General features: G+C 63.9%; 50 protein-coding genes, 1 pseudogene and 1 riboswitch (2 of these 52 running past the window's edge). Of the genes and pseudogenes, 22 read left to right on the forward strand and 29 right to left on the reverse strand.

The annotated features are described in order from the left end of the window. Positions 1-816, reverse strand: partial view of an amino acid permease gene (locus IB279_RS13010; RefSeq protein WP_034792285.1) — the 5' portion only. 732 nt of this gene lie to the left of the window's left edge; 816 of the gene's 1,548 nt are visible here — the first part of the coding sequence; the start codon lies at positions 814-816; the stop codon falls past the left edge of the window. Positions 817-929: 113 nt separating this feature from the next. After that, positions 930-1,703: an N-formylglutamate amidohydrolase gene (locus IB279_RS13015; protein ID WP_082566243.1), complete on the reverse strand. Its 774-nt coding sequence runs from the start codon at positions 1,701-1,703 to the stop codon at positions 930-932. A 175-nt stretch (positions 1,704-1,878) separates the two neighbouring features. On the opposite strand from IB279_RS13015, the gene IB279_RS13020 reads away from it, so the two are divergent. The 6 genes from IB279_RS13020 to IB279_RS13045 all read left to right on the forward strand — a co-directional run bounded on the left by IB279_RS13020 (position 1,879) and on the right by IB279_RS13045 (position 7,814). After that, on the forward strand, positions 1,879-2,757 hold the full coding sequence (locus IB279_RS13020; RefSeq protein WP_034792277.1) for a MurR/RpiR family transcriptional regulator: 879 nt from the start codon (positions 1,879-1,881) through the stop codon (positions 2,755-2,757). Positions 2,758-2,961: 204 nt separating this feature from the next. Then, positions 2,962-4,068 carry an ABC transporter substrate-binding protein gene (locus tag IB279_RS13025; protein ID WP_060605561.1) on the forward strand — a complete coding sequence of 369 codons (1,107 nt, stop codon included), beginning with the start codon at positions 2,962-2,964 and terminating at the stop codon, positions 4,066-4,068. Between the two features lie 183 nt (positions 4,069-4,251). Beyond that, entirely contained in the window at positions 4,252-5,133 is an 882-nt protein-coding gene (locus IB279_RS13030) for an ABC transporter permease subunit (RefSeq protein WP_034792273.1), read from the forward strand. Then, positions 5,130-5,912 (forward strand): ABC transporter permease, encoded by a 783-nt coding sequence (locus IB279_RS13035; protein ID WP_034792271.1) that lies wholly within the window; start codon positions 5,130-5,132, stop codon positions 5,910-5,912. Before IB279_RS13030 ends, IB279_RS13035 begins: the two co-directional genes overlap by 4 nt. Positions 5,913-5,923: 11 nt before the next feature. Beyond that, positions 5,924-6,985 carry an ABC transporter ATP-binding protein gene (locus IB279_RS13040; protein ID WP_034792269.1) on the forward strand — a complete coding sequence of 354 codons (1,062 nt, stop codon included), beginning with the start codon at positions 5,924-5,926 and terminating at the stop codon, positions 6,983-6,985. Positions 6,986-7,098: 113 nt separating this feature from the next. Further along, positions 7,099-7,248, forward strand: a riboswitch (FMN riboswitch). Positions 7,249-7,340: 92 nt separating this feature from the next. Beyond that, positions 7,341-7,814, forward strand: coding sequence for a 6,7-dimethyl-8-ribityllumazine synthase (locus tag IB279_RS13045; RefSeq protein ID WP_060515900.1), 474 nt, complete (start codon positions 7,341-7,343; stop codon positions 7,812-7,814). Between the two features lie 379 nt (positions 7,815-8,193). Here IB279_RS13045 and IB279_RS13050 read toward each other — a convergent pair whose 3' ends face one another. The 18 genes from IB279_RS13050 to IB279_RS13135 all read right to left on the reverse strand — a co-directional run bounded on the left by IB279_RS13050 (position 8,194) and on the right by IB279_RS13135 (position 27,882). Continuing rightward, on the reverse strand, positions 8,194-9,477 hold the full coding sequence (locus IB279_RS13050; protein ID WP_112771127.1) for a low temperature requirement protein A: 1,284 nt from the start codon (positions 9,475-9,477) through the stop codon (positions 8,194-8,196). A 211-nt stretch (positions 9,478-9,688) separates the two neighbouring features. Beyond that, positions 9,689-10,132, reverse strand: a complete 444-nt coding sequence (locus IB279_RS13055; RefSeq protein ID WP_034792218.1) for an RpiB/LacA/LacB family sugar-phosphate isomerase — start codon at positions 10,130-10,132, stop codon at positions 9,689-9,691. Between the two features lie 42 nt (positions 10,133-10,174). Further along, positions 10,175-10,942 (reverse strand): triose-phosphate isomerase, encoded by a 768-nt coding sequence (locus IB279_RS13060; RefSeq protein ID WP_112771128.1) that lies wholly within the window; start codon positions 10,940-10,942, stop codon positions 10,175-10,177. Further along, entirely contained in the window at positions 10,939-11,718 is a 780-nt protein-coding gene (locus tag IB279_RS13065) for a DeoR/GlpR family DNA-binding transcription regulator (RefSeq protein WP_112771206.1), read from the reverse strand. Before IB279_RS13065 ends, IB279_RS13060 begins: the two co-directional genes overlap by 4 nt. Before the next feature lie 100 nt (positions 11,719-11,818). Next, complete coding sequence (locus IB279_RS13070; protein WP_112771129.1) at positions 11,819-12,757, reverse strand: sugar phosphate isomerase/epimerase; 939 nt, start codon at positions 12,755-12,757, stop codon at positions 11,819-11,821. Between the two features lie 14 nt (positions 12,758-12,771). Next, positions 12,772-13,623 (reverse strand): TIGR01459 family HAD-type hydrolase, encoded by an 852-nt coding sequence (locus IB279_RS13075; protein WP_210338628.1) that lies wholly within the window; start codon positions 13,621-13,623, stop codon positions 12,772-12,774. Then, complete coding sequence (locus IB279_RS13080) at positions 13,620-14,906, reverse strand: FGGY-family carbohydrate kinase (RefSeq protein WP_112771130.1); 1,287 nt, start codon at positions 14,904-14,906, stop codon at positions 13,620-13,622. The genes IB279_RS13075 and IB279_RS13080 overlap by 4 nt, the downstream gene beginning before the upstream one ends. Next, complete coding sequence (locus IB279_RS13085; RefSeq protein WP_112771131.1) at positions 14,903-15,955, reverse strand: class II aldolase/adducin family protein; 1,053 nt, start codon at positions 15,953-15,955, stop codon at positions 14,903-14,905. Before IB279_RS13085 ends, IB279_RS13080 begins: the two co-directional genes overlap by 4 nt. A 10-nt stretch (positions 15,956-15,965) precedes the next feature. Continuing rightward, positions 15,966-17,483: a glycerol-3-phosphate dehydrogenase gene (locus IB279_RS13090; protein ID WP_112771132.1), complete on the reverse strand. Its 1,518-nt coding sequence runs from the start codon at positions 17,481-17,483 to the stop codon at positions 15,966-15,968. Between the two features lie 14 nt (positions 17,484-17,497). Beyond that, positions 17,498-18,535 (reverse strand): 2-hydroxyacid dehydrogenase, encoded by a 1,038-nt coding sequence (locus IB279_RS13095; RefSeq protein ID WP_112771133.1) that lies wholly within the window; start codon positions 18,533-18,535, stop codon positions 17,498-17,500. Continuing rightward, complete coding sequence (locus tag IB279_RS13100) at positions 18,532-20,109, reverse strand: FGGY-family carbohydrate kinase (RefSeq protein WP_112771134.1); 1,578 nt, start codon at positions 20,107-20,109, stop codon at positions 18,532-18,534. The genes IB279_RS13095 and IB279_RS13100 overlap by 4 nt, the downstream gene beginning before the upstream one ends. Further along, a complete protein-coding gene (locus IB279_RS13105) occupies positions 20,109-21,233 on the reverse strand; it encodes an ABC transporter ATP-binding protein (RefSeq protein ID WP_060582640.1) in 1,125 nt (374 codons plus the stop codon). Before IB279_RS13105 ends, IB279_RS13100 begins: the two co-directional genes overlap by 1 nt. Further along, complete coding sequence (locus tag IB279_RS13110; protein ID WP_112771135.1) at positions 21,230-22,348, reverse strand: ABC transporter ATP-binding protein; 1,119 nt, start codon at positions 22,346-22,348, stop codon at positions 21,230-21,232. Before IB279_RS13110 ends, IB279_RS13105 begins: the two co-directional genes overlap by 4 nt. 3 nt (positions 22,349-22,351) lie before the next feature. Beyond that, the gene (locus tag IB279_RS13115) at positions 22,352-23,209 is read right to left on the reverse strand and encodes a carbohydrate ABC transporter permease (RefSeq protein ID WP_034792198.1); all 858 of its coding nucleotides are present in this window, start codon (positions 23,207-23,209) and stop codon (positions 22,352-22,354) included. An 11-nt stretch (positions 23,210-23,220) separates the two neighbouring features. After that, positions 23,221-24,144: a carbohydrate ABC transporter permease gene (locus tag IB279_RS13120; protein WP_034792195.1), complete on the reverse strand. Its 924-nt coding sequence runs from the start codon at positions 24,142-24,144 to the stop codon at positions 23,221-23,223. Between the two features lie 185 nt (positions 24,145-24,329). Next, complete coding sequence (locus tag IB279_RS13125) at positions 24,330-25,772, reverse strand: extracellular solute-binding protein (RefSeq protein ID WP_034792193.1); 1,443 nt, start codon at positions 25,770-25,772, stop codon at positions 24,330-24,332. 122 nt (positions 25,773-25,894) lie between these two features. Continuing rightward, entirely contained in the window at positions 25,895-26,860 is a 966-nt protein-coding gene (locus IB279_RS13130; protein ID WP_060516159.1) for a sugar-binding transcriptional regulator, read from the reverse strand. Between the two features lie 278 nt (positions 26,861-27,138). After that, complete coding sequence (locus IB279_RS13135; RefSeq protein WP_164475044.1) at positions 27,139-27,882, reverse strand: LuxR C-terminal-related transcriptional regulator; 744 nt, start codon at positions 27,880-27,882, stop codon at positions 27,139-27,141. 244 nt (positions 27,883-28,126) lie between these two features. Between IB279_RS13135 and IB279_RS13140 the strand changes: the two genes are divergently transcribed. The 5 genes from IB279_RS13140 to IB279_RS13160 all read left to right on the forward strand — a co-directional run bounded on the left by IB279_RS13140 (position 28,127) and on the right by IB279_RS13160 (position 33,120). Next, on the forward strand, positions 28,127-29,209 hold the full coding sequence (locus IB279_RS13140) for an ABC transporter ATP-binding protein (protein ID WP_112771136.1): 1,083 nt from the start codon (positions 28,127-28,129) through the stop codon (positions 29,207-29,209). Between the two features lie 69 nt (positions 29,210-29,278). Continuing rightward, a complete protein-coding gene (locus IB279_RS13145; RefSeq protein WP_060582636.1) occupies positions 29,279-30,439 on the forward strand; it encodes a spermidine/putrescine ABC transporter substrate-binding protein in 1,161 nt (386 codons plus the stop codon). Between the two features lie 230 nt (positions 30,440-30,669). Further along, positions 30,670-31,536 carry an ABC transporter permease gene (locus tag IB279_RS13150; RefSeq protein WP_029742635.1) on the forward strand — a complete coding sequence of 289 codons (867 nt, stop codon included), beginning with the start codon at positions 30,670-30,672 and terminating at the stop codon, positions 31,534-31,536. Beyond that, positions 31,536-32,354, forward strand: coding sequence for an ABC transporter permease (locus IB279_RS13155; RefSeq protein ID WP_029742634.1), 819 nt, complete (start codon positions 31,536-31,538; stop codon positions 32,352-32,354). Before IB279_RS13150 ends, IB279_RS13155 begins: the two co-directional genes overlap by 1 nt. Positions 32,355-32,358: 4 nt before the next feature. Then, positions 32,359-33,120: an SDR family NAD(P)-dependent oxidoreductase gene (locus IB279_RS13160; RefSeq protein ID WP_112771137.1), complete on the forward strand. Its 762-nt coding sequence runs from the start codon at positions 32,359-32,361 to the stop codon at positions 33,118-33,120. Between the two features lie 7 nt (positions 33,121-33,127). Here IB279_RS13160 and IB279_RS13165 read toward each other — a convergent pair whose 3' ends face one another. Both IB279_RS13165 and IB279_RS13170 read right to left on the reverse strand, forming a co-directional pair. Beyond that, on the reverse strand, positions 33,128-33,931 hold the full coding sequence (locus tag IB279_RS13165; protein WP_112771138.1) for a class I SAM-dependent methyltransferase: 804 nt from the start codon (positions 33,929-33,931) through the stop codon (positions 33,128-33,130). A 126-nt stretch (positions 33,932-34,057) separates the two neighbouring features. Next, the gene (locus tag IB279_RS13170; protein ID WP_192339238.1) at positions 34,058-35,686 is read right to left on the reverse strand and encodes a winged helix-turn-helix domain-containing protein; all 1,629 of its coding nucleotides are present in this window, start codon (positions 35,684-35,686) and stop codon (positions 34,058-34,060) included. A 71-nt stretch (positions 35,687-35,757) separates the two neighbouring features. Here IB279_RS13170 and IB279_RS13175 point away from each other — a divergent pair, with 71 nt between their 5' ends. Continuing rightward, positions 35,758-36,201 (forward strand): cupin domain-containing protein, encoded by a 444-nt coding sequence (locus IB279_RS13175; protein ID WP_112771140.1) that lies wholly within the window; start codon positions 35,758-35,760, stop codon positions 36,199-36,201. Between the two features lie 40 nt (positions 36,202-36,241). Here the strand turns inward: IB279_RS13175 and IB279_RS13180 are convergent, their stop codons facing one another. The 6 genes from IB279_RS13180 to IB279_RS13205 form a co-directional block, all read right to left on the reverse strand. Next, on the reverse strand, positions 36,242-37,900 hold the full coding sequence (locus IB279_RS13180; RefSeq protein ID WP_029742628.1) for a urocanate hydratase: 1,659 nt from the start codon (positions 37,898-37,900) through the stop codon (positions 36,242-36,244). A gap of 223 nt (positions 37,901-38,123) precedes the next feature. Next, on the reverse strand, positions 38,124-38,453 hold the full coding sequence (locus IB279_RS13185) for a TfoX/Sxy family protein (RefSeq protein ID WP_192339239.1): 330 nt from the start codon (positions 38,451-38,453) through the stop codon (positions 38,124-38,126). 13 nt (positions 38,454-38,466) lie between these two features. Beyond that, positions 38,467-39,564, reverse strand: a complete 1,098-nt coding sequence (locus IB279_RS13190; RefSeq protein WP_112771141.1) for a DUF917 domain-containing protein — start codon at positions 39,562-39,564, stop codon at positions 38,467-38,469. 1 nt (position 39,565) lies between these two features. After that, positions 39,566-40,846, reverse strand: coding sequence for a Zn-dependent hydrolase (locus IB279_RS13195; RefSeq protein WP_112771142.1), 1,281 nt, complete (start codon positions 40,844-40,846; stop codon positions 39,566-39,568). Between the two features lie 65 nt (positions 40,847-40,911). Next, positions 40,912-42,279, reverse strand: a complete 1,368-nt coding sequence (locus IB279_RS13200; RefSeq protein ID WP_112771143.1) for a dihydroorotase family protein — start codon at positions 42,277-42,279, stop codon at positions 40,912-40,914. 18 nt (positions 42,280-42,297) lie between these two features. Then, positions 42,298-43,836 carry an aromatic amino acid ammonia-lyase gene (locus tag IB279_RS13205; RefSeq protein WP_034792145.1) on the reverse strand — a complete coding sequence of 513 codons (1,539 nt, stop codon included), beginning with the start codon at positions 43,834-43,836 and terminating at the stop codon, positions 42,298-42,300. Positions 43,837-44,045: 209 nt separating this feature from the next. On the opposite strand from IB279_RS13205, the gene IB279_RS13210 reads away from it, so the two are divergent. Continuing rightward, entirely contained in the window at positions 44,046-45,269 is a 1,224-nt protein-coding gene (locus IB279_RS13210; RefSeq protein ID WP_112771144.1) for a LysR family transcriptional regulator, read from the forward strand. A 45-nt stretch (positions 45,270-45,314) separates the two neighbouring features. Here IB279_RS13210 and IB279_RS13215 read toward each other — a convergent pair. Beyond that, positions 45,315-46,426: pseudogene (locus IB279_RS13215) on the reverse strand (GlxA family transcriptional regulator). Here IB279_RS13215 and IB279_RS13220 point away from each other — a divergent pair. The 9 genes from IB279_RS13220 to IB279_RS13260 form a co-directional block, all read left to right on the forward strand. After that, positions 46,395-47,297, forward strand: a complete 903-nt coding sequence (locus IB279_RS13220) for a 3-keto-5-aminohexanoate cleavage protein (protein WP_029742619.1) — start codon at positions 46,395-46,397, stop codon at positions 47,295-47,297. The pseudogene IB279_RS13215 and the gene IB279_RS13220 sit on opposite strands and share 32 nt — an antisense overlap. Before the next feature lie 16 nt (positions 47,298-47,313). Further along, positions 47,314-48,807: a carnitine 3-dehydrogenase gene (locus tag IB279_RS13225; RefSeq protein WP_192339240.1), complete on the forward strand. Its 1,494-nt coding sequence runs from the start codon at positions 47,314-47,316 to the stop codon at positions 48,805-48,807. A gap of 139 nt (positions 48,808-48,946) precedes the next feature. Continuing rightward, the gene (locus tag IB279_RS13230) at positions 48,947-50,107 is read left to right on the forward strand and encodes an acyl-CoA dehydrogenase family protein (RefSeq protein ID WP_112771147.1); all 1,161 of its coding nucleotides are present in this window, start codon (positions 48,947-48,949) and stop codon (positions 50,105-50,107) included. Positions 50,108-50,114: 7 nt separating this feature from the next. Beyond that, positions 50,115-52,172, forward strand: a complete 2,058-nt coding sequence (locus tag IB279_RS13235; RefSeq protein WP_112771148.1) for an acetate--CoA ligase family protein — start codon at positions 50,115-50,117, stop codon at positions 52,170-52,172. A gap of 5 nt (positions 52,173-52,177) precedes the next feature. Next, on the forward strand, positions 52,178-52,960 hold the full coding sequence (locus IB279_RS13240; RefSeq protein ID WP_029742615.1) for a carnitinyl-CoA dehydratase: 783 nt from the start codon (positions 52,178-52,180) through the stop codon (positions 52,958-52,960). Between the two features lie 385 nt (positions 52,961-53,345). Continuing rightward, positions 53,346-54,935, forward strand: coding sequence for an ABC transporter substrate-binding protein (locus IB279_RS13245; RefSeq protein ID WP_029742614.1), 1,590 nt, complete (start codon positions 53,346-53,348; stop codon positions 54,933-54,935). After that, a complete protein-coding gene (locus tag IB279_RS13250) occupies positions 54,920-56,056 on the forward strand; it encodes an ABC transporter permease (RefSeq protein ID WP_029742613.1) in 1,137 nt (378 codons plus the stop codon). The genes IB279_RS13245 and IB279_RS13250 overlap by 16 nt, the downstream gene beginning before the upstream one ends. Further along, on the forward strand, positions 56,053-56,880 hold the full coding sequence (locus IB279_RS13255; protein ID WP_029742612.1) for an ABC transporter permease: 828 nt from the start codon (positions 56,053-56,055) through the stop codon (positions 56,878-56,880). Before IB279_RS13250 ends, IB279_RS13255 begins: the two co-directional genes overlap by 4 nt. Beyond that, positions 56,873-57,671, forward strand: partial view of an ABC transporter ATP-binding protein gene (locus IB279_RS13260; RefSeq protein ID WP_029742611.1) — the beginning only. 833 nt of this gene lie beyond the right edge of the window; only the first 799 of its 1,632 coding nucleotides appear in the window; it begins with the start codon at positions 56,873-56,875; its stop codon lies off the right edge, out of view. The genes IB279_RS13255 and IB279_RS13260 overlap by 8 nt, the downstream gene beginning before the upstream one ends.

Consider the following 57,671-nt stretch of genomic DNA (forward strand, 5'->3'; position numbering starts at 1 on the left):
GAGCACCGACGAGACCATGCCACGCGGCACCGAATGGGCGGCTTTGACCGTCTCTTCGGAGGTGTGCGCCGAAGCGTCATAGCCGGTGATCGTGTAGATCGGCAGGAGCAGGCCGAGTAGGAACACCCAGGTGCCCGAGGTCTGAGGCCACACGTTGCCGCCGGCTTCACCGGAATAGTTGGAGAAGGTGAAGAGACGGGCGATGTCGTAGCTGTCGGCTGCGACCAGGCACACGAGCGCCAGCAGGATCGACGTCGCGAAGATCAGGTAGCCCGAAAAGTCGGTGAGCTTGGCTGTCAGCCCGATGCCCATGTGGTTTACCAGCGCCTGCCCGCCGGTGATGATGGCCAGGAAGACGATGCGCGTCAGCGTCGTATCGGCGAGGCCGAAATAGGGCGTGCCGAAGGAACCCATGAAGAAATAATAGGTGCCGACGTTGATCGCACCGAGAACGGTGACGAGACCGAGCAGGTTGAACCATGCTGTCAGCCAGCCGGTGAAGCGGTTGCCGAGGATCGAACCCCAGTGATAGAGGCCACCCGCCGTTGGATAGGCCGAGCTGATCTGTGCCATGGCAACGGCGAAAACCAAGGAGATGAAGCAGCCAAGCGGCCAACCGATGCCGATCGCGGCGCCCCCCGCGCCGGCGGTCGCCTGGGCGAGCGAGTTGATGCCGCCCGAAAGAATGCAGATGATCGAGAACGACACCGCGAAGTTCGAGAACTGGCTCATGCGCCGCTCGAGCTCCTGGGCATAGCCCATCGAGTGCAGGACGCTCATGTCCTGCTTTTTGTCTGAATCACTGTAGTCCGACATTTTTCTTCCCCTGATTTCTTCAGACCACACCGCCCCATTGCGGCAGGGTCCCATCAACCACCTGCCCCGGTTGGCCGGAACAGGACCGCGGCAACGCCGCTCCCCAGGGTCTTTTATTGTGCTGAAACAGCCGCAGCGCCTTTGCGCAGTAGCCCTTCCAGGTAATCGGCCATGACCCTTTGGCCGATGTCATTGCGAATGAGATCGTTGCGGATCTCGATCATCACATTCGGCAGTCCGTTGTGGACGCCATATTCGATCAGGCTATGGGTAACGCCGTCGGCCGGCCCATAGGGCTCGTTGCGCCGGATGTCGTAGGCAACCTGCCCCTTGGTGGCGGTCGCGAGCATATGGTCGGCCAGCCGGCTGTCGGCATCGTGAAGCACGCCGACTTCGACGGCGCGCGGCTTGCCGAAATAGACGGGCGTGAAACTGTGCATCGTCACGAGAACAGGCGGGCGCCCCGCTGCCTTGCGATCGGATACGAACCGGGCGACGGCATCGTGGAACGGCCGATAGATCTCGTCGACCCGCGCCTGGCGCTCGTCGGCCGACATCGTTCGGTTTCCCGGGATCTCGTAGACCTCGCTGACAGCAGGCATCGCCGCGTCCGCTTCCGGCGGTCGGTTGCAGTCATAGGCAAGGCGGGAGAAGCGCTGGTAGATCAGGGACCCGTCGAGCTTTGTTGCGAGCAGCTTGGCAACCGCAAGCGCACCCGGGTCCCAGGCAATATGACTTTCGAGCGCCTGCTCGCTGAGGCCAAGCGTGCCCAGCCGTTCGGGAACGAGGCGCGAGGCATGCTCGCAGACGAGCACAATATCGCCCTTGCCTGCGGCGTTCTCGATCGCAACCGGATCGCCATCTGCTTCGGTCAAAAGTCGCGTCAACACCGGCATCCCCTCTTGCCCCGTTAGACGTTCGTTAATGAAAAGAATTCTTCAGAGGATGACGCATGTCAATCAAAATCTGAAACGATCTCTTCAAAATTGCGATTGACTCCAATTGTGACAGCGATGTTTAATCTGTCACAAACCGGCTTAAGATCGGTTCAGGGGAGACAATTTGAGCAGCAAGGCGACGTCCACCACCGTGTCGGATGTGATCAACGCCCACTTCACCGTGCTGACCCGCGCGGAGAAGCAATTGGCAGAGACGCTTCTCGACAATTATCCCGTTTCGGGACTCGGTTCGATCACCACGGTTGCCGAGAACGCCGGCGTTTCGACACCGACGGTCGCCCGCATGGTGCAGAAGCTCGGTTTCCGCGGTTTTCCGGATTTCCAGGCAAGGCTGCATCAGGAATTGGAAGCGACGATTTCCAATCCGATCACCAAGCACGACCGCTGGGCTGCTAATGCGCCCGGCACCCACACGCTCAACCGCTTTGCCGACGCGATCACCAGCAATCTGCGCGAGACGCTGACCCAGATCGAGCCGCAGGAATTCGACGAGGCGGCTGCGCTGATCGCCGACCGTAAGCGCAGCATCTATCTGCTCGGCGGCCGCATCACCCGCTCGCTCGCCGATTATCTCTTCACCCACCTTCAGGTCATTCGGCCGGGGGTCACCGAAATCGCCACCAATGCCAGCGCCTGGCCGCACTATGTGCTCGACATGCGCCAGGGCGACGTGCTGATTCTCTTCGACATTCGCCGCTACGAGCAGGAGATGGTGACGCTTGCCAAATCCGCCCGCGAGCGGGGTGTCGAGATCATCCTTTTTACCGATCGCTGGAGTTCACCGGTCGCCAAGTCCGCCTCAAGGGTGTTTCGCTCGCAGATCGAGGTGCCGTCCGCCTGGGACAGCTCCGTCGTCATCCTGTTCTTGATCGAGGCCCTGATCGAGGCCGTTCAGAGTTCGAACTGGGACGAAACCCGGGATCGGATGAAGACGCTCGAGGGCCTGTTCGATTCCACCCGCATCTTTCGCAAACCGGTCTAGGAGAATTCGCCGACACGTTCACAGGATTTCATGCAGTTATGCGACAGTGGCCCGCCGAAGCCAAAAAAGAAATGTTCTTCCAACGACATACGCGGCGCGAACGGATAAACCCCTGTCACATTACTTTCATCGCATCTCTTTAACAGCTTCGCCGAAATCGACTGAAACCCCACGAATTTGACTAAACCCATAAGGAGAACTCCAGTGATTTCAAAAACCCAACGCCTGCTTTCGCTCTCCACCGCCATTTTCCTGGCGACGACGGCAATCGCCGCTGCCGAACCGAGCGCCGAGCTCATCGAAGCCGCCAAGAAGGAAGGCATGCTGACGACCGTCGCCCTGCCCCACGACTGGTGCGGCTACGGCGACGTCATCGCTTCCTTCAAGGCCAAGTATCCGGAAATCCAGGTCAACGAACTGAACCCGGACGCAGGCTCGGCCGACGAAGTCGAAGCCGTCAAGGCCAACAAGGACAACAAGGGCCCGCAGGCTCCTGACGTCGTCGACGTCGGTCTCGCCTTCGGCCCGCAGATGAAGGCCGAAGGCCTGCTGCAGCCCTACAAGGTCTCCACCTGGGACGAGATCCCGGACAGCGTCAAGGACGCCGAAGGCTACTGGTACGGCGACTACTACGGCGTCATGTCGTTCCTGGTAAACAAGGACCTCGTCAAGGAAGCTCCGAAGGACTGGGCTGACCTCCTGAAGCCGGATTATGCCGGTCAGGTCGCTCTCGCCGGTGACCCGCGCGCCTCGAACCAGGCGATCCTCGGCGTTCTCGCCGCCGGTCTCGCCAAGGGTGCGAAGTCGGGCAAGGAAGCCGGTGAAGCTGGTCTCGGCTACTTCGCCGAACTGAACAAGGCCGGCAACTTCGTTCCGGTTATCGGCAAGTCGGGCACGCTCGCCCAGGGCTCGACCCCGATCGTCGTTGCCTGGGACTACAACGCGCTCGGCTGGGCAAAGACGCTCAACGGCAACCCGCCGACCGAAGTCGTCGTTCCGGCCAGCGGCGTTCTCGCCGGCGTCTACGTTCAGGGCATCTCGGCCTACGCGCCGCACCCGAACGCAGCGAAGCTGTGGATGGAGCACCTCTACTCCGACGAAGGTCAGCTCGGCTGGCTCAAGGGCTTCTGCCACCCGACCCGCTTCAACGCCATGGTCAAGGCCGGCAAGGTTCCGCAGGAGCTGATCGACGCCCTGCCGCCGGCAGCCGCTTACGAGAAGGCCTACTTCCCGACGCTCGAAGAAGTCGACGCCAACAAGGCTGCCGTCACCGGCGGCTGGGATTCCGTCGTCGGCGCGAACGTTCAGTAAGCCTTTCCACAGACATGTCGCCCCGACCGGTTTTCCGGTCGGGGCGCATAGGTTATTCGTAAGAAATTCAAGTCCTTGGAGCGAGATCCGGTAGCCGTGCGCGGCTTCGTCGGTTTCCCGCTTCTTGCTTGCAACAATCGATAACGCCCGCGTGGAAAACGCGGCTTCAGGGGCGCGAACGGAATGTCATCTGCTAAACCCGACGCCAGCCCGCCGGCGCGTCGCCTACCGCTTCACTGGCTGGGCATTCTTCCCTTTGCCGCCTTCGTGACGCTGTTCCTGCTTTTGCCGACGATGAAGATCGTGGTCGGCGCGTTTCAGACGCCCGATGGCAGCTTCACGCTCGACAACATCCGCGGCCTGTTCACGCCCTCGATCCTGGCTGCCTACTGGATCTCCATCAAGATCAGCATCGCCTCCGCACTTCTCGGCTGCCTGATCGGCTTTGCCATGGCGTCCGCCATCGTCTTCGGCGGCTTGCCGAAGGGGATCCGCGGACCGCTTCTAACCTTCTCGGGCGTCGCCTCCAACTTCGCCGGCGTGCCGCTCGCTTTTGCCTTTCTCGCAACGCTTGGACCTGTCGGCATCGTCACCGTCTTCCTGCGCTCGAACTTCGGGCTCGACCTCCGGATGCTCGGCTTCAACCTGCTGTCCTTCTGGGGGCTGACGGTCACCTATCTGTTCTTCCAGATCCCGCTGATGATCCTGATCATCACGCCGGCACTCGACGGCCTGAAGCGCGAATGGCGCGAGGCCGCCGAGATCCTCGGCGCCACCGGCCTGCAATACTGGCGCATGGTCGCCTTCCCGATCCTGCTTCCGTCGCTGCTCGGCACGCTGGCGCTGCTGTTCGCCAATGCCTTCGGCGCCGTTGCGACCGCGATCGCACTCACCGGCTCGTCGCTCTCGATCGTGCCGATCCTGCTCTTTGCTCAGATCCGCGGCGACGTGCTCGGCAACCCGCATCTCGGTTACGCGCTCGCCTTCGGCATGATCGTCGTCACCGGTATCGCCAACGCGATCTACATCTGGCTGCGCAGCCGCAGCGAAAGGTGGCTGAAATGAAGAAGATCTGGGCCTGGGGAGCCCTCGTTTTCGGCCTCCTCTATTTCACCCTGCCGCTCATCGGCATGACCAACTTCTCCTTGAAGATGCGCCGCGGCGAATACTCCTTCGACGCTTACCAGAAGGTCTTCGCCGACCCGCGCTTCCAGGAGACCTTCACCTATTCGGTGCTGCAGGCCTTGTTCACCATCCTCTTCGGTGTTCTCCTCGTCGTGCCGACAGCCTACTGGGTCCGCCTCAAGCTGCCGCGGCTGCGCCCCGTCATCGAGTTCATCACGCTGCTGCCGCTGGTCATCCCAGCGATCGTCATCGTCTTCGGCTACATCCGGCTCTACAACACCTCGAGCTGGCTGCCGTTGACGGGCTCGCTCACCGGCACCAACATCCTCCTGATGTTCGGCTATGCGACGCTTGCGCTACCCTACATGTACCGCGCAGTCGACACGGGCCTTCGCACCATCGACGTCGCCACCTTGACCGAGGCCGCCCAAAGCCTCGGCGCCGGATGGACGACGATCCTTGCCAAGATCATTCTGCCGAACGTGCTCGTCGCCGTGCTCTCGGGCGCCTTCCTGACCTTTGCCATCGTCATCGGCGAGTTCACCATGGCGGCCTTGCTCAACCGCCCGGCTTTCGGCCCCTACATGCAGCTCCTGGGCGCCAACCGCGCCTATGAACCGGCCGCACTCGCCGTCATTGCATTCGGCATCACCTGGGGCTGCCTCGGCCTCATCCAGCTCGTCTCGCGCTTTCAAAAAAGCGCGCCTCCTAAGGCCTGAGGACCGCACCCATGAGTTTCCTGTCACTCACCAGCATCAAGAAGTCCTTCGGCCCGGTTCACGTCGTGCACGATTTCAACATGGACATCGAAAAGGGCGAGTTCGTCTCGTTCCTCGGACCATCGGGCTGCGGCAAGACCACGGTCCTGCGCATGATCGCCGGCTTCGAAAGCCCGACCAGCGGCAAGATCGTCATCAACGGCCGCGACCAGAACTCGCTGAAGCCCAACCAGCGCAACATCGGCATGGTGTTCCAGGCCTATGCGCTGTTTCCCAACATGAACGTGCATGACAACGTCGCCTTCGGCCTCAAGGTCGCAGGTACAGACAAGTCGGAGATCGACGCGAGGGTGAAGCAGATGCTCGGGCTGATCAAGCTCGAGCACCTGGCGGACCGCTTCCCCTACCAGCTCTCCGGCGGCCAGCAGCAGCGCGTTGCGCTTGCCCGCGCCATTGCGGTCAAGCCGCAGGTGCTGCTGCTCGACGAGCCGCTGTCGGCGCTCGACGCCAAGATCCGCGTGTCGCTGCGCGAGGAAATCCGGCAGATCCAGCAACAGCTCGGCATCACCACCGTGTTCGTGACCCATGACCAGGAAGAAGCGCTGTCGATCTCCGATCGCATCGTCGTCATGAATGCCGGCCGCGCCGACCAGATCGGCACCCCCTTCGAGATCTACAACACGCCGTCAACGCGTTTCGTCGCCTCCTTCGTCGGCACGCTCAGCATCATCGAAGGCAAGGTCGCGGACCCGGCCGCGGGTGCCGTCACGATCGGCAACCAGCAGATCGCGCTGAAGGATCCGATTGCCGGCATGAAGGGCGGCGACAGCATTTCGCTGGCGCTTCGTCCCGAAGCGGGCTCGATCGCCGAGGGCGCCACGGGCGACACGTCGCTTGCCGGCGAGGTCGTCTCGACGAGCTTCCTCGGCTCGGTCATCCGCACGCGCCTTCGCGTCGGCGGCGACGTCATCTCCTTCGACATGTTCAACAATCCGGGTGTGGCCCCGCCGGTTTCCGGCGACAACGTCACGCTGCGCTTTGCCGCCAAGGACCTCTTGGTCATCCGCGAGTAAGCGGATCGGAACGATTTCTTCCGATGGCTCCAAACACTGGAAAAATCTGTCGTGATTTCTGGCATTTTCGTCGCACCGTGCGTTTGACCGCGCGCGGTCGCGCTATATAGTCGCGTTGTTCTCAGGGCGGGGTGAAATTCCCCACCGGCGGTAGCGGCCGAAAGGCCGAAGCCCGCGAGCGCCTCAGGGTTTCACCCTGGGGGTCAGCAGATCCGGTCAGATTCCGGAGCCGACGGTCACAGTCCGGATGGAAGAGAGCAAGCAGCAACGTGGGTCCCCGCGACGGGACCTCGCGCGCATGCATGTTCGCCCGACGGGATCATTGGAAACGCCAAACCCTGAAAGGCTTGAGACCATGACCATTCTTTCCCACCCCGCCGCCAAGATCGCGATCGTTCGTGCCCGCTGGCATGCCGATATCGTCGACCGCTGCGTCGATGCCTTCGTCACGCAATGGACGAAGCTTGGCGGCTCGGCAGCCGACGTCGAGATCTTCGACGTACCCGGCGCGCTCGAAATCCCGCTGCATGCGCAGACGCTGGCCAAGACCGGCCGCTATGCCGCGATCCTCGGCACCGCCTTCGTCGTCGACGGCGGCATCTACCGCCACGATTTCGTCGCCGGCACCGTGCTCGACGGCATGATGCGCGTGCAACTCGACACCAATGTGCCGGTGCTTTCCGCCGTACTGACGCCGCACAATTTCCAAGAAAGCGAACCGCTGATCGCCTTCTTCCGCGAGCACTTTGTTACCAAGGGTACTGAGGCGGCCAACGCCTGCGCCCAGATCCTCGACGCCCGCGCCAAGCTGGCGCTGGTCAACGCCTGATCCGCGAGATGCGGTTGAGGTTGGCTCGCCCCTCATCCGCCCGGTGAAGGCTTGCCCCTCATCCGCCCGGTGAGGGGAATGCCCCTCATCCGCCCTGCCGGCCACCTTCTCCCCGCGGGCGGGGAGAAGGACACAAGCGGCACCCTTGTCGCGCAAACTCTCTCCCCGGGGCTACCGAGAACGGCCTTCCACCCGGGTCCATCACAAACTCCGAGGCAGCTTGCGTTCTCGTTCCCTCTCCCCGCCGCGGGGAGAAGGTTAGCGTGAGGGGGCAGCGGCAGGGGCGAACAGCGCCGAACGCTGCGCTTGAATCAACCTCTGAACCACCTGAATCGGCTCACCAGCTTGAGCCGGCAACGCGCTGTTTCGGCTCGCAAAATCAATGCGCAGCCTCGTTCTTGCGCAGGCTGCGATCCAGTGCCGCCACGCGGTGCCGGTGCCCCGCCACCTCGTAGCCGACGATGGTGACGACGGGCGCGAGCATCAGGATGATCAGGCACTTGGCCATGTCGAGCCCGGCCATGGCCGCGACCACTGACGCGGCCAGCACCACTGCCGTGCCCGCGAGCAGCCAGAGATGCAACCGCTCCACCTGCTGCATAAGATAGGCGTACATCGCATAGAGCAGCCCGATGTAGCACGCGACGGGCACCGCAACGGTCAGCACCGTTGCGACCGAGCCGATATGCGCCTTGTGCTCGATGTAATAGGCCGCCACATGCAGGCCGGCGCCAGTCGCCACGATCGAGGCGAAGATCGGCATGTGGCCGTAGCCCCAGACGAAGGAGCGTTTTTGACGGTGCCGGTGCAGGATCTCGGCGCTCGGCAGCAGAAAATAGATCCACCACATGCCGAAGGTGAGCCCCGTACCGGCGAGGCAGACGAGCGCGACATCGAGGTTCCAGCCCTGCCCTTCGACCACGGCGGAGATTGAGGCGACCGTGCCGACCACCCCTTCCCCAAGCGCGATGATCGCGAGCAGCCCGTAGCGCTCGGCGATGTGATGGGCATGCCAGGGCGTTCCGCCGTAGCGCATCTCGGCGACATAGGGGCCGAGCATCTCGATCGCCGTCAGCCCCACGACCATGACGAAGGTCACCAGCAGCGAGAAATCGAAGAAGATCAGAACGACCCAGCCGAGCTGGGCGAGGCTGATTGCTTTGACGTAGGCCATGCAGGCATCCCGTCGGGCCGGGTCCTGCCGGCTGGCGCGCAGCCATTGGAAGAGCATTGCCACCCGCATGACGACATAGCCGAGCACCATGATGCCGTTGTCGAGATGCTCACCCTTGTCGATCGACTCGAACATCGGCGGCAGGCCGATCGCAAGGATCAGCACGCCGACCATCTGCACCATGGTGACGATGCGGAATACCCAGTCGTCCGTGTCGTAGGCGGAGGCAAACCAGCTGAAATTGATCCAGGCCCAGCAGATGGAGAAGGTCGCAAGCGCGAAGCCGAAGAGGCCGGAAAAGAAGTGCCCTTCGGCCAGGAAATGAGCAAGCTGCGAAGCCGCCAGGCTAAAGGCGATGACGAAGGTCAGGTCGAACAAGAGTTCGAGCGTCGTCGCCGTCCTGTGATGTTCATGCGTGTCGCGGCCGCTCATGCGCGCCACATGGTGGTGCGCGCTTTGATGCGGCTCGGTCGGGGTGGTTTCACTCATGCGGCGACGCCCTTCAATTGACGATCCGCAAGAATATTCAAATATTTGCAGAAGCTTCGTCAAGGCGAAGCGGGAGACCGGACATGAAAACGCCCGGCATCGCTGCCGGGCGTGTCGTCACAATGCCTGAGGGAGGATCAACGGCATCGCGAGATAAGGTAGGGCTTGAACCGGGAACCGGATGCAGACGGCAAGCCGCCCGCCCCTTTCCTCAACCGGCTCTTGCGGCATCCAGGCGATTGATCGCCTCGACATTGCCGGCCGAAGAGCCGTTCGGGTCGAACTCGGACGCGAGCCAGGTGTCGACGATCGACTTTGCCAGCTCCGGACCGATGACGCGGGCGCCCATGGTGATGATCTGGGCGTTGTTCGACTTGGCGGCCCGCTCGGCCGAATAGGTGTCGTGCGTCAGCGCCGCGCGGATGCCCGGCACCTTGTTGGCCGAGATGCATACACCGATGCCGGTACCGCAGAACAGGATGCCGCGGTCATGCTTGCCCTCGACAACCTGCTGCGCCAGGTTCTGTGCGAGGTCCGCATAGAAGCCGGACTGGCTGAGATCCACGACTTCCACGTCGCTGCGGCCACCGAGATGGGCGGCAATGACATCCAGCAGGGGCTTGCCGGCGCTGTCGGCTCCGATTGCAATCTTCATGATTGTTCCTTTCGTTCTTCTTGAGCTGCAACGGCCGGGGGCTCAGATCGCCTTGGCGACACGCTGCAGAATGTCGAGATAGCCAGTGACGTCCCAGGCGGAGCGGCCGATGAAAAGGCCGTCGATATGCGCCTGGGTGATCAGTTCTTCGCAATTGCCGGGGTTGACGCTGCCGCCGTAGAGCACCGGCACGCGACGGCCGAGGGCGGCTTCCGCCACCTCTGCGATGCGCTTGTGGCGCTCGTCGGCATAGCCAGCCGTCGCCGGAATGCCGTTGACGCCGATCGCCCAGACCGGCTCGTAGGCCAGCAGGATCGTCGCCTTCTTCGCCGCGCCTTCGAGAAGTGCCAGCGCGCCTTCGACCTGGCGCTTCAGCACCTGATCCGCCTCGCCCGCTTCGCGCTCGGAAAGCGTCTCGCCGATGCAGATCAGCGGCACCAGACCATGGCGCACGGCGGCTGCCGTCTTCAGGCCGACGGTGCGGTCGGTCTCGCCGAAATGCTCGCGCCGCTCGCTGTGGCCGAGCTCGACCACATCGAGGTTGCAATCCGCAAGCATCGGCGGCGACACCTCGCCGGTCCAGGCGCCGGCATCGTCCCAATGCATGTTCTGCGCGCCGACCTTGACGCTGGTGCCCGAAAGTCGCGCCTTGACCTCGCGCACCGCCGTGAACGGCGGAATGACGAAGCGCTGGATGCGGTGGTCGCGCGAAGCGTCGGCAGCCGCCAGGCCGTCGGCAAAGACCATCGCCTCGGCAAGCGTCTTGTTCATCTTCCAGCTGGTGCCGACCCAAAGGCCTGACTTGCTCATGCTTTCTCCTTGAGATTGTCGATCCTGACCAGCCGGATGCCTGCCTCTTCGAGCGGTGCGGCATGTTCGGCCGAAACTTCAGCGCCGGTCAGCACCGCGTCGAAGGAATCGAGCCCGGTCAGGAAATGGAGCGCAGAGCGCCCGAATTTGTCGTGGTCCACTAAGAGGTATTTGCGCTTGGCCGCCTTCACCATCAGGCGCTTGGCCTGCACCACCTCCTGGTCCTGGTGGAAGGCCGTGGTGCCTTCGATGGCAGAACTGGAGAGAAAGGCGATATCGACGCGCAGCGACCGCAGCGCCTCGTCGGTGACGATGCCGAAGAAGCCGTTGAACTTCTTGCTGTACTGACCGCCGAGCGCGATGACGTTGATGCCCGCAGCACCCGAGAGGCTGGTGATCACGCCGAGATTGTTGGTGATGACCGTCAGCGGCCGGATGTCGCGGATGCAATCGGCGATCGCGCCGGTGGTCGAACTGTCGTCGATGAGGATGCTCTGCCCCGGCTCGATCAGGCTCGCCGCATGTTCGGCGATCCGCCGCTTTTCGGAGATGGCGATCTTTTCGCGGTAGCGGAAATCGCTTTCGAATTGCGGGCTCGACTGGATCGAGGCGCCGCCATGGACCTTGCGCAAGAGGCCCGCCTGCTCGAGGTCGTCGAGGTCGCGATGCACTGTCATCTTGCTGACGCCGAAGCGCAAGGAGAGGTCTTCGATGGAGGCCGTTCCGGCCTCCATCAGCACATCCATGATCGCCTGTCGCCTGTCTTCCGGCTTCATCGTCTCGGTCCCGATCCCGCGCAGCCTCGGCCACACTCACCGTGAGAAGATAACACTTATTTGTGATATTTCAATTTATCTAACGTGATTTTGTGATCTTTCAGTGTGATTTTTCTGTGCGATTGAAGCCCGTATCGATATGCGGCTCCCAGAATTCGACCGACTCCCGGATCATCTCGACGACGTTGTGGTCCGTCGGCTCGCGTTCGCGGAAGGAAAGCTCCAGGCAGATCTCGTTGTCGGTGCCGCCACCGGCCTTGACCGCGCCGATCAGCTTCTCCGGCGTGATGCGGCCGTCGCGGTTATAGGCGGCGGTGAACGGCCAATGACCGCCCTTGTTCATCGAGGATTGCTTGATGTGGATGATCGGCGAGCGCGCAGGGAACGCCGCCGCCCAGGCATAGGGATCGATGTCGTTGGGGTTGTCGGAGGTGACGTCGCCGTGGTCGATATCGACCATCATCTTCATCGGGATCGGCAAATGGGCTTCGGCGAGCCGCCGGTCGAGCGCACGGCATTCCTCGATCGTGTGGCCGAACTCGCGCCCGACCGACATCGGCTCCCAGAAGACATAGGAGAGCCCCGCCGCCTTGCCGTGCTCGGCAACTTCGCGCCAGCAATCGATGGCGATCCGCATCATCGCCTCGCGCCGCGACGGGTCGTCGTAATCGCGAAGCGTGAAGATCGCGAACTGCGTGCCCATGCCCGAGGCGCCAAGTTCGGCGGAGATATCGGCGAAGGTCTTGAACCAGTCGACATAGTAGCGCCTGACATCCGGGTCCGGATGGCCGAAATGATTGAGCCGACCATAGGGGCCGGTCATGCCGGAGGTGATCTTCACGCCGGTACGGTCGAGCGCCCGACGAAACTGCCTGACGGTCTTGGCGATCGTTGCCGCCGGCCAGCCGGGATTGACGAACTCGTGGGTGAGCTGGACGTAGCCGATGCGGATCTTCTCGGCGATCGTGTCGATCAGGTCGTCAGGCTCGGCGAAGCGGTTGACCAGCGGATTGGTGTTGAGCGACAGCGTGAAGGCCACGACCTTACTCCCGGCTACCAGAGAAATTTCGGAAGGATGAAATCGGGGTTGGCGCCGTGTTCGGCAAAGAGCTTGCGGCGCTCCGCGTCCGAGGCGCGTTCCAGGATCCCCGTCGTCACCAGTATCGAGTGAAGTCCCGCGCTCGCGGCACCGGCAATGTCATGCTCGATGCTGTCGCCGATCGCGCAGACACGCGTCGGATCCGGATGGCCGAGGAATTCCAGCGCGGCTGCATAGATGTCGGCAAAGGGCTTGCCGATCCAGCGCACACTGCCGCCAAGCTCTTCGTAGAGCTCGGCGATACGCCCGGCGCCGAAGGCGGTACCTTCCATGGTCAGCATCACCTTGTCCGGATTGGTGCACAGGCAGGGCACGCCGCGTCTGGCGGCCGGCGCCAAAAGCGCCTCGTAGTGGGAAAGCGGATGGACATCACCCTCGCTCGCGGCGAGCAGCACGAAATCGGCATCGGCACCACTGGTCGTGCGTTCGAGGTCTAACCCCGTCAGCGGCGAGAGGTCACCGTCGCGACTGATCAGCAGGCACTTGCGCCGCCTACCGGCGGCACCCTCGCCTTCCCGCCTGAGAATCTGCCAGGCGACCTCGCCCGAGGTCAGGAACCAATCCCAGCTCCCCGCGACGAAACCGAGATCGACGAGGCGACGGTCGTTTTCCGCCGAGCGCTTGCCGGAATTCGAGAGGATGATGATGCGCTTTCCCGCATCCTTCAGCTTGACCAGCGTTTCGGCCGCACCCGGATAGGGCCCGCGGCCATCGCGCAGCACGCCGAACTGATCGATCAGGAAGGCGTCGTAGCGATCGGCAATCTCGCCAAGTCCCGCGATCGCAGTCGTTTGAGCAAACGTCACAGCACACCAGCCTTTCTGGCACCGGCCAGCGCCAGCCGTGCCGTGCCGGCCGCCGCCTCCTCGGACAGGACGGGCAGGAACGGCACGCCGAGCTTGCGCGCCCGGATCGCGCTCCAGGCCGCGTTCTTGGCGCCGCCGCCGACACTGCGAAGCGATCGGAGCCCCGGTCCGCCAAGCGACGCCAGCCGCTGATAGGCGAGGCTCTCGACGCCGGCGATGCCCTCGAAGATTGCCTTGAGGAAGGTCGCGTCATCGGCCGGCCGCGGGCTCATGCGCGGGGCGAAATCCGGATCGGCGATTGGGAAGCGCTCGCCGGGCTTCACCAGCGGATAGTAGTCGAGCCCGGTGTCGACGGCCGGATCGATCCCGGCCGAAAGTGCAGCGATCCGCTCCGGCGAGAAATGCTCGGCCAGCACCACCCCGCCCGTATTGGACGCCCCGCCGGCGAGCCACATCTCGCCGATGCGGTGACTGTAGAGCCCGTATTCCGGCGCAAACAGCGGACGGTCGGACAGCATCTTCACTGTCAGCGTCGTGCCGAGCGCGCTGACGCCGTCGCCCGGTCGATCGGCGCCAGTGGCGAGAAACGAGGCGCATCCGTCCGTGGTGCCGGCAACGACCACCACCTCGCTTGAAAGCCCGAAGGCTCCGGCCGCTTCCGGCGAGATCGTCGCGATCGGCGCACCAGCCGGCAGCACATCCGGCAGCAGTTCGACGCGGGCGCCGGTCTTTTCCATCCAATCCGGCCAGGACCGCGACACGGGATCGTAGCCGGTCTTCAACGCATTGTTCTCGTCGGAAACATCGTAGAGCCCGGTGAAATGCCCGGCAAGCCAATCGGCCTGATGGATCACCCGGAACACGCCCGGCACAGTCTGGAAAGCGAGAAGCTTGGCAAGGCCGGATGTGGCGCCATGGGCCGCACTTTCGCGCGGCGCATGGGCAGAGACCGCATCGAGCGGTGCGCGGTCGGCAACCGGGTCGTTGTACATCATAGGCGTTGCCAACGGCGCGCCCGCATGATCGACCGGCAGCATCGTGCCTGATGTACCGTCGATCGAAAGTGCAACGACCTTCTGCCTGTCGGTACCCCCAAGCGCTTCTTCGAGCGCCGCCTGCACGGCCTTCCACCAGCCGATCGGATCGCGGTGATCCGCAGAAAAAGCCGAGAGCTTCGCTGCACCCGATGCCACGATCGTGCCATCCGCCGCCATCGCGACCGCACGGGCGCCCGAGGTGCCAAGGTCGATGCCGACGACCAGCTTGCGATTGTCGCCGCTCATTGCAGCACCTGTCCGGCGCGGTTGAGCTGCTGGCGGTATTTCTCGGCGTCCCAGCCGAGAAGCTCGGCATTCTCCGCCTCGGTCAGGTAGCGAAGCCGTGCGTCCGCCGGAATGCGCGCCGTCACGTCGGCAAGGCACCGCGCCATGGCGAAGGCACCGGCAGAAATCTCCTTCTGCACGAGCACGCCCTTGCCCGGGAAGAGCAGCAAGGGTGGCAGGCTGTCGCCGGTCGCACGCCGCTTCGTCTCGATCGAAAGGGCGGTCTCGCCGGGCGCGGCGACCGCCACCCCCTTGCCGAGGAAGATGACATGATCGGGATAGAGACTGCCGCCGGCAGCAAGCCGGCAACTGTCGAGATCGGCGGCAACCGAATGCAGGGCAATGTCCTCCGGCAGCCGGTAATCGCTGTCGACCGCAAGCCGACCGAGCGACGCGAGATCGGCGGCCAGCGCCTGCCGACGCGTGCCGGTCAGGCGGCGGGTAATGTCGGTGAGCAGGATCGCCGCGTCGACCACGGTTTCAGCGGCGACGACCAGGCCGTGATTGCCGAGGATCAGAACCGACGTGTTGTCCTGCATCCGCTCAGCGATTGCTCTTGCAAGCGGCAGGCCCGGGCGGGCATAGGGCACGAAAACATGGGGGTAGCCGGCAAGCCGCTCAGCAGTGATCGCCGCACCGTTGGTCTGCACCGCCGTCGCGATCGTCTCGACGCAGTGCACATGCACCACCACCTTCTGCGGCATCAGCGCATGCACGGTGGTTTCGATCGAGGGGCGCAGGCCCGAAGGGTTGCGCTCGGTTATCACGAAATCCTGCGCCTTCTCGGTTGCCGGGTCGTTCGCTTCCAACGCATTGAGCAAGGGCTCGAGTGCCACCGGCACCATGACGTCGCGCTGGCGCGCATGCGCCAGCCACAGGCCCGAGGCCTTGATCCAGAGCGTACCGCCCTCCTTGATCGAGGTATTGCCGCCCGCCCCCTGCACCAGCAGCGGATCCGCCCCGACGCGGGCCGAAAGATCGAGAAGCGCTTCGAATTCCAGACTTCGCATCCGTTCTCCTTCAGGCCGCGGCCTGCTGGCGGTCCAGCCAATGAGTAAAGGCCTGCCGCTCGGCCGGCGTCATGTGCAGGCCATGCTTGGTGCGCCGGTCGAGAATGTCGTCCGCCGTCAGCGCCCATTCGTTTTCGATGAGGAAACGCGCCTCGCGCTCGCGAAAGAGCGAACCGAAAGCCGGGCCGAGATCATCAAGCGATGTAGCGCCGGCAAGCAGCGCATGCGTGCGGGTGCCATAGAGCCGCGCATAGTGTTTGGCGAGATCCGATGGCAACCAGCGATAGCGCGCCTTCAACTCACCCAGGAACAGATCAAAATCGGCCGCCGCCATGTCGCCGCCCGGCAGATGCGCCTTCGCCGTCCAGGCCGGCCCCATCTTGGGGAAAAACGGCTTCAGCCGCTCCAGCGCATGTTCGGAAAGCTTGCGGAAAGTGGTGATCTTGCCACCGAAGACCGAGAGCAACGGCGCCTGGTTGTCAGTCGCATCGACCTCGAAAATATAGTCACGGGTGACGGCCGAGGGGTTTTCGGCATTGTCGTCATAGAGCGGTCGTACGCCGGAGAAGCTGTAGACGATGTCGTCTGATGTCAGCTGCTGCTTGAAGTAGCGGTTCACCGATTTCAAGAGATAGGCGATCTCGTTGCCGTCGGCGGTCACGTCCTCCGGACGGCCTTCGTAGGGGATATCCGTCGTGCCGATCAGCGCCAGGTCGTTCTGGTAGGGATTGATGAAGATGACCCGCTTGTCCGGGTTCTGCACCAGATAGGCCTGCCGCCCCTCCCAGAATTTCGGCACGACGATGTGGCTGCCCTTGACGAGGCGCACGCTGCGGCTGGAGTTCAGGCCCCCGATCCGGCCGATGACGTCGTTGACCCACGGACCGGCGGTGTTGACGACACAGCGCGCCCTCGCCTCGGTCTTGGCGCCGGTGCGCGTGTCGGTCATCTCGATAAACCAGAGCCCGTCCCGCCTTCGGATCGCGCTGCAGGCGGTCCGGGTCAACACCCGGGCGCCACGAGCGGTGGCATCGAGCGCGTTGAGCACCACGAGGCGCGCGTCATCGACCCAACAGTCGGAATATTCGAACGCTTTGCGATAATCGCGCTTGATCGGCGCGCCCTCGGGTGCCGTCGCAAGGTTGAGGCTGCGGGTGCCCGGCAGGCGTTTGCGCCCGCCGAGATGGTCGTAGAGGAACAGCCCGAGCCGGACGAGCCAGGCCGGGCGGTCCTGAGGGTTATGCGGCAGCACGAAGCGCATCGGCCAGATGATGTGCGGCGCAGACTCCAAAAGCACCTCGCGCTCGATCAGCGCCTCGCGCACCAGCCGGAACTCGTAATATTCGAGATAACGCAGGCCGCCATGCACCAGCTTGCCGGAGCGCGAGCTGGTGCCCTGCGCCAGGTCGTCCTTTTCGCACAACAGCACCGAGAGCCCGCGCCCGGCCGCATCGCGCGCGATGCCCGCACCATTGACGCCGCCGCCGACGACGAACAGATCGTATATTCCGGTCTCGGAACTCACCATCGTTGCTCCTGTCATCAGCACGGATTGACCGGCGGCAGACCGGCGATGTAGCGGCGGACTTCCTCGGCCGCCATTTCGGCGGCGAAGGTGACGGTGCGTACCGAGGCACCGGCAATATGCGGCGTCAGCGTCACATTCGCCAGTTGCAGCAGCGGCCAGTCTTTCGGCACCGGCTCGATCGCGAAGGTTTCGAGCATCGCCGCCGACAGATGGCCGCTCACCAGGTTCTCATAAAGGGCGTCGTAGTCGCAGAGCGGACCGCGCGCCGTGTTCACGAAGATCGCGCCCGGCTTCATCCTGGCGAAGGTCTCGGCGTTCATCATGTTGCGCGTCTCCTCCGTGACGCGCGGATGCAGGGTCACGATATCGGAACGGGAGAGAAGCGTGTCGAGCGACACCTGCTCGACGCCGGCGTTCAGATCATCGGCCGAGAGCTGCACATAGGGATCGTGCACCAGCACCTTGGTGCCGAAGGCGCGCAAAAGGCGCACCACCTTGGTGCCGATATTGCCGTAGCCGATGACGCCGACGGTCATTTCGCAGAGCTCGCGACCGGTGCGATCGGCGCGGTAGAGATCGCCCCGCCACTCGCCCTTGCGCAAGGCTTCGTGGCCGGTGCGGATCAGCCGCGTTTCGGCGAGAATGGCACCAAGCGTGAACTCGGCAACGGCGTTGGCATTGCGGCCGGGCGTGTTGACGACGCGAACGCCGGCATCGCGTGCGGCCCCCATGTCGATGTTGACAGGACCGCCACGCGAGACGGCGACGAGCCTCAAGCCGGGCAGTGCCTGAAGCATTCCGCGCGACAGTGGCGCCAGCTGCGTCACCAGGATCTCGGCGTCACCGATGAAGTCGATAATGTCCTCCGGCTTGCCGAGATATTCCTTGAGCCCGTCCATGCCCTCGACGGCATAGCCGTGCTCCATCGGCACATCCGGCCAGGGCAGTTCGAGCGTGCGGATGTCATGGCCGTTGCCGGTCGCCTCGACGATCTTGTCGCGAAACACGTCCGGCAGCATGAACCGGTCGCCGATAATGGCTATCTTCTTCATTTCGATGTTTCCTGTTGATTTCCCGCGGTCGCACCTTGGGAGAGTGCGTGCCAGACGGGCCTGAGCGCTGTGCGTGACTGCTGGTAGGTGGGAAAGAGTTCGTTGTAGCGGCAGGCAAGCGCCGGATCGGCGGCCTCCGCGGGGCGCTGATAGGGCGTCACCCAATCGCCGAGGCAATCGGCCATCGAGGGATAGATGCCGAGCGAGACGGCGGCGATCATCGCGGCACCGGCAGCACCGGCCTCCTCCCGCTCGCTCGTCTGGACGCTGGCGCCGAGGGCCGCACCGAGGATGCGGCGGAGCGAGGCGCTGCGGGCAGCTCCCCCCGTCAGCCGGATGCGGCCTGGAAGCGGCCCCATCTCGGCGTAGCAATCGCGCGCCGCCATGGCGAGCCCGTCGAACACCGCCTTCACCATGTCGGGAAAGCCGTGGGTGATCGACAGCCCGACGAAGGACGCCCGCGCCGTCGCGTCGACGAAGGGGCCACGCTCGCCGGCTTCCGAGATATAGGGCTGGAAGATCAATGGCGTGTCCTTGGCATCGGCTAGCCAGCCGTCGACAAAAGCGAGCAACTCGCTCTTGGATTTCTCGACCCCCATGCCCTTCAAGAGGCCTGAGGCCAGCGAGAGGATCCAGTCGATATTGAGCGTCGCGGCCATGTTCGACTGCATCTGCGCATAGGCGCCGGGGATCGGCATGCACATGGTGTAGCCGGTCAGGTCCCGGTTCAGCCGCACATCGTCGGCGCCATTGGCGAGCCGCATGTGCATGCCCGTCGAGCCGATGATCGAGCAGCCGGTATCGGTGCCCGGATCGTAGAGCCCGGCGCCAAGCGCTGTGCAGACGACATCGACGTAGCCAAGCACGATGGGCGTGCCCTCGGTGAGCCCGGTGATCCCGGCCGCTTCCGCCGACAGCGGGTGATGGGTCGCCGCTCCGTCGACGATCTCGGGCAGCACATGCTTCAGCTTTTCAAGGCCGAGAAAGCGGATGACATCGTCGCTGTAGCTGCGACTGCGGAAATTTCCGAAACTGAAATTCGCCTCGGAGGGATCGGTGGCGCGTTTGCCCGTCAGCTTGAAATAGAGCCAGTCCTTGCAATGAAAGGTGGTAGCGACGCCCGACAGCATCTCGGGCGCATGGTCGCGCATCCAGCGCAGCTGCGGCCCCTGCTGGCAGGCGGCAAGGCCAGAGCCGGTGCTTTCGAAGCGGGCTATATCGCCGCTGTCGGCGCGCAGCCGCTCGACGGTCTCGCCGGCGCGCGCGTCGAGCCACAGCCAGCCCTTGCCGACCGGCACGCCGGCCTTGTCGATCATCCATGTGCCGTCGCCCTGACCGGTCACGGCGATCGCGGCAACACGGCCGACGAGGTTCTCGATCTTGTCGGAGAGCTGCTTCAGCGTCGTTGCCGCGTCGGCCCAGGTGCGGTCGAGATCCTGCACGCTGCCGGCGCGGCCTACGGCCTCATAGGCGTTCGGTAGTGCCGCCGTGGCGATCTGCCGGCCGGTGAGATCGAAGGCCACCGACTTGATGACCGACGTGCCCGCATCGATGCCGATGAGGATGTCCCGCATCAGGCGAGCTCCTGTCCGTGACTAATCGCCCGTCCGCTCTCGCCATCGAACACATGCAGGCTCGACGGATCGAGATGAATGCCGATCGGCTGGCCGACATCGAGCTCCGTGCGATCGTGCTCGACCAGCACCATGGTGCCGCCGGCAAAGTCCGCGGCGATATGGGTCTGGTCGCCGAGCCACTGGTTGACGGCGACGCGGCCCGTCACACCATCAGCGCTGCGGCGCACCGAATAGGGCCTGATTCCGAGCACCACCTTCTGCCGCTTGATGAGTTCGTCGCGCACCGCATGCGAGAAATCCGACGCCGCATATTCGAGCCGCACGCCGTCCTTGAGCCCAAAGGCCATCTTGCTTTCCGAGCCGGTGACGCTGGCCTCAAAGACGTTCATCGGCGGCTCGCCGACGAAGGTGCCGGTGAACAGATTGGCCGGCCGCTCCTTGATCTTCTGCGGCGTATCGAACTGTTGCAGCACGCCGCCCTCCATGACCGCGATGCGGTCGGCAAGCGCGTTCGCTTCGGTCTGGTCGTGGGTCACGAGGATCGCGGTCAGCCCGCGCTCCTTGATGAAGTGCTTGATGCGGCCGCGAAGCAGCGCCCGAAGCTGCGGCTCGAGCTGTCCCATCGGCTCGTCGAGCAGGTGCAGGTTGGCGTCGCGGATCAGCGCCCGCCCGAGCGAGGCGCGCTGCTGCTGGCCGCCGGAGATCGAGCTCGGATAGCGCCCGAGAATGTCCTCGATTTCGAGCAGTTTGGCGATACTGGCCACCTTCTCGTCGACGACGCCCTGCGAGAGCTTCGAGGCCTTCAGCGCAAAGGCGATGTTCTCGCGCACCGTCAGCGGCGGATAGAGTGAATAGCCCTCGAATGCCATGGCGACGTTGCGGCGCACCGGCGGCAGCGTCTGGACCTCTTTGCCTGCAAGCGAGATCGTTCCGCGCGAGACCGCCTCGAAGCCGGCGATCATGCGCAAGGTCGAAGTCTTGCCGCATCCGGAGGAGCCGAGCAAAGCGATGATCTCGCCCTTTCGCACATCCATGTTCAGCTTCTTCACGGCATGCACGCCGAAGTCGACGGGGCCGTAGAACTTGTCGACGTCCTTGATCAAAAGAGCGGTGTCGGTCATGCCGCTTCTCCATTGCGCTTGGCTGCAAGGTCGGCGCGCGGCAAAAGAGCGCCGCTCGTCTTGTCGAAGAGAAAGGCCTGCGCGCCATTGACGGCAATATGGGCAGGTCCGGCGGTCGGACCAGGCGTGCCGGCCGGACGCGACACCAGGATTTCGCGGCCGCGTGCCGTCAGCGCCAGCGTCACGGTCTTTTCGTTGAGCGGCGTTTCCGCCTCGACCGTCACGGGAATGGCGCCAGGTGCTGCCGCATCGACGAAACTGATCGCCTCCGGCCTGAGCCCGATAACGCACGGACTGCCGACGACATCGGCGCCATAGTCGCCGAGCCGCACCCGTACATTCGAGAGCTCGACGAAGACGTCTCCGCCGCTGCGCTGCGGCGTGACATCCAGCAGGTTGATCGTCGGATCGCCGAAGAGCCGTGCGATCTCGATATCGGCGGGCGCGTTGTAGATCTCTTGCGGCGTGCCGATCTGGCGGATGCGGCCTGAGGCCATGACCGCGATCCGGTCGCCGAGCGCCATCGCCTCCTTGTAGTCCTGGGTGACGTAGACGACGGTGGCGCCTTGCGCTGCGAGCAGTCGCGGCAGTTCCAGCCGCATCTCGAAGCGGAGCTTCGCGTCGACGTTGCGCAAGGGATCATCGAGGAGAAGCAGCGGCGGCGAGCCGACAAGCGCACGGGCAAGTGCCGTGCGCTGCTTCTGACCGTTCGACAGTGCCTTCGGGTGATGCGTCAGCACATGGTCGATCTTTAAGAGCTTGGCGACCTTCTGCACGCCTGCCGCTATTTTCTCCTTCGACGATCGCGTCGCCGTCAGCGGGCTTGCAATGTTGTCGAAGGCACTCATGTGCGGGAAGAGCGCGAAGTTCTGGAATGCCATGCCGACGCCGCGATGTTCGGCATCGACATCGGTCATGTCCTCGCCGCCGATCAGCACCCTGCCCTCGTCCGACTCGATAACGCCGGCAACCAGCCGGAGCAGCACGGTCTTGCCGGCGCCGGAGGGGCCGAAGAGCACCAGCCGTTCACCGTCGGCGACGTCAAGCGTAAGATCGTCGAGAACCGTCTGGCTCTTGTAGCGCTTGACGATATTCTTCAGTTGCAGCGTGGTCATGAGTTACCCTTTCACCGCGCCGAGCGACAGGCCTTCGACGAGGTAGCGCTGGGCGTAGAGTGCAAGTGCGAGCGTCGGCGTCACCGAAAGCACGATGGCCGCGGCGATCTGTCCGTATTGGATGCCCGAGGAGGTGACGAAGGCAAGCGCGCCGACCGTCACCGGCTGCTTGTCGGCAGATGCCAGCACCAGCGCGAAGACGAAGTTGTTCCAGGCGAAGATGAAGGCGAGCAGGCCGGCGGCGGCAATGCCCGGTCCGGCAAGCGGCAGGGCGATCTTGCGGAACGTCGCAAACCAGGAATGGCCGGCGATGCGATAGGCATATTCGACGTCGGCCGAGATGTCCTCGAAGTAGCCGCGCACGATCCAGAGAATCAGCGGCAGGCAGATCAGCTGGTAGACCCAGATCAGGCCGAAGTAAGTGTTGGAGAGCCCGAGCCACTGGAAGTACTGCGTCAGCGGCAGGAGCACCAGCAGCGGCGGCGCGAAGCGGAAGGACAGCAGCGTGAACGCGATGTCTTCCGATCCTTTGAACTTGTGGCGGGCAAACGCATAGGCCGCTGGCACGCCGAGCACCAGCGCCACGGCGACGGAGGCGACCGACAGGAAGATCGAGTTGCCGAGATTGCGCATGAAGGCGATGTCGAGCGTCCCGGCCGCCGTCTGCAGCTTGCCGGTGATCAGCGCCGCATAGTTGGAAAGCGTCGGCGAAAACACGACCGATGGCGGGATCGCGAGGATCGTCTCGTTCGTCTGGAACGACATCAGGAAGATCCAGAAGATCGGGAACATGAAGAAGACGACGACGAGCGTGAGGGCGAGACCGCGCAAGGTCCGTTCGAGCGGAGACATGGTTTCCATTGGTCCCTCCTTTACGCTTCGCCGCGTGCGCGTTCGCGCAGCCGCAGCCAGTTTTTGATGAAGACGTTGGACAGCGTGTAGGTGATCGCCCACAGGATGATCAGCAGTGCCGCCGACCGGCCGACATTGGTCGACTGGAAGAAGTTGAGATAGGCCTCGACCTGGAAGACGGTGAGCGTGTTGCCGGGCCCGCCCTGGGTCATCGCGTAGATGATGTCGAACTGCTGGATACTGTCGAGCAACCGGAACAGCGTTGCCGTCAGGATGTAAGGTGTGAGCATCGGAAGCGTGATGCGGAAGAAGACGAAGCTGCGCGGCACGCCATCGAGTGCCGCCGCCTCGAAGGGCTGCGTCGGCAGCGAGCGCAAGCCCGCAAGCAGCAGGATCATGATGAAGGGCGTATAGACCCAGATGTCGACGAGCACGACGGTGAGCAGCGCTGTGTCCGGCGAGGACGCCCAGCGGAAATCATGCAGTCCGATCAGGCTTGCGAGATAGCTGAGGATACCGAAGCTCGGATTGGTCATCAGCTTCCACATCAAGGCGGCCAGCGCCGGCGCGATCATCAGCGGCAAAAGCAGCATGATCGAGATGAAGTTGTTGACCGCGGAGCGCCGCTGCAGCAGCAGCGCGATGCCGAGACCGAGCAGCAGTTCCAGCGTCACGGTGAGGCCGGCATAGAGCAGCGACACTTTCAGCGTGTTCCAGAAGGCCGGGTCGGTGAAGAAGTTGAGGTAGTTTTCGCCCCAGTTGAACTGGCGCGCCCAGGGCTGGCTCAACCGGTAGCGCTGGAAGGAGTAGATGACCGCCGTGAAGAACGGGATGAGGATGCCGATGCAGACGAGCAGCGCCGGCAGGCTCAGCACATAGGGAAGCATCTTCCTGCTGATCCTGAAACCGGAGGCTGGTCTCTTGAGGGTTTCTGTTGAAGCCATGTCGAGCTCCGTTCCTGACGTCTTTAAAGAGCACGCGGCACGCGGCAGCCTTCAGGCGCCGCGCCAGTTCCTCGGCATCTCAGGTTGATTTCGGCGCGACCTCAAACCGGTCGCAACAGGCCGGTCGAGCCGGCATCTCGGGATCCCCGGCGCGTGCTGGCGCCGGGGATCGCTTGGGAGGCCTATCAGCCGAGACCCGCCTCTTGGAGCTGGCGGTTGATGCTTTCCACGAGCTGGTCGAGACCTTCATCGACCGGCACCTGCTTGGCGACCATCTTCTGCAGCGTCGACGCCCATTCGGTGGTCACGTCGAAGAACAGCGGCTGCGGCGTGAACTTGATGGAGGCGCCGGCGGCCGAGGCGTCGAACATTTCGACGTAACCCGGATACTTGCCGTTGAGCTTCTCGCGGAAGATCTCGTCCTTCCAGATCGACTGGCGAACCGGATCGACGAAGTCCATCTTGGTGGCGCCGAACAGCGCATGCTCCGGACCGGAAGCCCATTGCAGGAAGTACCAGGTGGCGTCCTTGTCCTTGGAGAAGTTGGACATGGCGAGCGACCAGATCCAGATGTTCGGCGTCGAGGCGGTCGCTTCGGGGTTGGCGGCAAAGGCGGCATAGCCGAGCTTGCCGGCCATCTTGTTGTCGCCACCGTTCATGAAGTAGCCGAGGCAATCGGCGTCAAAGATCATCGCCGAAGCGCCGGCGCCAAGGTCGGTGCCGACCTGATACCAGGTGTAGGTCGACCAGTCCTTCGGACCACTTTCCTGGATCATCTGCACGAACTTGGCGTGGTAGGCCTTGGATTCTGCCGTGCCCATCGCCGCTGACAGCTTGCCGTCGGCCGAGACGTTCAGGTCCTTCTGGTTGAAGTTGGCATAACCCGACAGGAAGCCCGGATGGATCGTCGCCCAGGAGCGCGAACCGCGAACGCCGATGCCGTAGATGCCACCGATGTCCTTCTGCAGCTTGGCCGCCACCGTGATCATGTCGTCGAGGTTCTTCGGCAGCTCGACGCCGGCCTTGTCGAACATCTCGCGGTTATAGGTGATGTTGTTCTGCTCGAACGCCCACGGAATGCACCACTGCTTGGCGTCTTCCGAGCCGAGCGCCCCGCCCGGCTGGCCGTTCCAGGCGCAGGAATTCTTCACGCCTGCGAGGAAATCGTCCCAGTTGTAGTTGGGGTTGGTCTTGGCCGGATCCTTGATCCATTCGTTGAGGTCGGCGATCCAGCCGGCCGGACCATAGGTCCAGGTCATGTAGGCGCCGGTCATGAAGGCATCGTATTCTGCCGAGCCCGAAGACAACGCCGCCGTCACCTTGTCGAAATAGACGTCTTCCGGAAACACGTCATAGGTAACGTCGATGCCGGTCAGGTCCTTGAAGGCCTGCAGGTTGGCAATCATCGCATCGGCGTAAGGGTGCTTGTTCAAAAGCAGCTTCAGCTTCTTGCCCGAATGCGCCTTCCAGTCGAAATCGGCGGCGAGCGCCTGCGTCGACATCATGTTGAACAACGTGCCGGCCGTGCCGGCTGCCAGGCCTGCAGCCCCCAATCCCTTGAGCATGCCGCGGCGGTCCACCTCCCCACGCAGGAATGCGCTGATGAGGTCCTTCTCCTTCTCGTACATTCGTCTTCTCCTCCGTTGCGGGTATGATTGCGACTGCCGGCTACCCCACCGGTATTCCTCCCGTTAAGGCCCGGATGGCAGATCCTCCCCGCCCTCCGCGTGGCCTCGAATGTGTCAGCGCCTCATGCGCCGTCGGCGGCCAGCGCCCTCGCAGTCCTCTCGTCGGTAATGAGACCGCTTAATTGCCCGCTGGCGAGCACCGCCCGGATGGCCGGAACCTTGATCTTGCCGCCGGCAACAGCGACCGTGCGGCGGTTCTTCAGGTCCTCGCGGCTGAGCGTAAACGTGCGGTCGGAAAGCGTCGTCTCGACCGGCTTGCCGTCGCGGTCGAAGAAGTGGCCGAGCAACTCTCCCATCGCCCCGCCCTTCTGGATGTCCTCGATCTCGCTGGTCTCGATCATGCCGGTCGAAACCAGCGACGCCTCGCGCTCGACGGTGCCAATGCCGACCATCAGGAGATCGGCTGTCTTGGCGAGATCGAAGACTTCGCGCACGCCGCGCTGGCTGAAGAGCACGTCGCGATCCTCGACCGTGTTGGCGAAGAACGGCACTGGCATGACATAGGCCTCTGCCCCCGTACGCTCGGCGAGCCGGTGGATCACGTCATGCGGGTTGGCGGAGAACTTGCGGGTAAGCCCGCCGAGCAGCGACACGAAGCGGGTGTTGCCGCTGGCGATCCGCGGCAGATATTCGACGCAAGCAGCAAGCGTGCGGCCATGACCGACTCCGACCAGCGCCGTTTCGCCACGCTCGATCTCACGCTTCAGGAACTGTGCGCCGGAAATGCCAAGCGCCTTCAGCGGCAGGTCATCGGCGTCGAAGTCCGGCACCACTTCGCAATAGTCGAGGCCGTAGCGCGCCGAAAGCGCCTGTTCAAGCTCCACGCATTCGGAGACTTCGCCGTCGATATAGACCTTCACCAGGCCTTCCTGGTTGGCCTTCATGATCAGCCGGTGGGCCTTGAGCGAGGTGAGCCCCAGGCGCTTGGCGACCTCCGCCTGGGTGAGGCCGCCGGCATAGTGCAGCCAGGCCGCCCGTGTCGCCATGCTGGTTTCGTCATCACGAATGCCCGTCCCGCCAATCGTCATTGTCTCCACCCGGCTCTTGTTGCGCTGCATGATATTTTTTGCACCGCGTGATATTTTTATCCGTTAATGAAAGAAATTTCATGGTGTGAAATTTTTGTCAATAGCGTTTGACAAATGAACGATCACGTTTGCGAAGAGACGGTTGAGCAGTTGCGGCGGCTGCACGCAGGGGCAGCGGTCGCAGGCAAGCGCCAGACGGCGTAGGCTCGTCAAAAGCGGAAAAGGGGCAACGCAGGCGGAAGATCGAACCGCCGATCAGCGGTGCAAGGATCGCAGGATTATTGCCCGAGATTTCTCAGATAGAGCGACAGAAGCTGTGTCTGCGAGGAGATGCCGAGCTTGCGATAGACGTTGCGGCGATGAACCTTCACCGTGCCGGTGGAGATGCCGAGCCTGAGGCCGATCGATTCTGACGAATGGCCCTGCAGCACCAGTTCGATGATCGAGGCTTCGCGGTCCGTCAGATTGAGATGCTGCCAGACGCCGTCGGCCGGCGGGTGCGTCGCCTTGCGCCTGCTGCGCCCGGTTTTCGCCAGCGCCGCATCGAACCGGCGGCCGAGATCGGCCCAGTGATGGCGCACCAGGCCGGAGACCAGCGGCTCCACCTTCTTCAACAGCGCGAATTCCGTCGCGCTGAAAGTCCCCGTCGCCTCGCGCCGCATCAGCGAAAGCACGACGGTGATCTGCTCGTCGATCGGCACGAAGAAGCCGACCTCTTCGGCAAGCCCCGTCTGCACATAATAGGTGCGATAATATTCCGATGAGAAGAACCGGTCGGGCGCCAGCTCCCGCATCCGCCAGACGCCGGGCTCACTCTTGATCGCCGCGTGGTAGAACGGGTCGAGCAGGTACGGTCCAGCCTGATAGAGGCTGACGAAGAGCACGTGATCCTTGGCGTTGAATGTGCTGTAGAGGTCGATCGGCCGTTCCTTGCCGCGATAGGCAAAGACAACCACGTAGTCGAAGGTCATCAGCGTCGACATCAGCCGCCGATAGGTAGAGCCGACGGCATCGTCGTCCATCGCGGCACCCGCCACCAGCGGCGCCATGACCTGAAAAAGTCCTTCGAGATCGACGCTCAAACCGCCCTCCCGGCCGGTGTTTCCTGCTCTGGGGTATACTCCTCACACAGAGCAATCTGCGTTGAAATACCTCTCTCGGGGTATATACCGGCAGGGCACGCGGTGACTAGGCTGTGTGTCAATGACGGTGGAGTGCCAGGATGCAGATCCTGGCGACATCCGATAACAACCGCAGGGAACAGACGTGACATCCGCTTCGACGAACGACATCGAGTTCCGTTCGGTCGCCAAACGTTATGGCGCCGTGACGGCCGTTTCCGACATCAATCTTCAGGTGCCGCGCGGCGCCTTCATGGCGCTTCTCGGGCCATCGGGTTGCGGCAAGACCACGTGTCTGCGCATGATCGGCGGCTTCGAGCAGCCGAGCGAAGGCACGGTCTTCATCAGCGGCGAGCCGATGAACGGCGTTGCCGCCTATCGCCGCCCGGTCAACATGGTGTTCCAGCACTATGCGCTGTTCCCCCATCTCGACGTCGAGCAGAACGTCTCCTACGGGCTGAAGCAGATGCGGCCGCGCATCGCCGGCGCCGAGATTTCTCGCCGCGCCCAGGAGGCGCTGGAGATGGTACGGCTCGGCGGTTTCGGCAAGCGCCGCATCCACGAAATGTCCGGCGGCCAGCAGCAGCGCGTGGCGCTCGCCCGCGCCATCGTCAACAAGCCGAAGGTGCTGCTGCTCGACGAGCCCCTCGCCGCCCTCGACAAGAAGCTGCGCACCGCCATGCAGATCGAGCTGCAGACGCTGCAGCGCGAGCTCGGCATCACCTTCGTGCTCGTCACCCACGACCAGGAGGAAGCGCTGTCGATGAGCGATTTCGTCTGCGTCATGAATGCCGGCCGCATCGTCCAGGTCGGCCCGCCGCAGGAAATCTACGACAGGCCCGCAAGCCTCTTCGTCGCCGATTTCGTCGGCAAGACCAACCGCATCTCGGCGACCGTCGACGGCAACGCCTCGATCGAGCTCGCCAACGGCACGCGTTTTGCCGCCCCCGCGGTCAACGGCACACGGGGGGCGGCCATGGTGGCACTCCGGCCCGAGGCGATCCGCCTGACGCGCAACGGTGCCGTCAGCACGGCAGCGCTGGCCGGCACCGTCACCCACCGGATCTTCCTGGGGTCAGCGGTCGAATATTCCGTCGCGGTCGACGGTCTCGGCGACTTCCTCGTGACGGCCGACCGCCGCACGCTCGGCGACAGCGAACTGGTCGAGCCCGGCGAAAAGGTCGGCCTCGCCTTCGATCCGAACGCGCTTCACGTCTTTCCAGCCTGACATCGCCCGGCTTCCGAAGCCGGTTCTGCCGCCTACGCATGAACGTCAAACGATAAAGGGAACAGCGTCATGAGCAAATGGTACAGAGAAAATGCCCCTATCACCGCCGACCAGCTCGCGGACGAACTGATGCGCCTGAAGCGCGGCTCGGTCACGCGCCGCCACTTCCTCGGCGTCACCGGCCTCGGTCTTGCGACCGCCGTGCTGGCGCGCCAGCCCGGCCTCTTCAATTCCACCGCCTTTGCCGGCGACCTCGGCACACAGATGTCGATCGCCACCTGGCCGAACTACCATGATCCGGCGACCTTCGAAGCCTTCCAGGCGGCCACCGGCGTTGCCGTCGAGGTCAACGTCTTCGGCTCCAACGAAGAGATGCTGGCGAAACTCCAGGCCGGCGGCACCGGCTGGGACCTCTTCGTTCCCACCAACTACACGATCTCGACCTATGTGAAGCTTGGCCTCATCGACGAACTCGATCTTTCCAAGCTTCCCAACTATGACGCGTCGACCGAGACGGCGCGCTTTACCAACGAAGGCATCGTCGACGGCAAGACCTATGCCGTGCCGAAGAACTGGGGTACGACCGGCATCGCGGTCAATTCGGCGAAGATCAAGAAACCGGTCACCAGCTGGAAGGAATTCTTCGAGATCGCCATGACCGAAGGCGACGGCCGCGCCATGGTGCACGATTACCAGCTCACCACCATCGGCAACGCGCTGGTGTCGCTCGGCTATTCCTTCAACTCGATCAAGCCGGACGAACTCGCCAAGGCCGAGGAACTGCTGATCAAGGTGAAGCCGCACCTCTACGCCATCAACAGCGACTACCAGCCGTCGATGCGCGCGACCGATGCCTGGATGACCATGTGCTGGACCAATGACGGCGCCCAGCTCAACCGCGACATGCCGGAAATCCTGTTCACGCTCGGCAAGGACGGCGGCGAGATCTGGTCGGACTTCTACGCGATCCCGAAGAGTGCCGCCAACAAGGCCGCCGGCTACGCGCTGCTCAACTATCTGATGGCGCCGGAAAACGCCATGAAGGAGCACATCGCCAACGGCGCACCGACCACCGACAGCCGCGTCATGAAGCTGCTGCCGGTCGACGTCACCTCCAACAAGATCGTCTATCCGGACGAGGCCGCGCTGACGCCGCTCGAATTCGGCGCCGCCGTGACCCTCACCGACCCCGGCCGCGCCGAGCTGATGGCGCGTTTCAAGTCGGCTTGATCTGGCATGTGACTGCCCTCATCCGCCTGCCGGCACCTTCTCGCCAAAAGCGGGGAGAAGGAACAAGCGGCAAGCTCCCTGCCCTCCTGCTTCTGCCGGAAGAAAGGGACCGGGCGGGTGCCACAAATCCCCTTCCCCCCGCTTGCGGGGAGAAGGTGCTGTGAGGCGGATGAGGGACCTTACCCTCCCGCTCGCATCGAAGTGCTGATGAAACGCGAACGGAAGAATTTATGACCGCGGCAACGAACACGAAGAGAAACCTGGTGACGGCGGCGCTGGTGGCGCCGGCCGCGGCCTGGCTGATGATCTTCCTCGTGCTGCCCTTCATCGCCATGCTGGTCTTCGCTTTCGGCGAACGCGCACCGGAAGGCGGCTATCAGGCAGCCTTCACCTTTGCCCAATTCGCCAACCTGCCGACACGGGCGGCCGCCTTCTGGAACACGCTGATCCTCGCGCCGGTCGGCGCGCTCGCCTGCCTGCTGATCGCCTATCCGGTCGCCTATTATCTGGCGGTCAAGGCGAACCCGCGCTACCGGCTGATCCTCGTGTCGCTCGTCGTCGTGCCCTTCTGGACGAGCCTGCTCGTGCGCACCTATGCCTGGATGTACATCCTCGGCTCGCGCGGTATCCCGAACCTTTTGTCGATGATCGGCATCGAGGACGTGAGGATGCTGAACACGCCGGGCGCCGTGCTTCTCGGCATCGTCTACGGCTACCTGCCGCTGATGATCATGCCCATTTACGTGAGCCTCGAAAAACTCGATCGCCGCCTGCTCGAGGCCTCCGCCGACCTCGGCGGGAGGCCGGTGTCGACCTTCTTCGGCGTCACCCTGCCGCTCTCCTTGCCCGGTGTCATGACCGGAGTCGCGCTGGTGACTATCCTGCTGCTCGGCGAATATCTGATCCCGCAGCTGCTTGGCGGCGGCAAAGTGTTCTTCATCGGCAATGCGCTGGTCGATCTCTTCCTTCAATCGCGAAACTGGCCGTTCGGCTCCGCGATCGCCGTCACGCTGGTTGCCGTCGTCGTCGTGATCCTGATGGTGGCAATGCGCATTGCCTTCCGCGTCGCCGGCACAAGACAGGTGGATCTCGTCTGATGCGCGCCTTCATCTCCTCCGTCTACCTCTTCCTCTACGCCCCGATCGCGCTCGTCGTCCTGTTCTCCTTCAATGCCGGGCGCAATGCGAGCGAGTTCACCGGGTTTTCGACCGCCTGGTACGGCAAGGCGCTTGGAAATACCTTCCTGGTTTCGGCGCTGCAGAACAGCCTGCTGATCGCCTTCACCAGCGCCACGCTCGCCGCAATCTTCGGCACCATGGCAGCCCTCGGCATGGAGCGGATGGCGCCGCGCAACCGGGCGATCTTCGATGCGCTGTTTGCAGCCGCAATCGTCGTGCCCGGCGTCGTCATCGGCATCGCGACGCTGGTTGCCCTCGTCGCCGTCTTCTCCTTCGTCAATCCGGCGCTGGCAACGATCTGGCCCGGCGACCAGCCGCCGCAGCTCGGCCTTGGCTACGGCTCGATCATCGCCGCCCACGGCCTGTTTTCCATGGCGCTGGTGACGATGATCGTTAAGGCCCGCATCGCGAGCCTCGGCCGCGATATCGTCGAGGCATCGAGCGACCTTTACGCGACGCCGCTCACCACCTTCCGGCTGATCGTGCTGCCGCAAATCCTGCCCTCGATCCTCGCGGGCTTCCTTCTGGCCTTCACCTTCTCCTTCGACGATTTCATCATCGCCTTCTTCGTCGCGGGTTCGAAGACCACGCTGCCGATCTACGTCTTCGCCTCGATCCGCCGCGGCGTGACGCCCGAGATCAACGCGATCGCGACGCTGGTGCTCGTCGCCTCGCTGCTTCTGATCCTGACCGCCCGCATCCTGATGCGGGAAAAGAAAACGAAATCCGGGGAGTGAAACCATGATCCTGAAAGAGCGGGTCGCGATCGTGACCGGAGCGGGCTCCGGGATCGGTCAGGCGGGTGCGGCCATCATGGCGCGCGAAGGCGCCCATGTCGTCGTCGTCGACCGCAGCCTTGCGGCAGCCGCGACCGCCGTCGAGGCGATCGCCGCCAAGGGCGGCAGCGCCGAGGCGTTGGCGATCGACGTGACGGACGACACAGCGCTTTCCGATGGCATTGCCGATATCCTCTATCGCCACGGCCGCATCGACATCCTGCACAATCATGCCGGCGCCCAGGTTGCGGGTGATCTCGAAGAGGTCGAGATCGCGGGTTTCGATCGCTCGTGGAACCTCAATGTCCGCGCCCATTTCATGGCCGCGCGCCTCGTCATGCCGTCGATGCGGGCCGCCGGCCGCGGCGTCATCGTCAACACCTCCTCATCTTCGGGCGTGCTCTACGACCGCGAGATGATCGCCTACACGACCACCAAGCATGCCGTCATCGCCATGACCAAGCAGATGGCCGGCGACTACGCCCGCCACGGCATCCGCGTCAACGCGCTCTGCCCCGGCTGGGTCGACACGCCCTTCAACGAACCTTTCATCGCGCAAATGGGCGGCCGCGGCGCAATCGAATCCTATATCCGCGAGAAGGTGCCGCTCGGCCGCTGGGCCAGCGTCGAGGAGATCGCCGAGTCGATCCTCTTCCTCGTTTCCGACCGCTCCTCCTACATGACCGGCCAGATCCTGGTGGTCGATGGCGGCGAGACGGTGGTGTAGCGAGCCGTTAGGACGGAACGATACCCCGACAGGCCCACGCAACCGCCGCAAAGGACCGCGGCCCATCCGGCTGGCCGGCTTCGTAGGCGGCGCGAATGGCCGCGTCGAGCTTCGTCCGCATCCCCGCATCCAGTGAGCCGACATACTTGCCGAGCGGCCCCTCGCCTGCGGCAATCGGCTCCCAGAAATCGGCGAAGGACTGATAGTCCATGCGGATCAGGAGCGAGGTCTGCCGGACGTCCGCGAGGCCATTCGAGACGAAGCTCTGCATCATCTCACCCGGCCGCATCATCGGCTGGAAACAATAGCGACTGCGCACCTGCTCGGCATTTCCATCGAGCATCGCCGCCACATCGAGTACCATGCGCATGCCCGGCATGCCGCCGAAGTGATCCCAGACAGCGGCGGCAACGACGCCACCCGGCCGCACGACACGGCGCATCTCGGCGACCGCCTTTCCCGATTCCGGCACGAAGTGCAGCACCAGCAGCGCCATCGCCCGGTCGAAGGATGCATCGGCAAAGGGCAGCGCGCAGGCGTCGGCCTGCTGGACTTTGATCCGCGGATCTGAACTCGCCCGGATCGTCGCATCGACGAAAACAGGCGAAAAGTCGATTGCAACGATCTCGCTGACATCGGCCGCGCGCGGTAAGGCAAAGGTGAGGCTGCCCGTGCCGCAGCCGACGTCCAGCACCCGCTCACCGTCGGCAACACCCGCAAAGTCGATGAATGACGGCGCAAGCTGCCGGCTCCACCGGCCCATCAACTGTTCGTAGCCGGCAGCACTCTGCACATTGAAGCTCGATGTCATGATCGCCTCCGGGCAGTGAGGCGTGCATTGTAACGTGCGGCAGGCGCGACACCAAGAGACCGGCTCAACGCTCGAGCGCCGTCAGCAGCAACGGTGGGAGCAACGGTCGTCAGATCGCCTGCAAAGTCAGGAACGTTGAGGCGTCTGAAGCGGGTTGCTCGGGATTTGCTGCAACAATTCCGCCAATCGTTCCTGCCAATGTGGATTGCGCTGTCTTAGCGGCTCCAGAGCATCGCCTGACGCGTTCTCCATTTCGCTCATCAACGCGCGCGATGATCGAGCCTCTGCAAGACGCCCAGCAGCCGCATAACAGCAGGCCAGCGTTTCTTGGACCGGCCGCCATGCAGGGCGCACTTTTTGGGCCTTCACGGCAGCAGCGAGCGCGTTCGTTCCGTCGCCTGCAAACAGGTGGGCGAGCGCCAGAAAATTCAGCCAGACGAAGTTCTGCGGGTCATTGGCGTTCAACATGAGACCGTGTTCCAGTGACGCTATGGCACCGGACACGTTCCCCCTGAACAGCTCCGCCATCCCCAGGACAAGGTGGCCAAGGGCGAAACTCGGGCTGATCTCGATCGCCCTTTCGGCGGCAAGGACCGCCTGCTCGGGCGCATTCGCGTACGCGCTGCAGATCGCCAGCGCATAGTGTGTGTACGGGTTCTTTTCGTCGAGCCGAACGGCTGCCAAGGCGGCGTCCAAACCCTCTCTGATGTCATCGGAAGGAAGCTCGCTCCATCCATAGGCGACGATGCCTGCGCTCACGCGACCAAGCCAGAGATGCGCTTCGGCAAGCTCGGGATCAAGCCGACACGCCTCCCTGAATAGCTCTCGCGCCATTAGGTGGGTCTGCTGGCCAACCTGGTGAAAATACCAGGTCCCCTGCCGCACGATCTCCCACGCCGACAAATTTCCCGTGTGCCTCGCCGGCGAGGGGAATGATGCCGTCTTCAACAGTTCTGGTTCAATCGCACCTGCAACTCTCTCTGCGATGGCGTCTTGAACTGCGAATGCCTCTCCCATTTCCACGTCATACCGTTCGGCCGAGACCTGGCTGGCCGAGGTGGTCTCGACCAGTTGCGTGGAGACCCGAAGACGGCCGCCGGAGCGGCGCACGCTTCCTTCGAGCACGTAATCGACATCCAGGTCTCGGCCCACCTGCTTGGCGCTCACCGACTTGTGCTTGTAGACGAAACTTGAATTGCGCCCGATGACCCGAAACCACCGAAATCTCGTAAGCGCGGTGATCACATCTTCGGTGATGCCATCGACCAGATACGACTGTTGCTTGTCACTGCTCAGATTTGCAAACGGTAGGACCACGATCGATGGTCTGCCCGGGTTCGCGGGCGAACCTGGCAATTCCGGCGACGCATCAGCGGCAGCCGGATGCAGGCTATTCACCCGGGCGGCAAAACGATAGCCCGCACGCGGCACGGTGGCGATCCATTCGTTCCCCTCCGGTTGAGGGCCCAGCATCTTGCGCAAGGCAGCGATCTGAACCGAGAGATTGCTCTCCTCGACGACAGCCGCGGGCCAGGCTGCCTCCATCAGCGCGGACTTGCTCACGACCTGCATCGACGCTCGCACCAGCGCGTGCAGCAGCAACAAGCCCTTATGGCCAATTGCGACCCGCCGCCCTTCACGCGTCAGTGCGCCGCGCTCCATGTCGAGGATGAATGTCCCGAACGCGAACAGTTGCGGCTCGACACTATCGGCCACGACGTCTTCGGAAGAATTCGGAACTTTTCGCCCTCCCATTCAGGACTCCAGCCGGTCTTCTTGCGATCCTTTGCGCAGGTCGACCAGACTACCACAGAGGAGACCGAAAAATGACGATTTCAGAAGAGCGAACCGACGCCCGTCCAGGCTTCTCGCGGGGCAAGGCCCTCGTATCCAAAGGGGACGCAGGTTACCGGGCTGAACAGGGCCCCGATTACCTGCCCGGCGTCAGTGCAGAGTCGGTTGGCTCCACCGCACTGTGGCTCGGTATCGCTACGATACCGCCTGGAAAGCGCACCAAGGCGCATGTGCATGAACGCCACGAAACTGCCTTCTACATGTTGAGCGGCGAAGAGCTGGAACTGTGGAGTGGCGATGAACTTCAGCACCGGGATGTGATGCACCCAGGAGACTATCTATACATCCCCGCCAACGTGTTGCACGTGGCCGTTAATCGAGCTGACCAACCAGCCGTATTTATCGGGGCGCGCAACGAGCCAACCGCGCAGGAGAGCGTTGTACTTTATCCTGAAATGGATTCCAGAGTGCCGTGACAGGTGCAAAACTGCTTATGGCAAAGCCGCTGCCAGGTCCTTACACCTTCACATGCCCGATGCCCTTGGCGGCGATCTCCTCAAGGCTCTCGTCATAGCCGGCATCCGCATAGCGGATGACGCCAAGCGAGGTGTCGTTGGTGAGGGCATAGTCGAGGCGCTCGTCGGCCTCGACCGTGCCGTCGGCAACAACGGTCACGCCGCAGCTCGTCATGTAGCCGGCATAACCGCCACCACCGGAATGGACGACCACGAGATCGGCCATGGAGGAGCAGAGCAGCATGGCGTCGAGTAGCGGCCAGTCGGCGATCGCGTCCGAGCCGTCCTTCATCCGCTCGGTCATGATGTTCGGATGCGCCATGGCGCCGGCATCGAGATGGTCGCGGGAAAACGCGATCGGGCCTTTGAGTTCGCCAGATGCCACCAGTTCGTTGACGCGCCGCGCCAGCGCCGTGCGTTCGCCGTGGCCGAGCCAGGCGATGCGGGCCGGCAGGCCCTCGAAGGGAATATGCTGGCGCGCCAGCCTGATCCAGTTGGTGACGATGCGGTTGTGCGGAAACATGTCGAGCAGCAGATCGTCGATCCGGGCGATGTCGCTCTCCTCGCCGGAAAGCGCCATCCAGCGGAAGGGGCCGATGGCGCGGGCAAAGAGCGGACGCAGATAGGCCTCGGTGAAGATCGGGATGTCGAAGGCATTGGCAACGCCGCCCTCGCGCGCCTGGGTACGGATGAGGTTGCCGTTGTCGAAGACTTCCGCGCCCTTCTGCTGGAAGTCGAGCATCGCCTTGACGTGCTCGACGATCGAGGCGCGGCTCGCCGCCATCAATTGCCCCTGGCCGTCGTCGCGCAGCGATTTCACCTGGTCGAGGCTCATGCCCTTCGGCACATAGCCGTAGACGAGATCATGCGCTGACGTCTGGTCGGTGACGACGTCGGGCACGATGCCACGCCGGGCGATCTCCGGATAGATCTCAGCCGCATTGCCGACGAGGCCGACGGAGAGCGCCCGCTTGTCCTTCACTGCCGCGTCGATCATCGAGAGCGCAGTATCGAGATCGGGCGCGATCTCCTGCAGATAGCCGATCTCCCGGCGCTTCTTCGCCCGCTCCGCGTCGATATCGACACAGAGGATCGCCGCCCCCGCCATCCGGCCGGCAAGCGGCTGGGCGCCGCCCATGCCGCCAAGCCCCGCCGTCAGCACGAAACGCCCGGAGAGATCGCCGCCGAAACGGCGTTCGGCGATGCGCATGAAGATCTCGTAGGTGCCCTGGATCACGCCCTGGCTGCCGATATATTGCCAGGCGCCGGCCGTCAGCCCGCCCCAGCAGATCAACCCTTTTCGCTGCAAATCATAGAACACCTCGGCCTTCGCCCATTGGCCGACAATGTTGCAATTGGCCATGATGACGAGCGGCGCCTTGGCGTGGGTCTTCAAGAGCCCCACCGGCTTGCCGGACTGGATGACGAGCGTCTGGTCCTCGTCCATTTCGATGAGCGTCTTGACGATAGCCCGGTGCGCCGGCCAGTTGCGCGCCGCCTTGCCAAGTGCTGCATAGACGACCAGATTGTCAGGATCCTCGCCGACCGAAAGCACGTTTTCCAGGAGCCGCAGCAGCGCTTCCTGCCGCCAGCCCTTGGCGCGCAGCTCCGGTCCACCGGGGATGGGAAAACCAGGATGACGGGGATTGGCCTTGGGCATCGTCTCGTTCCTCTTTGTCTTGTCGGCGGGGTGGTTGCCCCACGCATTCATGGCGACGGGAGGTCGCTGCCTCTCGTTTATGGCGGGGGCAGATCCCTGCTCCCTTGCATTCGTGGCACGCGCAAGTCGCCGCCTCTCATGCTTGTGGCGACGGGTGGTGACGGCCCGACACGCACTGGCGAGAGCGGCCAATGAGGCTCGCCGCCGAGGCAGCGAACCTCATTCACTTCGGCGGCAGCGTCTCGACGAACGCGATCGCCCCATCCAGCAACCGCCGGCGCAGCGCATCATCGCCATAGGCATCCGCCCCTGCGCGCACCCAGCCATGCATCGCCCGTCCGTTCATCACCATCAGCTCGATATCCGGCAACGCCAACGCCCAGCCGTCATTGCCCTTGCCGAGGCGCACGAGCAGAGAGCCCTTGCGCGCGCCAAGTAGCAGGTTGCCTTGAAGCAGATAGGCCCAGCCGCCGAACATGGCCTTTTCCGAAAGCCCGGCGCGGTCACCGAGCTCTTCGCGGATTAGTTCCTCTAGCCCTGCATCGCGCGCCATCACCCTGCTCCCGTCAGCTACGGCCGGAAAGCGCGTAGCGGGCGAGCTCGATGCCCATCGCCTTTTCAACCGATGGATAGACCGTCGGGTCGAGCACGCTGGAGGACAGCGGGATCACCGTCTTCGGCACATGCAGCACGAAGATCCTCATGCCCACCTGCAGCTGGCCGACACTCAAAGGCTCGCCCTCCCGCGACAGCGTGGTGATGACGTCGGGGAAGGTCCCAAGCCGCGTGCCTTCCGCAGAGTCAACCGCCATATACTCGTTCATCACGTGCAATACCGTTGAGTCAGCGCCCTTCCCCAGCGTCACCGTGCCGATGTCGAAGGCTTCCTTGGTATAGACGACCGATTTGTCGGTGATCGTGCCCTCGGCGAGGATCGCGCCATTGGTCGACTTGACGATCGCGTCGATCACTGCGCTGCCGCCCTTGGCTTCCGCCGCGATGATCGCCTCGCCGAGCGCCAGCGCCAGCGAGATGCCGCCCAGCGCCGCATTGGCTTTCACATAGGATGCCCTGACCGGATTGCGGCAGGAGGCAATGAAGCCGCCGGACATGTCGGAGGCGGTGCGCAAGACCGGCGAGACCTTGGCCGTGGCGCCGCGCACCACCAGCTCGATGTAGCGGTTTTCCTCGCGGTTTCCCCCGACCGCCGTCTGGATCATCGGCTCGGGCGAGCCGGCAAGGCCGATCGAGCCCATGTCACCGGTCGGGTGCGCGCGGATGTCGCCGACCGCGTCCACCACCTTGGTGCCGAGGATCGCCGACGGCAGCCAGCCGTTCAGCGTCGAGGACTTGCCGTTCTGGCCGATGATGAGCCCCGAGAGCTTCTCGCCGAGCGCCTCCTGCAACAGCTGCACGGCCTTGACGTAATCGACCCCACGCATCTCCCAAGGTGTGGTCGAGGCCGGTGCACCGATCGCGGCGGCCGTAGCCACCCAGTCCTGTGCCTCGAGTTCGTCGATCGAGACGAGCTCGGGTTTGCCGATCGAGACCGCTGCATAGCCGAGCATACGACCATGATCGGCCCAGCCGCCGCCCCCGGCGGCATAGACGGAACCGCCCTTGACCGCTGCCTCGACATCCTTTTCCTTCAGTATCCGGCCCATCTCACACCTTCTCCTGCAATTTCTTGTCGAGTCGCTTCACCGCATCGAAGAGAACGGCCGCGCCGAGCGCGATATCGTCGTTTTCGGCCCATTCCTCCGGCGCATGCGAGCGCCCGCCGAGGCAGGGAATGAAGATCATCGCCGAACGGGTGATGCGTCCCATCCAGGCGGTGTCGTGACCGGCGCCGGAGGCCATGCGCCGATGCTTGGCGCCGATCGCATCGCAGCTTTCTTCGAGCGTTGAAAGCAGGAGCGGATCGCCCGGCGTCGGGTGGTTGTCCGAGATCACATTGGCGGGCGGGATCGTCACGCCCGATGCCTCGGCGACACCCTGGCAAAGGGAGCCGAGCGTTGCCAGGAACCGCTCCATTTGCGGCCGCAGCTCGGCACGCGCATCGATCAGCAGCCGGACGCGAGACGGCACCACATTGGCTGCATTCGGCTCGATCGAGAATTCACCGACGGTCGCGGTGAAATGCCCGTCGCCGTGAGAAAATTCCGTCGCCAGCCGCTCGATCTCCAGCACCAGATGCGAGGCGGCAACCAGCGCATCGCGCCGGTGCCCCATCGGCGTCGTACCGGCATGGTCCGCCTGGCCCTCGACGATGATCTCGATGCGGGTGATGCCCGAGATGGCGGTAACCACCCCGACATCGAGCCGCCCAGTCTCCAGTATGGGCCCCTGTTCGATGTGCAGTTCGAGGAAGGCCTTGATGTCGGAGCGTTTCGAGCCGGAAAGCCTGGAGGGGTCACCGCCCACCTCGACGATACCCTGCCTGAGGCTCAGATCCCCTTGCGTGCGGCTGAGCCACCCATCGGGCAGCACGCCCGCCATGCCGCGGCTGCCGACGCAGGAAACGCCGAAGATCGACACTTCCTCGGCCAGGAAATCAACGATCTCCAGATCGTGGTCGAGGTCGATGCCGTTGTCAGAAAGCGCGCGCGCCACTTCAAGCGCCGCCGCCACGCCGGCGATGCCATCGAAGCGGCCGCCATCCGGCACCGTGTCGGAATGGGAGCCGAGCAGGATGGTGCCGAGCGCCGACTTTTTCCCCTTGCGCCGGCCGATCAGGTTACCGGCGGCGTCGATGCGGGTTTCAAGCCCGGCCGCGCGAAAACGCCGGTCGAGAAAGGCCCGGCCTTCGAGGAACAGCGGCGTGAAGGCGCGGCGTGTGTAGGGCCGGTCCGGCTCGGTGATACCAGCCAGGCCGTTGACGATGCCGGCAATCCGGCTGGCACTGACGGGCAGATTGGCCGGAACTTTGTGGGCGGTCTTGCTCATCACATTTCCTACATCTCGATGCCGGATGCGAGCGGAAAATCGCACGCACTTTTCCGCATCCCGCTTTACAGAGCCAAAGTGGCGAGCGGCCGGACAAACTGTCCCGCACCCGGCTCGGCCAAAACCTGGCGACCATCGAAGGCAAGTCTGCCCCGCAGATAGGTCGCCGAAATCCGCCAGGGCAGTCGAATGCCATTATAGGGCGACCAGCCGACGACGTTGTGACCGCTCTCGGCCGCATCATAGACATAGGGCTCCGGCGTCATGACGATGATGTCGGCATCCTTTCCAGGTTCCAGCGCACCCTTCTGATGATCAAGACGGAAATGCCTGGCCGGGTTCAGCGTCATCAGCTCGGCTGCGCGCGTCAAGGGAATGCCGCGCTCCAGCGCGCCCTTGACGAAGAGCGGCACCATGACTTCGAGCCCCGGCACGCCAGATGCGTTCGCCAGCATGTCCGGATTGGTCTTGCGATCCTCAGACCAGCTGACGTGATCGGTCGAGACCATCGTCACCGTGCCGTCGGCCACGTGCCGCCAGAGCTTTTCCACCTCGGCGCGCGGCCGGATCGGCGGGTTGATCTTGGCCTTGCCGCCGAGACGGCGAACACCGTTTTCTTCGTCGAGCGTCAGGTAGTGGATGCAGCACTCGATCGTCGCTTTGTAGCCCTGGGCGCGATAGGCGGCAGCAATCTCATAGCCGCGCCCGAGTGAGCAGTGCACCACATGCGCCGGGCAGCCGGTGGCGGCACCCGTCTCGTAGATCTGGTTGGTGGCGAGCAGTTCCGTCAGCGGCGGACGCGACAGCCCATGGGCGCGGTAGTCGGTGATGCCAGCCGCCTTGACCTTGTCGATCGCGGCACGCACCGCCTCGTCATCCTCGTTGTGGACGCCGGCTGAAAGCCCGGTCGGCGCGATCGCCCGGAAGCAGTCTTCGAGAAGGGCTGCCGGAATGCGGGGAAAGCGCTTTGGATCGGTGCCGAAGGTCGAGAACTTGAAGGCGGCGACACCCGCCTCCACCATCTCGCCGATGCGCGCCGGTCCCTCCTCCGGGTCCACGGTGCCATAGAGCGCGAAGTCGATGCGCGCCTGCGGTCCCGCATGGTCGATCTTGCGGCGAAGGGCTTCGGCAGAGCAGACGAGATTGCCCTCGTCATAGGGCATGTCGACAATGGTGGTCACACCGCCGGCCGCCGCCGAACGGGTCGACCACAGGAAATCCTCCTGGTTCTTCTGCGACAGCGAATGGACCTGCGCGTCGACGGCTCCGGGCAGGATCAGCGCGTTGCCGAGATCATGCCGCTCCCGCGCGGCGGGTGCAGCCCCTTGCCCGACATGCACCACCTTGCCGTCGCGCACCGCCACGTGGCCGCCTTCGACGATCCTTTCGGGGAGAACAACGGTGCCTTTCAGAACGAGATCGAAATCGGACATGCTGCTCTCCCAATCGGATTATTTGTCGAGCGCGAAGAAGTCATCGAATTCCGGCATCGGCGCCAGAGCGACGAAGGAGCGCAACAGGTCGTGGCAGGTGAACGCATCCTGCAGCGCCTCGATCTCCTTCGAGAGCGGCCGGTCTTTGAGATACATGGGGCTGACCGAACGGGTCTGGTCATAGGCGCGCTTGACGATCCCCTGCGGCTGGTCGCCGACGAGATCGATCGCCTGGGCCGAAAGCATCGCCTCGATCGCGGCGAGCTGGCGCAGATCGCGCACCTGGGTTTCCATGCGCTCGACGATCAGCGGCAGGAAGGTCGCCTCCTCTTCGAGACCGCCGGCAACCACGATCGACTGCGCCGAAAGCGGCACGGCGAGCGACTGCACGCGCATATAGAGTTCGACCGCAAGCTTCATCAGCGGCCCGAGCCCGGTCGCGACTTCCCCCGGCGCCACCAGATTGACCGAGAGATTGCGGCGTCCGCCGTTCGACAGCAGGATGCAGCGGTTCAAAACGTTGCGCGCCGCATGGGAAAAGGCGATCTGCGCCGCCTCGATATAGAGCGTCGTCGTCAGCGGCAGCGATGCGCCGGAGGAATGGACCTGGCCGCCGATGACAACAGGGTTGTCGTCGGAGAGATAGGTCTGCTCCACCAGCCGGCCGGCGGCGACCAGCAGCGTATCGACGACCGCGCCGAAGACCTGGGCGGTCATGCGCAGGCTCAAGGGATCGTGGATCGCCGTAGGTAACGGCCAGTCGGAAATGCCGGACTGGCCATAGAGCCAGGAGCCGACCAGCGCCTCGCCGCGGGTCGAGAGCGTCGCGGCCACCCGCCACGGGTCGGCGGAGGCACCGAGCGCCTGAGACGACATGACGCCGGTGACGAGCAACACGCGGATCGCGGCCGCCGCCTCGCGCAGCACGTTTACGGCAGCGGCAAAGGAAATGGCGTTGACGCTGAGAGCCGCCAGTGCATCGCGCGGCTGCATGACGAACGGCTTGAGACCCGCCTCGGCAAGCGCCGTATCGGCCGAAACGAGGCGCCCTTGGTAATAGGCCTCGCCGACACCGGTCAGCACCGAGGCGATCTGGCCCATCAGCCCGATATCGGCGCAGCCCATGGAGCCGTGGCGGCGCACGGCCGGAATGATGTCGTGCTCGCTGAGTGCCAGAAACGCCCGGATCAGGTCCGGGCTGCAGCCGGTGTGGCCCCGCATCGCGGTGTTCACGCGGATGGCGATCGCCATGCGTACGATCGCCGGCGCAAAGAATTCGCCGGTGCCGAAATGGTGGGCCCTGACCAGCGCATTGTTGAATTCGGCGAGATCGTCGGCGGTCCAGAGCCGGTCCTTCATCGAGCCGACGCCGGTGTTGGAGCCGTAGACGGGAAGCCCCATCGCGACACGTTCGGCAACCACCTTGTGGGCGGCGGCCACCCGTTCCATGCCGCCGTCGTCGGCCACCGGTCGCGCCCTTCCCGCCCCGATATCCTCGAGCGTCGCGAAGTCCAGCGGTTTCCCGCAGAGAACGGTGGTTTTGACCTGATACAGCATGCCGATAAATATCCTTCCGCGCCGAGCGCGCTTCGGTTTCGAAACGGTGCGCGGATGCTCTGATGTCTCGCACCCGACGCTCGAAAACGCCGGGGTGCTTCATGCATGCTATGCGCTTATCGCGCATCCATGCTATATCCCAAATCCGGAACGGGTGATGCATATTTCAGAACGCACCTGGTGAAGGTGCCACGTCCGGGGTCATTGGAATGGATATGGCGACGATCGCGTTGGTCGATGCGGTGCTTCGTGAAGGTGGCGTTCGCCGCGCCGCAACTCGCTGCGGCCGGGCGCCGTCGAGCGTGAGCGCCGCGGTCAAGCGCTTCGAGCAGGCGATCTCCATGCCGCTTTTCCGTCGGGAAGAAACAGCGCTGGTGGTGACGCTCGAAGCGCGCGCGCGCGCCGTCGACGTCGAAGAGGCAACCGGCAAGATCACCGCCATCCTGGAAGGCGTCGGACGGGAGACGACCGCCCCCGTGCCGCCGATCGGCCTCGTCGCGCTCGACCGCTTCGTGCGCATCGCCCGCTCCGGCAGCATCCGTGCCACGGCAAAGGCGCTCGGCCTCGGCCAGCCGCAACTGACGCGGCAGATGGCGGATCTCGAACGCCATCTCGGCACCAGGCTGTTCGAACGCTCCCATGGCGGGGTCCTCTGTACGCCAACCGCGGAGCGGATCATTCCGCTCAGCGAGGCCCTGCTCGATATCTGGGCGCGGCTGACCCACGCCTCTGCCGACCGCTTTCGCCGCGACGTCGCCACCTGGCGGCTCGGCGCCGTCATGCCGCTTGGTCCGGAAAGCGAGATCGCCCGCATGCTGGCGGCCCTGACGGCAAACTGGCACCGCGCCCGCCCGCGCCAACCACTGTTCATTTCCAGCACCACGGCCGACGAACTGCTCGTCGGCCTTCGCAGCCGACGGTTCGATGCCGCGCTGCTCGATGTCGCCGAGATCCCGGCCGACTGCGACGGCCGGCTGGTGTCGCAGACGCCGCTGGTGCTGGCGGGGCCAGCCTCCGCCCTTTCGGAACTGGGCGGCAACCTGCCCCGGCTGCTCGCCGCCTGCCCGATCGCGGTGCCGAGCGTCCGGAGCGGCCTTCGCCGCGAGGCCGCGCGCTTCCTCGACGACACGCTTGATGAAGCCGAACGGCGGCGCATCACCCTCGTCGAGGTCGATTCCATCCCCGTCATCATCAACCTCGTTCGCCAGCACGGCTATCTCTCGGTGCTGCCGCAATCCTCGCTCGCCCGCGTGCATCGCCCGCCAGCCATGATCCGGCTCGGCCCCGCCTATCGGCAGTCGCTGACACTCGTCTGGCCGCGCGGCGCCTTCGCCGCCGAGATCGGCGAGTTGATGATTTCGATGATGAAGATGAGCGCCGAGACGAGATCGCCGGCGGAATCAGTTCCTGATCATCGGCCGCCAAACGCCTGAAACGACTCTGAAATTCCCGCTTGAATCGATACTTGAAGTGCGCGCTCAGCTCTTCAGCTTCAGCCGCCTGCGCGTTTCGCTCGGGCTTTCGCGGTAGTGCGCCCTGTAGCTGCGCGAGAAAGAAGACGACGAGTTGAAGCCGGAGATCGCGGCAATGTCGGCAAATTCCATCCGCGTCTCGATCACCTTGCGCCGCGCCGCATTGAGACGAAGCGCCAGGTAGTGCTCGTGCGGCGCAACGCCCATCGTGTCGCGAAAGAGATCTTGCAGATGCCGGGTGCTGACGCCGATGCGGCGGGCGAGCCTGGCGAGCGTCAAGGGCGCTTCCACCGTTTCCTCCATCAGCTTGACGGCGGCACCGACGCGTGGATCGAGAATGCGCATGTTGCCGATCGTCGGCATCTGCAGGAGATCGCCGCGGGTGCGCTCCTGCTCGTAGATGAAGAGGCGGGAGACTTCGAGTGCCAGCGAATAGCCATGCGCCCGGCGGATCAGCTCCAGCATCAGGTCGAGCGTCGGCAACGAGCCACCGGTCGTGATGCGCTTGCCGTCGATGACGAAGCGCTCGCGCACCATCGTCACCTGCGGGTAGGCGGCGGTGAAATCCTCGAAATCCTCCCAGTGGGTCGTCGCCTTGAAATTGTCGAGCAGGCTGGTCTCGGCAAGCAGCCAGGAGCCGGATTCGATGCCGGCCATCAGCTCGCGGTGCCGCGCGGTCTGCGAGAGCAGCATCTTTAGCTGCGAAGTGGCGCTGCGCTGCCAGTTGTAGCTCGAGAGGATGAAAAGCGGCGACGTCTCGCGCTGCGGCCGGAAGATACCGGAGACCGGAATGGGGATGCCGCTCTTCGTTTCGATCGGCGCACCGTCGGGGCTGAAGATCGTCCAGTCGTAGAGCGGGCGGCCGGCAATGCGGTTGGCGGCACGCATCGGCTCGATGACTGAGGCAACGAGGATCAGATTGGTCTCCGGCAGCACCAGGACATCGACGTGCTGCACCTGCGAAACGTTCTGATCCATGCCCAAACTTCTCCACTCTGTCGCCGATAATGTATAGAATGAAGCCGATAATGAAAAGCAACGCGGTCTTTCTTGGCTCGTAATGGGCGCAATAAAAGGGAGACAGCAATGCCGCTCAGCATGAACCGCGAGGTATTCATCACCTGTGCCGTCACCGGCTCGGGAGACACCGTTTCAAAGTCCAGCCACGTGCCGATCACGCCGAAACAAATCGCCGAAGCGGCGGTCGAGGCGGCCAAGGCCGGCGCTGCCGTGGTCCACTGCCACGTCCGCGATCCGGAGACCGGCGCGCCGGCCCGCAGGCTCGATCTCTACAGGGAAGTGACTGACCGTATCCGCTCTGCCGATGTCGACATGGTGCTGAACCTGACCGCCGGCATGGGCGGGGACCTGATCTTCGGCAATGTCGAAAGCCCGCTCCCGCTCAGCGAGAAAGGCACCGACATGGCCGGTGCCACCGAGCGCGTCGCCCACGTGGCCGAATGTCTGCCGGAAATCTGCACGCTCGACTGTGGCACCATGAACTTTTCGCTCGGCGACTACGTCATGACCAACACGCCGTCGATGCTGCGCGAGATGGCCCGTCAGATGACCGCACTCGGCGTGCGCCCGGAGATCGAGGCCTTCGACACCGGCCACCTCTGGTTCGCCAAGCAACTCGTCGAGGAAGGCCTGATCGAGGATCCGGTGCTGATCCAGCTCTGCATGGGCATTCCGTGGGGCGCGCCCGACGACCTCAACACCTTCATGGCCATGGTCAACAACGTGCCCGCCAACTGGACCTTCTCCGCCTTCTCTATCGGCCGCAACGCGCTCGCCTATCCGGCCGCAGCCATCCTTGCCGGCGGCAACGTCCGCGTCGGCCTCGAAGACAACCTCTATATCGGCAAGGGCCAGCTCGCCACCAACGGTCAGCTCGTCGAAAAGGCGGTTGGCGTCATCGAGGGCATGGGCGCCAAGATCATCGGACCGAAAGAGGTCCGCGAGAAACTGAAGCTGACGAAGCGCTGAGCAAGGACTGGACACCATGAGATTTATCACCAAAGCAGCCTGCGTCGGCGGCGGCGTCATCGGCGGCGCCTGGGTGGCGCGCTTTGCGCTTGCCGGCATCGACGTAAAAATCTTCGACCCGCATCCGGAAGCCGAGCGCATCATCGGCGAAGTCATGGCCAATGCCGAGCGCGCCTATGCCATGCTGACCATGGCGCCGTTGCCGCCGAAGGGAAAACTCACCTTCTGCAAGAGCATCGAGGAAGCGGTCGAAGGTGCTGACTGGATTCAGGAAAGCGTGCCGGAGCGGCTGGAACTGAAGCGCGGCGTGATCACCAAGATCGATGCCGCCGCAAGGCCCGATGCGCTGATCGGGTCCTCCACCTCAGGCCTTTTGCCCTCCGACCTGCAGTCCGAGATGCACCACCCCGAGCGCATGTTCGTGGCGCATCCCTACAACCCCGTCTACCTTTTGCCGCTCGTCGAGCTCGTCGGCGGCAAGAAGACGTCGAAGGCGACGATCGAGCGCGCCATGCAGGGCGTCGAGCAGATCGGCATGAAGGGCGTCGTCATCGCCAAGGAGATCGAGGCCTTCGTCGGCGACCGCCTGCTCGAGGCGCTCTGGCGCGAGGCGCTCTGGCTGATCCAGGACGACATCTGCGATACCGAAACGCTCGACAACGTCATGCGTTATTCCTTCGGCATGCGCTGGGCGCAGATGGGCCTGTTCGAGACCTACCGCATCGCCGGCGGCGAGGCCGGCATGCGCCACTTCCTCGCCCAGTTCGGCCCCTGCCTGAAATGGCCCTGGACGAAGTTCACCGACGTCGTCGACCTCGACGATGCGTTGGTCGAAAAGATCGGCGCCCAGTCGGACGCACAGGCCGCCGGTCGCTCGATCCGCGAGCTCGAACGCATCCGCGACGAAAACCTCGTCGGCATCATGCATGCGCTGAAATCCGGTAACGGCGGCGAAGGCTGGGGTGCGGGCAAGCTACTTGCCGATTTCGAGGCCAAGCTCTGGGCCAACGCCCGGAAGCCGGAAGCCGACCTCGGCGACGTCAAGCCGCTGCGCATCCTCGACACCAAGGTCAGCGCCGCCTGGGTCGATTACAACGGCCACATGACCGAGCACCGTTATCTCCAGGTTTTCGGCGACACCTCCGACGGCGTGCTGCGCCTGATCGGCGTCGACCTCGACTATGTCCGCGACGGTCACAGCTACTACACGGTCGAGACCCATATCCGGAACCTTGGCGAAGCCAAGCTCGGCGAGGCGCTCTACTCGACCTGCCAGATCCTGTCGTCGGACGAAAAGCGTCTGCACATCTTTTCGACGATCTACAACGCCGCAACCAACGAGGCCGTCGCCACCGCCGAACAGATGATGCTGCATGTCGACAGCAAGGCCGGCAAGGCGGTCGCGGCACCCGAGGCGGTGCTGAGCAAGCTCCGCGCAATCACTGAAGCCCACGCGCAACTGCAGACGCCCGATGGTGCCGGACGCTTCGTCGGCCAGAAGCGCGCCTGACCGCAACAGCGGCAGGCCAGCAACAACAGGCAGCTTCGCCTTCCGGCGGAGCCGCAAACCGCAGCCGAAGGACGCTTGAGGAGGCGGCCATCGTTTGCGGCACCGACGTCAGCGGCGCGAAAACGAGGGGAACAACACAATGAATTTCGCACTGACCGAAGAACAGCAGATGATCGTCGATACGGTCAGGAGCTTCGTCGAAACGGAAATCTATCCGCATGAGGACGAGGTCGAGCGCACCGGCGTAGTGCCGCGCGAACTCGGTCAGGAGATCGCCCGCAAATGCAAGGAGATCGGCTTCTTCGGCTGTAATTTCCCGGAGGAAGTCGGCGGCGCCGGTCTCGATCACACCTCCTTCACCCTGGTCGAGCGCGAGCTTGGCCGCGGCTCCATGGGCCTGACCGTCTTCTTCGGTCGCCCCTCTGGCATCCTGATGGCCTGCAACGCCGAGCAGCGCGAAAAGTACCTGCTGCCGGCCGTCAAAGGTGACAAGTTCGATGCGCTTGCGATGACCGAGCCGGACGCCGGCTCGGACGTGCGCGGCATGAAGTGCTTTGCCCGCAAGGACGGCGACGACTGGATCGTCAACGGCACGAAGCATTTCATCAGCCACGCCGACATCGCCGATTTCGTCATCGTCTTCATCGCGACCGGCGAAGAGGATACGCCGCGCGGCCCGAAGAAGAAGATCACCTGCTTTCTCGTCGATCGCGACACGCCCGGCTTCGAGATCCGCAAGGGCTACAATTCCGTGTCGCACCGCGGCTACAACAACTGTGTCCTGACCTTCGACGATTGCCGCCTGCCCTCCGCTCAGATACTCGGCGAGGTGCACAAGGGTTTCGACGTTGCCAACGACTGGCTGTTCGCCACCCGCCTGACGGTGGCGGCGACTTCGGTCGGCCGTGCCCGTCGCGCCTTCGACTATGCGCTGAATTACGCCGCCGAACGCAAGCAGTTCGGCAAGCCGATCGGTGCCAACCAGGGCGTCTCCTTCAAGCTCGCCGACATGATCACCGAGATCGACGCCGCCGACCTCCTGACCCTTTCGGCCGCCTGGCGGCTCGATAACGGCCTGCCCTCGAACCGCGAGATTGCCTCGGCCAAGGTTTTTGCCACCGAGATGCTCGCCCGCGTCACCGACGAGGCGATCCAGATCTTCGGCGGCATGGGCCTGATGGACGACCTGCCGCTCGCCCGCTTCTGGCGCGACGCCCGCGTCGAACGCATCTGGGACGGCACGTCTGAAATCCAGCGCCACATCATCAGCCGCGACCTGCTGCGGCCGCTGGGAGCGTGATCGGCCGATGATACGCTCCCTCGACCGCCTCATCCGCCCGCGCACCATCGCCGTCTTCGGCGGCAAGGAAGCGCGGCGTGTCATCGAGCAATGCGACAAGATGGGCTTTACCGGTGAGATCTGGCCGGTGCACCCGCGCGAAGCCGAAATCCTCGGCCGCAAGTGCTATCGCTCGGTGGCAGAACTGCCAGGCGCACCGGATGCCTCCTTCGTCGGCGTCAACCGGCAGCTGACGATCGATATCATCCGCGATCTTGCAAGCCGCGGCGCCGGCGGCGCCGTCTGCTACGCCTCCGGCTTTCGCGAGGCGGCAAGCGAGCTTGACGACGGCAACGACATGCAGGAGGCGCTGGTGGCGGCTGCCGGCGACATGCCGATCGTCGGGCCGAATTGCTACGGCTTCATCAACATGCTCGATGGCGCCCTGCTCTGGCCGGACCAGCACGGCATGCAACGCGTCGAAAAAGGCGTCGCGATCCTGACGCAGTCCTCCAACATCGCCTGCAACATTTCGATGCAGACGCGCGGTCTGCCGCTTGCCTATGTCATGACCGCCGGCAACCAGGCGCAGACGGGCCTCTCCGACATCGCCTGCGCCGTGCTCGAAGACCCGCGCGTCACCGCCGTCGGCCTGCATATCGAGGGTTTCGACAGCGTTGTTGCCCTCGAGCGGCTGGCGACGCGCGCGCGCGAACTCGGCAAACCGGTCGTGACGCTGAAGGTCGGCAAGTCGGAAGCGGCACAGCTTGCGACGGTGTCGCACACCGCATCGCTTGCCGGCAACGACCGCGTCTCCTCGGCGCTTCTTGCCCGCCTCGGCATCGGCCGCGTCGACACGTTGCCGGCGCTCTTGGAAACGCTGAAGCTGCTGCATGTGGCGGGCCCACTCGAGAGCAACGACATCTCCTCGATGAGCTGCTCCGGCGGCGAGGCCTCGCTGATGGCGGATGCCGGCGAGCGCTACCGGGTCAATTACCGGCCCTTGCGCGACGAGCAGAAGAAGCCGCTGAAGGATGCGCTCGGCGAGATGGTGACGATCGCCAACCCGCTTGACTACCACACCTTCGTCTGGGGCAACCGCGAGAAGCAGACCACCGCCTTTACCGCCATGATGAAGGGCGGCTACGCGATCAATCTGCTCGTGCTCGACTTCCCGCGCCTTGACCGCTGCGACCCGGCAGACTGGGAAACCACCTGCCATGCGGTGATCGACGCGGCCCGGGCAACGGGTGCCCGCGCCGGCATCGTCGCCAGCCTTGGCGAAAACATGCCGGAAGCCACCGCCCTCTTCCTGATGAAGGCGGGCGTCGTGCCCTTCTTCGGCATCGAGGAAGCACTGGCAGCCATCGAGACGGCTGCCGAGATCGGCACCGCCTGGGCCAAGCCCGTCCCGCCCCGCCTGCACGATGGCCGTGTCGCCGCTGCCGGTGAAGCCATCACGCTCAGCGAACACGAGGCCAAGGTGGAGCTTGCTGCCGCCGGCCTGACCGTGCCGAAGGGCAAGACCGCAGCAACCGCCGAAGAAGCCGCAGACGCTGCCGAAGCGCTCGGTTTCCCGGTCGTGCTGAAAGGCCTCGGCGTCGCCCACAAGACCGAAGCGGGTGCCGTGAAGCTCAACCTTGCGAGCCGCGCGGACGTCCTTGCGGCGGCCAAGGCCATGGCCGCCGTCACCTCCGGGTACCTTGTCGAGAAGATGGTGGCGAAACCGGTCGCCGAGCTCATTATCGGCGCCATGCGCGACCCCGTCGCCGGCCCGGTTTTGACGATCGGTGCCGGCGGCATCCTCGTGGAACTGCTCGATGATTCCGCCATCCTGACGCTGCCGACGACGCCGGAAGCGATCGGGGAAGCAATCGGCGGGCTGAAGATCCGCAAGCTGCTCGACGGCTATCGCGGCGCGCCTGCTGCCGATTACGCCGCTTTAACCGCGGCTGTCGCGGCAGCGGCATCCTATGTCGTTGCAAACGCTTCGAAACTCGAAGAACTGGATATCAATCCATTGATGGTGTTGCCGAACGGTCAGGGTGCCGTTGCCGCCGACGCTCTCATTCGCCGGAGGAACTGACCCTGATGACCGGACCTATCCTCACACGCCGCGAAGGCGGTATTCTGGAAGTCACGATCGACCGGCCGAAGGCGAACGCCATCGACCTGAAAACCAGCCGGGTCATGGGCGAGATCTTCCGCGACTTCCGCGACGACGACAGCCTACGTGTTGCGATCATCACCGGCGCCGGTGAAAAATTCTTCTGTCCGGGATGGGACCTGAAGGCTGCTGCCGACGGTGACGCGGTCGATGGTGACTATGGCGTCGGCGGCTTCGGCGGCATGCAGGAACTGCGCGATCTCAACAAGCCGATCATCGCCGCGATCAACGGCATCTGCTGTGGCGGCGGCCTCGAGATCGCGCTTTCGACCGACCTGATCCTTGCCGCCGAACACGCGACCTTCGCGTTGCCCGAAATCCGCTCCGGCACCGTTGCCGATGCTGCCTCGATCAAGCTGCCGAAGCGCATCCCCTATCACATCGCCATGGACATGCTTCTGACCGGCCGCTGGCTCGACGTGCAGGAAGCCCACCGCTGGGGCTTCGTCAACGAGATCCTGCCGGCGGGCAAACTGATGGAGCGCGCCTGGGAGCTCGCCCGCCTGCTCGAAAGCGGCCCGCCGCTGGTCTATGCGGCGATCAAGGAAGTGGTCCGCGCCGCCGAGGGCGAAGCCTTCCAGACGACCATGAACAAGATCACCCAGCGGCAGTTCAAGACTGTCGATATTCTCTATTCGAGCGAAGACCAGCTGGAGGGCGCGCGCGCCTTCGCGGAGAAGCGCGACCCCGTGTGGAAGGGTCGCTGAGACCGAACGAGAATGCGTGCGGTTTCCGCCCGCAACGCGCTTCGAACAGCACCGCCGACCCTTGGCGGCGTAGGCAACAGAGCCGGATGACCGGCACCGGAACGTGACGAGACGCGCGGGCAACATCGCGCGCCATTAAACACGTGTCCATAAGCCGCGCTTATGGAAATAAATTGTAATTTAGGGCGTTACAACAAGAGTTCCAGCGATTACGCTTATCGATCTGAACGAAGGACGCCCGGCCAGAAGGAAGGAGAGACAAGAACCCGGAAGAAAACAAGCGGCCCTCCGGCCCAGTCCGAAGCCATCGATACAATGGCTGTACGCAGCAATCTCTACCAACCACAACGAACGGCGAATGCCGACGAGAAAAGGGAACAGGGGAATGAGCGATTACAAGGATTACCTCACACGACAGGTCATGCTCGGCAAGATGAACCGGCGCGAGTTTTTGGGCCGCGCGGCGGCAGCCGGCATTCTCGCCTCGACGGCCGGCACTTTGTTTGCCACCAGCGCTGCAGCGCAGGAGCCGAAGCGCGGCGGTCACCTGAAACTCGGTCTCGAAGGCGCTGCCGCCACCGACTCGAAGGACCCGGCCAAGGCGCTGTCGCAATTCATGTTCGTCGTCGGCCGCAACTGGGGCGACATGCTCGTCGAAAGCCACCCGACGACCGGCGCGCCGGTGCCGGCACTCGCCGAATCCTGGGAGCCCTCGACCGACGCGTCGACCTGGACCTTTACCATCCGCAAGGGCGTAAAATTCCACGACGGCAAGGAGCTGACGCTCGACGACGTCATCAAGACGCTGCAGCGCCACACCGACGAAAAGTCTGAATCCGGCGCGCTCGGCGTGATGAAGTCGATCAAGGAAATCAAGGCCGACGGCGACAAGCTGGTGCTCGTGCTGACCGAAGGCAATGCCGACCTGCCGCTGCTTCTGACCGACTATCACCTCATCATCCAGCCGGGCGGCGGCATCGACAAGCCGGACGCGATGATCGGCACCGGCCCCTTCAAGGTGACGAGCTTCGAAGCCGGCGTTCGTGCCACCTTCGAGAAGAATGCCGACGACTGGCGCACCGACCGCGGCTATGTGGACTCGGTCGAGCTGATCGCCATGAACGACGCCACGGCCCGCATCGCCGCGCTTTCCTCCGGCCAGGTGCACTACATCAACCGCGTCGATCCGAAGACGGTCAACCTTCTGAAGAAGGCGCCGACGGTCGAGATCCTGAACACGTCCGGCCGCGGCCATTACGTGTTCATCATGCATTGCAACACAGCACCCTTCGACAACAACGACCTGCGCATGGCGCTGAAATATTCGATGGACCGCGAGACCATGGTCCAGCGCATCCTCGGCGGTTACGGCAAGGTCGGCAACGACTTCCCGATCAACGACACCTACGCCCTCTTCCCCGAAGGCATCGAGCAGCGTGCCTATGATCCGGACAAGGCGGCCTTCCACTACAAGAAATCCGGCCACAGCGGTCCGGTACTGCTGCGCACCTCCGACGTCGCCTTCCCGGGTGCTGTCGATGCAGCGGTGCTCTACCAGGAAAGCGCCAAGAAGGCGGGCATCGAGATCGAGGTCAAGCGCGAGCCGGGCGACGGCTACTGGACCAACGTCTGGAACGTGCAGCCCTTCTCCACCTCCTACTGGGGCGGCCGTCCGACCCAGGACCAGATGTACTCCACCGCCTATCTTTCGACCGCCGACTGGAACGACACCCGCTTCAAGCGTCCGGATTTCGACAAGATCCTGCTCGAGGCCCGCTCGGAACTCGACGAGGCCAAGCGCAAGGACATGTACCGCACCATGGCCATGATGGTGCGTGACGAAGGCGGCCTGATCCTGCCGATGTTCAACGACTTCGTGAACGCCTCCACCAAGCAGGTGAAAGGCTACGTGCACGACATCGGCAACGACATGTCGAACGGCTATGTCGCAACCCGGGTATGGCTGGACGCATGATGATGGAAAGCGGACCGCTCACTGGTCCGGTTCCGACGGATGGAACCGCGGGTGCAACACACCCGCGGTCTGCCGAACTTTCCGGAGTACCAGCAAAACCCAACCCTGCCGCCAATCCCTCGAATGGTGAAATCGGCGGCACCTTCTGGCGGCGCTTCACCTTCCGCCGCCCGCTCGCGGCGCTGATCCTGCAGCGCCTCGGCTTGAGCGTCGGCCTTCTGTTCGCCGTATCGCTGATGATCTTCGGCGGCATCGAGGCGCTTCCCGGCGACTTCGCCACCACCTATCTCGGCCAGTCGGCAACGCCGCAGGCGGTCGAAAACATCCGCAAGGATCTCGGCCTCGACCGGCCCTGGACCGAACGCTACGTCTCCTGGCTCGGCGGCGCTGTCCAAGGCGATTTCGGCACCTCCTGGGCGAGCAAGAACTCGGTCGGCGAGCAGATTTCCAAGCGCCTCGGCAACTCGCTGTTCCTTGCCTTCTTCGCAGCCCTCGTCTCCGTACCGCTCGCCGTCGGCCTCGGCATGCTGGCGGTGCAGTTCCGCAACCGGCTGCCCGACAAGATCATCAACGTCGTCTCGCTCGCGGCGATCTCGCTGCCCGAGTTCTTCGTCGGCTATCTCCTGATCATGTTCTTCGCCGTCAAATACGGCGTCGCGACCTTCCCCGCGACCGTCTATGACAGCATGAGCTTCACCGAACGTCTCTCGGCGATCGCGCTTCCCGTCGCGACCCTCGTTCTCGTCGTTCTCGCCCACATGATGCGCATGACCCGCGCGGCGATCCTCAACGTCATGTCGTCGGCCTATGTCGAGACGGCGGAACTGAAGGGCCTCGGCATGTTCCGCATCATCGCGCGTCACGCCGCCCCCAATGCGGTGGCGCCGGTCATCAACGTCATTGCGCTCAACCTGGCCTATCTCGTGGTCGGCGTCGTCGTGGTCGAAGTGGTCTTCGTCTATCCGGGCATGGGCCAATATATGGTGGATGCGGTGACCGTGCGCGACATGCCGGTCGTTCAGGCCTGCGGTCTGATCTTTGCCGCCTTCTACATCTTCCTGAACATGGCGGCCGATATTCTCGCGATCATCGCCAACCCGAGACTGAGGCATCCGCGATGAACCTGAGATCCATCCCATTCAGCGCCTGGATCGGCATCGCTGGCATCGCGATTGCGATCTTCTGCGCCCTCTTTGCGCCTGTCATCGCCCCCTTCGGTGAACGCGACGTGGTCGGCGACGTCTGGCTTCCGGCCGGCGGCGACTTCCTGCTCGGCACCGACAATCTCGGCCGCGACCTGCTGTCGCGTCTGATCTATGGCGCCCGCACCACCATCTTCGTGGCATTTGCGGCAACCGTGCTTTCCTTCTCGCTCGGCATGATCCTGAGCTTCACCGCCGCTGTTGTCGGTGGTTTCACGGACCAGCTGTTTTCCCGCTTCAACGACCTGATGATGGCGATTCCGACGCTCATTTTCGCCCTCGTCGTTCTCGCCGTCCTGCCGCAGCATCTGTGGATCCTGATCCTGGTGATGGCGGTGCTCGACAGTACCCGCGTCTTCCGCATCGGCCGCGCCGTGGCGCTCGATGTCGCGGTCATGGAGTTCGTCGAGGCGGCAAGGCTGCGTGGAGAAGGTTCGCTCTGGATCATCTTCCGCGAGATCCTGCCGAACACACTGTCGCCGCTCTTGGCCGAATTCGGCCTGCGCTTCGCCTTCTCGATCCTGTTCCTCTCCACCCTCTCCTTCCTCGGCCTCGGCATCCAGCCGCCGGCAGCCGACTGGGGCGGCATGGTCAAGGACAACAAGGACGGCATCATCTTCGGCATTTCGGCAGCGCTCATCCCCGGTGCTGCGATCGCGACGCTCGCGATCTGCGTCAACCTCGTGGTCGACTGGCTGATGAAGAGAACCTCCAGCCTCAAGGGAGGACGCGGCGATGCCTGAGATGCTCTCCGTCAAGAACTTGAAGATCGAAGCGACCAGCTACCCGCCGGGCGAACCGCCGAAGGTCGTCACCCTCGTCGAGGGCGTCTCCTTCGACGTTCAGAAGGGCAAGGTGCTCGGCCTCATCGGCGAGTCCGGCGCCGGCAAGTCGACCATCGGCCTTTCGGCGCTCGCCTATGGCCGCGGCGGCGTGCGCATCACCGGCGGCCAGGTCCTGCTCGACGGCAAGGACATCCTGACGCTCGACAAGAACGGCATCCGCTCGATCCGCGGTGCCCGCGTCTGCTACGTCGCGCAATCGGCAGCAGCCGCCTTCAATCCGGCGCATCGGCTTGGCGACCAGGTGATCGAGGCGTCGCTCCGCCACGGCATCATGAGCCGCGAGGAGGCTAAGAAGCGGGCGCTCTATCTCTTCCGCGTGCTGGGCCTGCCCAATCCGGAAACCTTTGGCGAGCGTTATCCGCACCAGGTCTCCGGCGGCCAGTTGCAGCGCGCGATGACCGCCATGGCGCTCTGCCCCAACCCGGAACTGATCGTCTTCGACGAGCCGACGACCGCGCTCGACGTCACCACCCAGATCGACGTGCTCGCCGCGATCAAGCATGCGATCGAGGAGACGCACACGGCAGCCCTCTACATCACCCACGACCTCGCCGTCGTCGCCCAGATCTCCGACGACATCATGGTGCTGCGCCATGGCAAGACGGTGGAATACGGCTCGACGAAGCAGATCATCGAAGAGCCGCGCGAGGATTACACCCGGGCACTCGTCAGCGTCCGCCAGACGAAAC

Origin of the sequence: Ensifer sp. ENS06, assembly GCF_014852205.1 — a bacterium.
In the GTDB taxonomy this organism is placed as follows: domain Bacteria; phylum Pseudomonadota; class Alphaproteobacteria; order Rhizobiales; family Rhizobiaceae; genus Ensifer; species Ensifer adhaerens.

Bases quoted from the DNA above. Each gene is read 5' to 3' on its own strand.
- IB279_RS13030 (WP_034792273.1), top strand. From the start codon at position 4,252: ATGTCATCTGCTAAACCCGACGCCAGCCCGCCGGCGCGTCGCCTACCG.
- IB279_RS13035 (WP_034792271.1), top strand. From the start codon at position 5,130: ATGAAGAAGATCTGGGCCTGGGGAGCCCTCGTTTTCGGCCTCCTCTAT.
- IB279_RS13040 (WP_034792269.1), top strand. From the start codon at position 5,924: ATGAGTTTCCTGTCACTCACCAGCATCAAGAAGTCCTTCGGCCCGGTT.
- IB279_RS13045 (WP_060515900.1), top strand. From the start codon at position 7,341: ATGACCATTCTTTCCCACCCCGCCGCCAAGATCGCGATCGTTCGTGCC.
- IB279_RS13050 (WP_112771127.1), bottom strand. From the start codon at position 9,477: ATGAGTGAAACCACCCCGACCGAGCCGCATCAAAGCGCGCACCACCAT.
- IB279_RS13055 (WP_034792218.1), bottom strand. From the start codon at position 10,132: ATGAAGATTGCAATCGGAGCCGACAGCGCCGGCAAGCCCCTGCTGGAT.
- IB279_RS13060 (WP_112771128.1), bottom strand. From the start codon at position 10,942: ATGAGCAAGTCAGGCCTTTGGGTCGGCACCAGCTGGAAGATGAACAAG.
- IB279_RS13065 (WP_112771206.1), bottom strand. From the start codon at position 11,718: ATGAAGCCGGAAGACAGGCGACAGGCGATCATGGATGTGCTGATGGAG.
- IB279_RS13080 (WP_112771130.1), bottom strand. From the start codon at position 14,906: ATGAGCGGCGACAATCGCAAGCTGGTCGTCGGCATCGACCTTGGCACC.
- IB279_RS13085 (WP_112771131.1), bottom strand. From the start codon at position 15,955: ATGCGAAGTCTGGAATTCGAAGCGCTTCTCGATCTTTCGGCCCGCGTC.
- IB279_RS13090 (WP_112771132.1), bottom strand. From the start codon at position 17,483: ATGGTGAGTTCCGAGACCGGAATATACGATCTGTTCGTCGTCGGCGGC.
- IB279_RS13095 (WP_112771133.1), bottom strand. From the start codon at position 18,535: ATGAAGAAGATAGCCATTATCGGCGACCGGTTCATGCTGCCGGACGTG.
- IB279_RS13100 (WP_112771134.1), bottom strand. From the start codon at position 20,109: ATGCGGGACATCCTCATCGGCATCGATGCGGGCACGTCGGTCATCAAG.
- IB279_RS13105 (WP_060582640.1), bottom strand. From the start codon at position 21,233: ATGACCGACACCGCTCTTTTGATCAAGGACGTCGACAAGTTCTACGGC.
- IB279_RS13110 (WP_112771135.1), bottom strand. From the start codon at position 22,348: ATGACCACGCTGCAACTGAAGAATATCGTCAAGCGCTACAAGAGCCAG.
- IB279_RS13115 (WP_034792198.1), bottom strand. From the start codon at position 23,209: ATGGAAACCATGTCTCCGCTCGAACGGACCTTGCGCGGTCTCGCCCTC.
- IB279_RS13120 (WP_034792195.1), bottom strand. From the start codon at position 24,144: ATGGCTTCAACAGAAACCCTCAAGAGACCAGCCTCCGGTTTCAGGATC.
- IB279_RS13125 (WP_034792193.1), bottom strand. From the start codon at position 25,772: ATGTACGAGAAGGAGAAGGACCTCATCAGCGCATTCCTGCGTGGGGAG.
- IB279_RS13130 (WP_060516159.1), bottom strand. From the start codon at position 26,860: ATGACGATTGGCGGGACGGGCATTCGTGATGACGAAACCAGCATGGCG.
- IB279_RS13135 (WP_164475044.1), bottom strand. From the start codon at position 27,882: ATGGACGACGATGCCGTCGGCTCTACCTATCGGCGGCTGATGTCGACG.
- IB279_RS13145 (WP_060582636.1), top strand. From the start codon at position 29,279: ATGAGCAAATGGTACAGAGAAAATGCCCCTATCACCGCCGACCAGCTC.
- IB279_RS13150 (WP_029742635.1), top strand. From the start codon at position 30,670: ATGACCGCGGCAACGAACACGAAGAGAAACCTGGTGACGGCGGCGCTG.
- IB279_RS13155 (WP_029742634.1), top strand. From the start codon at position 31,536: ATGCGCGCCTTCATCTCCTCCGTCTACCTCTTCCTCTACGCCCCGATC.
- IB279_RS13160 (WP_112771137.1), top strand. From the start codon at position 32,359: ATGATCCTGAAAGAGCGGGTCGCGATCGTGACCGGAGCGGGCTCCGGG.
- IB279_RS13165 (WP_112771138.1), bottom strand. From the start codon at position 33,931: ATGACATCGAGCTTCAATGTGCAGAGTGCTGCCGGCTACGAACAGTTG.
- IB279_RS13170 (WP_192339238.1), bottom strand. From the start codon at position 35,686: ATGGGAGGGCGAAAAGTTCCGAATTCTTCCGAAGACGTCGTGGCCGAT.
- IB279_RS13175 (WP_112771140.1), top strand. From the start codon at position 35,758: ATGACGATTTCAGAAGAGCGAACCGACGCCCGTCCAGGCTTCTCGCGG.
- IB279_RS13180 (WP_029742628.1), bottom strand. From the start codon at position 37,900: ATGCCCAAGGCCAATCCCCGTCATCCTGGTTTTCCCATCCCCGGTGGA.
- IB279_RS13185 (WP_192339239.1), bottom strand. From the start codon at position 38,453: ATGGCGCGCGATGCAGGGCTAGAGGAACTAATCCGCGAAGAGCTCGGT.
- IB279_RS13190 (WP_112771141.1), bottom strand. From the start codon at position 39,564: ATGGGCCGGATACTGAAGGAAAAGGATGTCGAGGCAGCGGTCAAGGGC.
- IB279_RS13195 (WP_112771142.1), bottom strand. From the start codon at position 40,846: ATGAGCAAGACCGCCCACAAAGTTCCGGCCAATCTGCCCGTCAGTGCC.
- IB279_RS13200 (WP_112771143.1), bottom strand. From the start codon at position 42,279: ATGTCCGATTTCGATCTCGTTCTGAAAGGCACCGTTGTTCTCCCCGAA.
- IB279_RS13205 (WP_034792145.1), bottom strand. From the start codon at position 43,836: ATGCTGTATCAGGTCAAAACCACCGTTCTCTGCGGGAAACCGCTGGAC.
- IB279_RS13210 (WP_112771144.1), top strand. From the start codon at position 44,046: ATGGATATGGCGACGATCGCGTTGGTCGATGCGGTGCTTCGTGAAGGT.
- IB279_RS13220 (WP_029742619.1), top strand. From the start codon at position 46,395: ATGCCGCTCAGCATGAACCGCGAGGTATTCATCACCTGTGCCGTCACC.
- IB279_RS13225 (WP_192339240.1), top strand. From the start codon at position 47,314: ATGAGATTTATCACCAAAGCAGCCTGCGTCGGCGGCGGCGTCATCGGC.
- IB279_RS13230 (WP_112771147.1), top strand. From the start codon at position 48,947: ATGAATTTCGCACTGACCGAAGAACAGCAGATGATCGTCGATACGGTC.
- IB279_RS13235 (WP_112771148.1), top strand. From the start codon at position 50,115: ATGATACGCTCCCTCGACCGCCTCATCCGCCCGCGCACCATCGCCGTC.
- IB279_RS13240 (WP_029742615.1), top strand. From the start codon at position 52,178: ATGACCGGACCTATCCTCACACGCCGCGAAGGCGGTATTCTGGAAGTC.
- IB279_RS13245 (WP_029742614.1), top strand. From the start codon at position 53,346: ATGAGCGATTACAAGGATTACCTCACACGACAGGTCATGCTCGGCAAG.
- IB279_RS13250 (WP_029742613.1), top strand. From the start codon at position 54,920: ATGGCTGGACGCATGATGATGGAAAGCGGACCGCTCACTGGTCCGGTT.
- IB279_RS13255 (WP_029742612.1), top strand. From the start codon at position 56,053: ATGAACCTGAGATCCATCCCATTCAGCGCCTGGATCGGCATCGCTGGC.